56 protein-coding genes (2 of these 56 cut by a window edge) are annotated in these 56,044 nt (G+C 69.0%); 35 read left to right on the top strand and 21 right to left on the bottom strand.

Features of this window, described 5'->3' with window-relative positions; all coding sequences use genetic code 11:
• The 11 genes from I7S92_RS07960 to pyrH form a co-directional block, all read right to left on the bottom strand.
• Window positions 1-368, bottom strand: partial view of an LpxI family protein gene (locus I7S92_RS07960; protein ID WP_197642961.1) — the 5' end (the start) only. The gene continues 436 nt to the left of window position 1, outside the view; only the first 368 of its 804 coding nucleotides appear in the window; it begins with the start codon at window positions 366-368; its stop codon lies beyond the left edge, outside the window.
• Complete coding sequence (gene lpxA / locus I7S92_RS07965; RefSeq protein WP_197642962.1) at window positions 365-1,171, bottom strand: acyl-ACP--UDP-N-acetylglucosamine O-acyltransferase; 807 nt, start codon at window positions 1,169-1,171, stop codon at window positions 365-367. Before lpxA ends, I7S92_RS07960 begins: the two co-directional genes overlap by 4 nt.
• Before the next feature lie 3 nt (window positions 1,172-1,174).
• On the bottom strand, window positions 1,175-1,636 hold the full coding sequence (gene fabZ / locus I7S92_RS07970) for a 3-hydroxyacyl-ACP dehydratase FabZ (RefSeq protein WP_197642963.1): 462 nt from the start codon (window positions 1,634-1,636) through the stop codon (window positions 1,175-1,177).
• Between the two features lie 68 nt (window positions 1,637-1,704).
• Window positions 1,705-2,268, bottom strand: a complete 564-nt coding sequence (locus I7S92_RS07975; RefSeq protein WP_197642964.1) for an OmpH/Skp family outer membrane protein — start codon at window positions 2,266-2,268, stop codon at window positions 1,705-1,707.
• A 2-nt stretch (window positions 2,269-2,270) separates the two neighbouring features.
• Window positions 2,271-4,619: an outer membrane protein assembly factor BamA gene (gene bamA / locus I7S92_RS07980; RefSeq protein ID WP_197642965.1), complete on the bottom strand. Its 2,349-nt coding sequence runs from the start codon at window positions 4,617-4,619 to the stop codon at window positions 2,271-2,273.
• Between the two features lie 135 nt (window positions 4,620-4,754).
• Complete coding sequence (rseP, locus tag I7S92_RS07985) at window positions 4,755-6,092, bottom strand: RIP metalloprotease RseP (RefSeq protein ID WP_197642966.1); 1,338 nt, start codon at window positions 6,090-6,092, stop codon at window positions 4,755-4,757.
• Window positions 6,093-6,095: 3 nt separating this feature from the next.
• Window positions 6,096-7,280, bottom strand: coding sequence for a 1-deoxy-D-xylulose-5-phosphate reductoisomerase (dxr, locus tag I7S92_RS07990; protein WP_197642967.1), 1,185 nt, complete (start codon window positions 7,278-7,280; stop codon window positions 6,096-6,098).
• A complete protein-coding gene (locus I7S92_RS07995; protein WP_242070122.1) occupies window positions 7,280-8,119 on the bottom strand; it encodes a phosphatidate cytidylyltransferase in 840 nt (279 codons plus the stop codon). Before I7S92_RS07995 ends, dxr begins: the two co-directional genes overlap by 1 nt.
• Window positions 8,116-8,790, bottom strand: a complete 675-nt coding sequence (gene uppS / locus I7S92_RS08000; RefSeq protein WP_197643052.1) for a polyprenyl diphosphate synthase — start codon at window positions 8,788-8,790, stop codon at window positions 8,116-8,118. The genes I7S92_RS07995 and uppS overlap by 4 nt, the downstream gene beginning before the upstream one ends.
• A gap of 75 nt (window positions 8,791-8,865) precedes the next feature.
• Window positions 8,866-9,432, bottom strand: coding sequence for a ribosome recycling factor (gene frr / locus I7S92_RS08005; RefSeq protein WP_197642968.1), 567 nt, complete (start codon window positions 9,430-9,432; stop codon window positions 8,866-8,868).
• Window positions 9,433-9,640: 208 nt separating this feature from the next.
• Window positions 9,641-10,363: a UMP kinase gene (gene pyrH / locus I7S92_RS08010; protein WP_197642969.1), complete on the bottom strand. Its 723-nt coding sequence runs from the start codon at window positions 10,361-10,363 to the stop codon at window positions 9,641-9,643.
• 81 nt (window positions 10,364-10,444) lie between these two features.
• Here pyrH and miaA point away from each other — a divergent pair, with 81 nt between their 5' ends.
• The 6 genes from miaA (at window position 10,445) to I7S92_RS08040 (ending at window position 18,682) form a co-directional block, all read left to right on the top strand.
• Window positions 10,445-11,311, top strand: a complete 867-nt coding sequence (gene miaA, locus I7S92_RS08015; protein ID WP_242070123.1) for a tRNA (adenosine(37)-N6)-dimethylallyltransferase MiaA — start codon at window positions 10,445-10,447, stop codon at window positions 11,309-11,311.
• A 169-nt stretch (window positions 11,312-11,480) separates the two neighbouring features.
• The gene (locus I7S92_RS08020; RefSeq protein ID WP_197642971.1) at window positions 11,481-12,281 is read left to right on the top strand and encodes an AraC family transcriptional regulator; all 801 of its coding nucleotides are present in this window, start codon (window positions 11,481-11,483) and stop codon (window positions 12,279-12,281) included.
• A 236-nt stretch (window positions 12,282-12,517) separates the two neighbouring features.
• Entirely contained in the window at window positions 12,518-14,152 is a 1,635-nt protein-coding gene (locus I7S92_RS08025; protein ID WP_197642972.1) for an ABC transporter substrate-binding protein, read from the top strand.
• 113 nt (window positions 14,153-14,265) lie between these two features.
• A complete protein-coding gene (locus I7S92_RS08030) occupies window positions 14,266-15,345 on the top strand; it encodes an ABC transporter permease (RefSeq protein ID WP_197642973.1) in 1,080 nt (359 codons plus the stop codon).
• Between the two features lie 9 nt (window positions 15,346-15,354).
• Window positions 15,355-16,518 (top strand): ABC transporter permease, encoded by a 1,164-nt coding sequence (locus I7S92_RS08035; protein WP_197642974.1) that lies wholly within the window; start codon window positions 15,355-15,357, stop codon window positions 16,516-16,518.
• An 82-nt stretch (window positions 16,519-16,600) separates the two neighbouring features.
• Window positions 16,601-18,682, top strand: coding sequence for a dipeptide ABC transporter ATP-binding protein (locus I7S92_RS08040; protein WP_197642975.1), 2,082 nt, complete (start codon window positions 16,601-16,603; stop codon window positions 18,680-18,682).
• Between the two features lie 105 nt (window positions 18,683-18,787).
• Here the strand turns inward: I7S92_RS08040 and I7S92_RS08045 are convergent, their stop codons facing one another.
• Window positions 18,788-19,330, bottom strand: a complete 543-nt coding sequence (locus tag I7S92_RS08045) for a lytic transglycosylase domain-containing protein (RefSeq protein ID WP_197643053.1) — start codon at window positions 19,328-19,330, stop codon at window positions 18,788-18,790.
• Between the two features lie 291 nt (window positions 19,331-19,621).
• On the opposite strand from I7S92_RS08045, the gene ssb reads away from it, so the two are divergent.
• From ssb to I7S92_RS08090, 9 genes are all read left to right on the top strand, one after another.
• Window positions 19,622-20,161: a single-stranded DNA-binding protein gene (gene ssb / locus I7S92_RS08050; RefSeq protein ID WP_197642976.1), complete on the top strand. Its 540-nt coding sequence runs from the start codon at window positions 19,622-19,624 to the stop codon at window positions 20,159-20,161.
• A 67-nt stretch (window positions 20,162-20,228) separates the two neighbouring features.
• Window positions 20,229-20,582, top strand: a complete 354-nt coding sequence (locus I7S92_RS08055; protein WP_197642977.1) for an SUF system Fe-S cluster assembly protein — start codon at window positions 20,229-20,231, stop codon at window positions 20,580-20,582.
• 97 nt (window positions 20,583-20,679) lie between these two features.
• A complete protein-coding gene (locus tag I7S92_RS08060) occupies window positions 20,680-21,342 on the top strand; it encodes a hypothetical protein (protein ID WP_197642978.1) in 663 nt (220 codons plus the stop codon).
• Entirely contained in the window at window positions 21,335-22,060 is a 726-nt protein-coding gene (locus I7S92_RS08065) for a DUF3307 domain-containing protein (protein WP_197642979.1), read from the top strand. The genes I7S92_RS08060 and I7S92_RS08065 overlap by 8 nt, the downstream gene beginning before the upstream one ends.
• A 22-nt stretch (window positions 22,061-22,082) precedes the next feature.
• Window positions 22,083-22,436, top strand: a complete 354-nt coding sequence (locus tag I7S92_RS08070) for a HesB/IscA family protein (protein ID WP_197642980.1) — start codon at window positions 22,083-22,085, stop codon at window positions 22,434-22,436.
• A gap of 66 nt (window positions 22,437-22,502) precedes the next feature.
• Window positions 22,503-23,246, top strand: coding sequence for a triose-phosphate isomerase (tpiA, locus tag I7S92_RS08075; RefSeq protein ID WP_197642981.1), 744 nt, complete (start codon window positions 22,503-22,505; stop codon window positions 23,244-23,246).
• Between the two features lie 62 nt (window positions 23,247-23,308).
• Complete coding sequence (locus I7S92_RS08080) at window positions 23,309-24,226, top strand: DMT family transporter (RefSeq protein ID WP_197642982.1); 918 nt, start codon at window positions 23,309-23,311, stop codon at window positions 24,224-24,226.
• Window positions 24,226-25,401, top strand: a complete 1,176-nt coding sequence (locus I7S92_RS08085; RefSeq protein ID WP_197642983.1) for a cytochrome P450 — start codon at window positions 24,226-24,228, stop codon at window positions 25,399-25,401. The genes I7S92_RS08080 and I7S92_RS08085 overlap by 1 nt, the downstream gene beginning before the upstream one ends.
• Before the next feature lie 63 nt (window positions 25,402-25,464).
• The gene (locus I7S92_RS08090; protein ID WP_197642984.1) at window positions 25,465-25,935 is read left to right on the top strand and encodes a helix-turn-helix domain-containing protein; all 471 of its coding nucleotides are present in this window, start codon (window positions 25,465-25,467) and stop codon (window positions 25,933-25,935) included.
• 146 nt (window positions 25,936-26,081) lie between these two features.
• Here the strand turns inward: I7S92_RS08090 and I7S92_RS08095 are convergent, their stop codons facing one another.
• Window positions 26,082-26,543, bottom strand: coding sequence for an Lrp/AsnC family transcriptional regulator (locus I7S92_RS08095; RefSeq protein WP_197642985.1), 462 nt, complete (start codon window positions 26,541-26,543; stop codon window positions 26,082-26,084).
• 142 nt (window positions 26,544-26,685) lie between these two features.
• Between I7S92_RS08095 and I7S92_RS08100 the strand changes: the two genes are divergently transcribed.
• From I7S92_RS08100 to I7S92_RS08120, 5 genes are all read left to right on the top strand, one after another.
• Complete coding sequence (locus tag I7S92_RS08100) at window positions 26,686-26,991, top strand: DUF2849 domain-containing protein (protein ID WP_197642986.1); 306 nt, start codon at window positions 26,686-26,688, stop codon at window positions 26,989-26,991.
• A gap of 5 nt (window positions 26,992-26,996) precedes the next feature.
• Window positions 26,997-28,667 carry a nitrite/sulfite reductase gene (locus tag I7S92_RS08105; RefSeq protein WP_197642987.1) on the top strand — a complete coding sequence of 557 codons (1,671 nt, stop codon included), beginning with the start codon at window positions 26,997-26,999 and terminating at the stop codon, window positions 28,665-28,667.
• On the top strand, window positions 28,657-29,406 hold the full coding sequence (locus I7S92_RS08110) for a phosphoadenylyl-sulfate reductase (protein ID WP_197642988.1): 750 nt from the start codon (window positions 28,657-28,659) through the stop codon (window positions 29,404-29,406). Before I7S92_RS08105 ends, I7S92_RS08110 begins: the two co-directional genes overlap by 11 nt.
• Window positions 29,403-29,807, top strand: coding sequence for a DUF934 domain-containing protein (locus I7S92_RS08115; RefSeq protein ID WP_197642989.1), 405 nt, complete (start codon window positions 29,403-29,405; stop codon window positions 29,805-29,807). Before I7S92_RS08110 ends, I7S92_RS08115 begins: the two co-directional genes overlap by 4 nt.
• Before the next feature lie 77 nt (window positions 29,808-29,884).
• A complete protein-coding gene (locus I7S92_RS08120) occupies window positions 29,885-30,706 on the top strand; it encodes a ferredoxin--NADP reductase (protein WP_277922957.1) in 822 nt (273 codons plus the stop codon).
• Window positions 30,707-30,904: 198 nt separating this feature from the next.
• Here the strand turns inward: I7S92_RS08120 and I7S92_RS08125 are convergent, their stop codons facing one another.
• Entirely contained in the window at window positions 30,905-31,444 is a 540-nt protein-coding gene (locus tag I7S92_RS08125) for a hypothetical protein (RefSeq protein WP_197642990.1), read from the bottom strand.
• Between the two features lie 171 nt (window positions 31,445-31,615).
• On the opposite strand from I7S92_RS08125, the gene infC reads away from it, so the two are divergent.
• Window positions 31,616-32,194, top strand: coding sequence for a translation initiation factor IF-3 (gene infC, locus I7S92_RS08130; RefSeq protein WP_242070124.1), 579 nt, complete (start codon window positions 31,616-31,618; stop codon window positions 32,192-32,194).
• A 50-nt stretch (window positions 32,195-32,244) separates the two neighbouring features.
• Here infC and I7S92_RS08135 read toward each other — a convergent pair whose 3' ends face one another.
• From I7S92_RS08135 to I7S92_RS08160, 6 genes are all read right to left on the bottom strand, one after another.
• Window positions 32,245-33,240 (bottom strand): molybdopterin-binding protein, encoded by a 996-nt coding sequence (locus tag I7S92_RS08135; protein ID WP_197642991.1) that lies wholly within the window; start codon window positions 33,238-33,240, stop codon window positions 32,245-32,247.
• Window positions 33,241-34,227 (bottom strand): XdhC family protein, encoded by a 987-nt coding sequence (locus I7S92_RS08140; protein WP_197642992.1) that lies wholly within the window; start codon window positions 34,225-34,227, stop codon window positions 33,241-33,243.
• A gap of 81 nt (window positions 34,228-34,308) precedes the next feature.
• Window positions 34,309-36,690, bottom strand: a complete 2,382-nt coding sequence (locus tag I7S92_RS08145) for an OmpA family protein (protein WP_197642993.1) — start codon at window positions 36,688-36,690, stop codon at window positions 34,309-34,311.
• Between the two features lie 147 nt (window positions 36,691-36,837).
• Window positions 36,838-38,088, bottom strand: a complete 1,251-nt coding sequence (locus I7S92_RS08150) for a vWA domain-containing protein (RefSeq protein WP_197642994.1) — start codon at window positions 38,086-38,088, stop codon at window positions 36,838-36,840.
• Between the two features lie 69 nt (window positions 38,089-38,157).
• Window positions 38,158-39,069, bottom strand: coding sequence for an AAA family ATPase (locus tag I7S92_RS08155; RefSeq protein ID WP_206761030.1), 912 nt, complete (start codon window positions 39,067-39,069; stop codon window positions 38,158-38,160).
• Between the two features lie 47 nt (window positions 39,070-39,116).
• Window positions 39,117-39,995, bottom strand: coding sequence for a LysR substrate-binding domain-containing protein (locus tag I7S92_RS08160; RefSeq protein ID WP_197643057.1), 879 nt, complete (start codon window positions 39,993-39,995; stop codon window positions 39,117-39,119).
• An 87-nt stretch (window positions 39,996-40,082) separates the two neighbouring features.
• On the opposite strand from I7S92_RS08160, the gene I7S92_RS08165 reads away from it, so the two are divergent.
• From I7S92_RS08165 to I7S92_RS08190, 6 genes are all read left to right on the top strand, one after another.
• Window positions 40,083-41,303 carry an acyl-CoA dehydrogenase gene (locus I7S92_RS08165; protein ID WP_197642995.1) on the top strand — a complete coding sequence of 407 codons (1,221 nt, stop codon included), beginning with the start codon at window positions 40,083-40,085 and terminating at the stop codon, window positions 41,301-41,303.
• Window positions 41,304-41,404: 101 nt separating this feature from the next.
• Window positions 41,405-42,433 (top strand): glycosyltransferase family 2 protein, encoded by a 1,029-nt coding sequence (locus I7S92_RS08170; RefSeq protein WP_197642996.1) that lies wholly within the window; start codon window positions 41,405-41,407, stop codon window positions 42,431-42,433.
• Between the two features lie 180 nt (window positions 42,434-42,613).
• The gene (locus I7S92_RS08175) at window positions 42,614-43,507 is read left to right on the top strand and encodes a phosphoadenosine phosphosulfate reductase (RefSeq protein WP_197642997.1); all 894 of its coding nucleotides are present in this window, start codon (window positions 42,614-42,616) and stop codon (window positions 43,505-43,507) included.
• Between the two features lie 109 nt (window positions 43,508-43,616).
• Complete coding sequence (pyrC, locus tag I7S92_RS08180; protein ID WP_197642998.1) at window positions 43,617-44,657, top strand: dihydroorotase; 1,041 nt, start codon at window positions 43,617-43,619, stop codon at window positions 44,655-44,657.
• Window positions 44,658-44,742: 85 nt separating this feature from the next.
• Window positions 44,743-45,420 carry an orotate phosphoribosyltransferase gene (locus I7S92_RS08185; RefSeq protein ID WP_197642999.1) on the top strand — a complete coding sequence of 226 codons (678 nt, stop codon included), beginning with the start codon at window positions 44,743-44,745 and terminating at the stop codon, window positions 45,418-45,420.
• A gap of 216 nt (window positions 45,421-45,636) precedes the next feature.
• Window positions 45,637-47,145, top strand: a complete 1,509-nt coding sequence (locus I7S92_RS08190; RefSeq protein WP_386002853.1) for a replicative DNA helicase — start codon at window positions 45,637-45,639, stop codon at window positions 47,143-47,145.
• Between the two features lie 92 nt (window positions 47,146-47,237).
• Here the strand turns inward: I7S92_RS08190 and I7S92_RS08195 are convergent, their stop codons facing one another.
• Window positions 47,238-49,157 carry a heavy metal translocating P-type ATPase gene (locus tag I7S92_RS08195; protein ID WP_197643000.1) on the bottom strand — a complete coding sequence of 640 codons (1,920 nt, stop codon included), beginning with the start codon at window positions 49,155-49,157 and terminating at the stop codon, window positions 47,238-47,240.
• Window positions 49,158-49,279: 122 nt separating this feature from the next.
• On the opposite strand from I7S92_RS08195, the gene alr reads away from it, so the two are divergent.
• From alr to I7S92_RS08235, 8 genes are all read left to right on the top strand, one after another.
• Window positions 49,280-50,329 carry an alanine racemase gene (alr, locus tag I7S92_RS08200; RefSeq protein ID WP_197643001.1) on the top strand — a complete coding sequence of 350 codons (1,050 nt, stop codon included), beginning with the start codon at window positions 49,280-49,282 and terminating at the stop codon, window positions 50,327-50,329.
• Window positions 50,326-51,102, top strand: coding sequence for an MlaE family ABC transporter permease (locus I7S92_RS08205; protein ID WP_197643002.1), 777 nt, complete (start codon window positions 50,326-50,328; stop codon window positions 51,100-51,102). The genes alr and I7S92_RS08205 overlap by 4 nt, the downstream gene beginning before the upstream one ends.
• Complete coding sequence (locus I7S92_RS08210) at window positions 51,099-51,845, top strand: ABC transporter ATP-binding protein (protein ID WP_197643003.1); 747 nt, start codon at window positions 51,099-51,101, stop codon at window positions 51,843-51,845. Before I7S92_RS08205 ends, I7S92_RS08210 begins: the two co-directional genes overlap by 4 nt.
• 83 nt (window positions 51,846-51,928) lie before the next feature.
• Window positions 51,929-52,360, top strand: a complete 432-nt coding sequence (locus tag I7S92_RS08215) for a paraquat-inducible protein A (protein WP_197643004.1) — start codon at window positions 51,929-51,931, stop codon at window positions 52,358-52,360.
• 104 nt (window positions 52,361-52,464) lie between these two features.
• On the top strand, window positions 52,465-53,820 hold the full coding sequence (gene radA, locus I7S92_RS08220) for a DNA repair protein RadA (RefSeq protein ID WP_197643005.1): 1,356 nt from the start codon (window positions 52,465-52,467) through the stop codon (window positions 53,818-53,820).
• 32 nt (window positions 53,821-53,852) lie between these two features.
• Complete coding sequence (locus I7S92_RS08225; protein ID WP_197643006.1) at window positions 53,853-54,479, top strand: CvpA family protein; 627 nt, start codon at window positions 53,853-53,855, stop codon at window positions 54,477-54,479.
• Window positions 54,480-54,576: 97 nt separating this feature from the next.
• The gene (gene purF / locus I7S92_RS08230) at window positions 54,577-56,040 is read left to right on the top strand and encodes an amidophosphoribosyltransferase (protein WP_197643007.1); all 1,464 of its coding nucleotides are present in this window, start codon (window positions 54,577-54,579) and stop codon (window positions 56,038-56,040) included.
• A protein-coding gene (locus I7S92_RS08235; RefSeq protein ID WP_197643008.1) for an iron chaperone crosses the window boundary here: on the top strand, window positions 56,037-56,044 show its beginning. The gene runs 361 nt beyond the window's last position; the window shows 8 of its 369 coding nt (coding positions 1-8); it begins with the start codon at window positions 56,037-56,039; its stop codon lies beyond the right edge, outside the window. The genes purF and I7S92_RS08235 overlap by 4 nt, the downstream gene beginning before the upstream one ends.

The following is a 56,044-nucleotide window of genomic DNA, read 5'->3' on the forward strand; positions in this document are numbered from 1 at the left end:
GCGATCGCTTCCACGCCCACGACCGAAAAGCCGGATTCCTCGAACAGCTCGATCACCACCCGCAGCGTCGCATCGTCGCCCGCCGCCATCGCCGCCATCAGCCGCGGCAGAAGCGAGGCCGTCGCCTCGTCCAGCAGCGCCGGGTCCAGCCGGGGCCGCGTCACCGCGCCGGCAAAGATCACCTGCCCGACCCCGTCGCGCTCCAGCGCGCGCAGGAAGGGCACCAGCCGCTCGACCCGGAAGCGCAGGTCCACGGTCAGACCCTCGGGGGCCGAGCCGTCCATCGCCGCCACCAGCGGCGGCTCGGCCATCCCGGCCGCCAGCGCGGCGGGCAGCCGCCCCTCGCCGGCGATGATCGCGGTCCTCATCTGCCGCCTTTCGGGGTCAGGAAGCTGCGGTCCGATTTCGCCAGGATGAATTCGGCAATCTCGCGCACCAGGGGCAGGTCGCTCTCCTCGGCCAGCTTGCGGGCACGGTCCTGGAAGCTGCCGTCGTCCTGCGCCAGGGTCTGATAGGCGGCGCGCAGCGCGGCGATCTCGGCCCGGTCCACGCCACGGCGCTTGAGCCCGACCAGGTTCAGCCCGTCCAGCTCGCCGCGCGGGGCCTGCACCAGGCCGTAGGGGATCACGTCGTTCGTCACCATGGTCAGCGCGCCAATGATCGCACCCTGGCCGATGCGGACCCATTGGTGCACCCCCGACAGGCCGCCGACGATCACGTCATCGCCCAGCACGCAATGGCCGGCGATGGCGACATGGTTCACCAGGATCACCCGGTCGCCGATCTGCGCATCATGGCCGACATGCGCCCCGGTCATGATCAGGCAGTCATCGCCCACCCTTGTCACCCCGCCGCCGCCCTCGGTCCCGGTGTTCAGCGTCGCGCCCTCGCGGATGCGGGTGCGCGCCCCGACGACCAGCCGGGTGCGCTCGCCCTTGAACTTCAGGTCCTGCGGCACTTCGCCGACACAGGCGAAGGGCCAGACCGTGCAATCGTCGCCAAGCTCGGTCCAGCCGGTGATCACGGCATGCGACTTCACCATCACCCGGTCGCCCAGCACCACCTCGGGGCCGATCACCGCGAAAGGGCCGATGTGGCAATCCGCGCCGACGGTCGCGCCATCCTCGACGAAGGCCGAGGGGTGGATGACGGCGGTGCCGTGAACCGCCACGGCTCAGGCCTTCGCCACGTCGAACATGGCCATGAAGGTGGCCTCGCAGGCCAGCTCGCCCTCGACCATCGCGCGGCCCTCGAACTTCCAGACCCGCCCGCCGCCGCGCACCGCCTTCACATGCAGCTCCAGCACGTCGCCGGGAACGACCTTGCGGCGGAACTTCACCCCGTCCACGCCCATGAAGAAGACCTTGGCGTTCTTGTCGACGAGGTCCATCGACAGCCCGACCAGCACGCCGCTCGTCTGCGCCATCGCCTCGATGATCATCACGCCGGGGAAGATCGGCATCCCCGGGAAATGGCCCTGGAACTGCGGTTCGTTCAGGGTGATGCACTTGATGCCGACGCAGGACTCGTTGACCACGATGTCCCGGACCTTGTCGATCAGGAGGAACGGATAGCGGTGCGGGATGATCCGCTGGATCAGGTCCAGATCGGCGGTCGTGGCACTGCTGGCATCCATGGTCTCACCCCTTCGCTTGGCCCTTGCGCCCGTAGCTAGCAAGTCGCGGCACGGGTGACAAGTTGCCGCTATGGCGCCGGCGGCGCGACGGTCAGGACCGCATCCACCCTGGCGATCGCCTCGTCCGTCACGTCGATCATCGAGAGCGACAGGATGATCCCGGTCTTGTCCAGGATCGCCACCGCCTTGCGCTCTCCAAGAAGCTCGCCCAGGACCGGGATCGCGGCCTTGAGAAAGGCCTGCCGGTCGGTGTCGCGGGCCTTGGTCAGCTCTTCGGCCTTGCTGTCCTGCGCGTCGCGGATCTGTTCGACCTTGCGGTCGAAGGCCTCGGCCTGGGCGGTGAACTCGGCCTGCGGCAGGGTGCGGCGCAGCTCGGTCAGCGCCTGCTCCTCGGCGATCAATTCGGCCTCGATTCGCTTGTTCTCCTCGTCCAGCGCCCGCAGCGCCTGGCGCTCGCGCTCCAGCGAGGCGCGGCCGAAGGCGGATTCGGTGAAGAACCGCTCCTGGTCCAGGGTGAGGACCGGCATCGCCTGCGGCGCGGGCGGCTGATCCTGCGCGACAGCGGCGGCGCCGAGGGCCAGCGCCACGAGCGCCCAAGCGGCCGCGCGCCGGAAGGGCCGCAGCGCCGCCATGGTCAGAACCGCGTCGAGATGGTCAGGTCGAAGCTCTGTTCCTTGTCGTAGTCTTCCTTCTTCAGCGCATGGCTGAAGTTGAAGCGCAGGGGGCCGATCGGCGTGCTCCAGAAGATCGACAGGCCGACCGTGGCGCGCGGGATGAAGCTGTCGTCCACCTCGACGCCGCCCGCCCCGGTCGTGTTGTCCAGGCTCCAGACCGAGCCGACGTCCAGGAACGCCCCGCCGGTGATCCCGTATTCCTCGGGCAGGCCCAGCGGGAAGTCGGCCTCGAAGCGGGCGACCGCGAACAGGTTGCCGCCAAGCGCATCCTCGTTCACCGCGTTCAGGTCGCGCGGGCCGATGCCGTTCGGCTCGAAGCCGCGGATCTTGCCGTTGCCGAAATAGCGTTCGGTCACCCGGCTGGTGGTGTCGCCCAGCGAATGGATCGCCCCGCCCTCGAAGATCGCGCGGACGGTGACTTCCTCGTTCATGATCTTGGTCTCGGCCAGGGCCAGCGCCGTGGTCTCGATATATTCGGTATCGCCCCCCAGCCCGGCGAAATCCTGGCCAAAGCGCAGAAGCACGCCGCCCTTCGGGTTCAGCCCGGTGATGCGGTTGTCGTATTCATAGGCATAGCCCAGCGAGAAGGTCTTCAGCGCCGGGATGATCGCCTCGTCCTGGATGATCGGAGAGCTGTCGGCGTCGACATTGTCCAGCTTGTCCTCCGAGACGCGCAGCCGCAGGTCCAGCTTCGACTGCTCGCCCACCGGAAAGCCGATGCCGGTGGTCAGCCCGATGTTGCGGGTGTCATACTTGGCATTGTCGTATTCGCTGATCCGGTAATACCCCCCGACCGAGAAGCTCAGGTCGCGGCCCAGCAGCGCCGGCTCGGTGAAGCTGAAGCTGGAGTTCTGGTTGCTGACCCCCGAGGCCAGCGACAGCGACAGCGCCTGCCCCCGGCCCAGGAAGTTCTTCTCCGAGAAACCGATGTTGAACCCGGTGCCGCTGGCCACCGAATAGCTCAGGCCGAAGGTGAGAGAGCCGGTCGGCTGTTCCTCGACATCGACGTTCACCACCACCTGGTCGGGCGAGGACCCCGGCTGGGCGTCGACCTTGGCGTCCGAGAAGAAGCCGAGCGCCCGGATCCGTTCCGCCGACTGGCGGATCTCGCGCGGGTTCAGCGGATCGCCCTCGACGGTGCGGAACTGGCGGCGGATCACCTGGTCCAGGGTGGTCGCGTTGCCCTCGATGTCGATGCGCTCGACGAAGACGCGCTCGCCGCGGACCACGGCGAACTCGATGTCCACCGCCTGGTTGCGGTCGTCGCGGGTGACGCGCGGCTCGACCCGGACGAAGTTCAGGCCCTGCTTCAGCGCCAGCGTCTCCATCCGGGTGATGTTGTTGTCGATCAGAAGCGGCGAATAGGTCTGGCCGGTGCGGATCCGGGCCGCTTCCTCATAGGCGGCGGCATCCACCCCCTCGACCTCCGAGACGACGGTGACCTTGCCGATCTTGTAGGGCAGGCCCTCGCGGATGGTATAGGTGACGAAGGTGGCGTCCCGCTCGCGGCTCAGCTCGGCGCTGGCATCGGTGACCTGGACGTCGATATAGCCGCGCGACTGGTAGAAGTCGGTCAGCATCTTCTTGTCCAGCTCCAGCCGCTCGGCCACGAAGGTGTCGCGGCGGATCAGGTTGCGCAGGAAGCCGGCCTGCTTGGTCTCGAGCACCTGGCGCAGGCGGCGGTCGCTGAAGGCGCGGTTGCCGACGAAGGAGATCCGCTCGTTCTCGACCACCTTGCCCTCGGCGATCTCGAACACCAGGTCCACCCGGTTTTCCGACCGGCGGATGATCTTCGGCGTGACCGAGGCCGCCAGGCGGCCCTGGACGCGATAGGCCTCGGCGATGGCGGCGGCGTCGGATTCCGCCATGGTCGGCGAATAGACCCGGCGCGACCGGCTTTGCACCAGCTCGGCCAGCTGCTCGTCCTTGATCCGCTTGTTGCCCTCGAAGTTGATGACGTTGACGATCGGGTATTCCGTGACCCGGATCACCAGGGTCGAGCCCTGCGGCACCAGCTCGACCTTCTCGAACAGGCCCGAGTTGGCGATGCGCTGGTAGGCGTCGTTCAGCGCCGCGGCCGAGACCTCCTGCCCGCGGCTGATTCCGGCATAGTTCAGGATCGTGGCGGCATCGACGCGCTCGTTGCCCTCGATGGTCACGTTCGAAAACGAAAAGACCTGCGCAAAGGCCGGGCTGAGGAACGGCTGCGAAGCCGTTGCCCCGCCGATAAAAAGCGCAGTCGCCAGCAGACGCGCCCGTGCCTTGGCCCTGGACGACCGTTCCGTGGCCGCGCGATGGGTCTTATGCATGTCGGGTCCTCGCCGTAAATCTGCTTTGCGAATTGACTAGCGGGAAAGGCAAGCCTTGTCAAAAGCCTGCGCTTGCTCCGGGCCACTTTCCCAGATGTTGTGGTGAGGATGCCCAGGGCGCCGGCCCCGCCCGCCTCAGACGCAGAGCAGATCGCGCGACAGCGCAAACAGCATGATGCCGATGACGATGGTCATCCCCGCCATCATCAGCGCCTTCAGCGCCCGGTCCGGCGGCGGGCGGCGCATCACCGCCTCATAGGCGTAGAACACCAGATGCCCGCCATCCAGCACCGGGATCGGGAACAGGTTCAGGATCCCCACCCCCAGCGACATGACCGCCAGCATCAGGATGAAGCTCTCGCCCCCGATCCGCGCCGCATCGCCCATGCTTTCTGCCATGCCGATGGGCCCCGAAAGGTTGCAGCTGGTGATCTGCCCCGAGACGATGTTCCACAGCCCCGAGAAGGTCGAGCCGACCATCCCCACCACCTGGTTGCCCGCCAGCGTCACCGCCTCCCAGGGGCCGACGCTGCGGGTGGCGAATTCGAAGGCGAGGCCGGCGAAGATGCCGATCTGGTAGCGGTCGACCAGCTGCCCGCCCTCGTCCTCGGTGGTGCGCAGGCGCGGGGTCAGCGTCAGGTCGAAGGTCTCGCCCTTGCGCCAGACCTGCATCGGCAGCGCGCGGCCCTCGCTTTGCTGCACGATCTCGCGCAGCTGCAGGAAGGTGGTGATCTCATGCCCGTCCAGCGACAGGATCACGTCGCCCTCCTCGAGCCCCGCGTCGATGGCCGCCGAGCGGATCACGACCGAGCCGACGATGGGCGCGTGCAGATGCGGTCCCTCGACCTCCAGCGTCTGGTCTCCCCTCCGGACGGTGTAATGCATCACCCGCTCGACCGGCAGGTTCTCCATCGCGGCGCCGAAGGCGGCGGCGTCGGGGGTCGGCCGGCCCTCGATGGCGGTGATCACGTCGCCCGGTTGCAGCGAGGGGCCCTGGAACGGGAAGGCGCGGACCTCGCCCACGGTCGGCTCCTCGCGCGGGACGCCGAAGGCCACGGCCATCGAGATCAGAAGCGCGAAGGTCAGGATGAAATTGGCGACCGGCCCCGCCGCCACGGTCGCTGTCCGCGCCCAGAGCGGCGCGCCCGCCATCGTGTGCCGTTTCTCGCCGGCCGTAAGGCCCGAGACATCGCCCTGCCGGACCGAGCTTGCGTCGGCATCGCCCAGGAACTTGACATAGCCGCCGAAGGGAATGGCCGCGATCTGCCATTGCGTGCCGCGCCGGTCGCGCCGCGCCCAGACCACCGGGCCGAAGCCCAGCGAAAAGACCTCGGCATGGATGCCCGACCAGCGGCCGACGATGTAATGGCCGTATTCGTGCACGAAGACGATGACCGACAGCGCCAGGATGAAGAAGAAGGTCGTCCAGGCCGTGCCGCCGACCGCCGCGCCGAGGGTTGCGAAGAAATCCATGCCTCAGCGGCCTCCTGCGATCCGGGCGGCGATCTCGCCGGCCCTCTGCCTTGCGAGATGGTCCATCCCCAGCACATCCTCAAGGCCCTGCGGCAGATTTGCCGGGCCCATCTCGGGCTCCAGCACCTCCAGCGCGGCCTCGACCACGGCCGCCATGTCCATGAAACCGATGGCGCCGGCCAGGAACTGGTCCAGCGCCGCCTCCTTGGCCGCGTTGAACGCCGCCCCCGCCAGCCCGCGCCGCGCCATCACCTCGCGCGCAAGGCGCAGCGCCGGATAGCGCGCCTCGTCCGGGGCGCGGAAGGTCAGGCTCGCCACCTGCGCCAGGTCCAGCCGCGCCACCGGCAGCGCCTCGCGCCGGGGCCAGTTCAGCGCATAGCCGATCGAGTGCCGCATGTCCGGCGCCCCCATATGCGCCATGATCGCCCCGTCGCGGAAGCCGACCAGCGAGTGGACCAGGCTTTCGGGATGGAGGATGACCTCGACCTGCCCCGGCTCGACCCCGAAGAACTCGCGCGTCTCGATGACTTCCAGCGCCTTGTTGAACATCGAGGCGCTGTCGATGGTGATCCGCTGCCCCATCGCCCAGTTCGGATGCGCCAGCGCCTCGTCGACCGTGGCCCCCGCCAGCCGCTCCAGCGGCCAGTCGCGCAAGGCGCCCCCGCTCGCGGTCAGGATGATCCGCTCGACCGCCGCGATCTCCTCGCCCGCCAGCGCCTGGAAGATCGCCGAATGCTCGCTGTCCACCGGCAGGATCCGCGCGCCATGCGCCGCCGCCTCGGCCATCAGCAAGGGCCCCGCCGTGACCAGCGATTCCTTGTTCGCCAGCGCCAGCACCCCGCCGTGCCGCAGCGCCCGCAGCCCCGGCACCAGCCCCGCCGCGCCGACGATCGCGCTCATCACCCAGTCGGCCGGGCGGTCCGCCGCCTCGGCGATCGCCGCCGCCCCGGCCGCCGCCGCCACGCCCGAACCCGCCAGCCGCTCGCGCAGCTCCGCCAGCCCGCCCTCATCCGCGCAGACCGCCACCTCGGCCCGGAACTCGCGCGCCGCCTCGGCCAGGGCGGCCAGGTTCCGCCCCCCGGTCAGCGCCACCACCCGGAACGCCCCCGCCCCGCCGGCGCGGCGCAGAAGGTCCAGCGTCTGCGCCCCGATCGAGCCGGTGACCCCGAAGACCGACACGCTGCGCATCAGCCGGCCACCGTCCCCGGCAGGGGCAGGTTGAAGAACAGTCCCAGCACCATCACCGCCACGATGGCCAGGATCAGCGCATCGAAACGGTCCAGCACCCCGCCATGGCCCGGAATCAGGCTGGAGGCATCCTTCACCCCGCAGCGCCGCTTGATCCAGCTTTCCCAGATGTCGCCCATCTGCCCGGCCAGGGCGACCAGCGCCGACAGCAGCACCAGCCCCGGCCCGCCATGTCCCAGCGCCCAGAAGCCAAGGCCCACGCCCGCCGCCCCGATCCAGCCGGCCAGGGTGCCGCTCCAGGTCTTCTTCGGGCTGATCCTCGGCCAGAACTTCGGCCCGCCGACGATCCGGCCGACGAAATAGCCCAGCACGTCCGAGGCCATGACGATCAGCACCAGCCACAGGATCGCCGGCGTCCCCGCCGTCGCCCGCAGATCGACCAGCCCGTAGCCCGCCACCATGATCGCGACCGAATAAAGGCTGGACAGCCGCCGGTCGCGCCGGTCGGTCAGCGCGATGGCCAGCGCCGGCACCAGCAGCAGCACCGTGGCGAAGGGATCGTCCAGCCAAAGCTCCGCCGCCAGGCACAGGCCCGCCAGCCCGCCCAGGGCCAGCGGCGTCAGCCGATGCTCGGGCGCGGTCATCGTCGCCAGCTCCCAGACCATCGCCCCGATCAGAAGCACCACCAGCGCCGCGAAGGACGGCCCGCCCAGCCAGATCTCGGCCCCGCCGACCGCGACCAGCACCACGGCCGACAGCACCCGCTTGCGCAGGTCCTCCCAGCGCCCGACCGGGCGGCCGGGGGGGATCGAGCCCGACGAAGGGTCCATGCCGGTCATTTCAGCACGCCTCCGAACCGGCGCTCGCGGTTGCCGAAGCGCGCGATGATGCCGGCCAGTTCCTCGGGCGTGAAATCGGGCCAGAGCGTGCCGGTGAATTCGTATTCGGAATAGGCCGCCTGCCAGGGCAGGAAGTTCGAGGTCCGCGTCTCGCCGCTGGTGCGCAGCACCAGGTCGGGGTCCGGCAGGCCCGCCGTGTCCAGCCGCCCGGCAAGGGCGCCCTCGGTCAGGTGGCGCGGGTCCAGCAGGCCCGCGGCCACATCCTCGGCGAGCTTGCGGGCGGCGCGCAGGATCTCGTCCCTTCCGCCGTAGTTCACCGCCACCGTCAGGTTCAGCCGCTCGCAGCCGGCGGTCCGCGCCTCGATCCCGGCCATCAGCCGCTGCAACCTTGGATCCAGCCGCCCCCGGTCGCCGATGAAGCGCATCCGCACCCCGGCCTTGGCCAGCCGGTCGGCCTCGCGCTCGATATAGCGGGCGAAGATCGCCATCAGGCCCAGCACTTCCTCGGTCGAGCGTTTCCAGTTCTCGGTCGAGAAGGCGTAGAGCGTCAGCCACTTCACCCCGAGGTCGGGGGCGGCCTTGACGATCTCGCTCACCCGCGCGGCCCCACGCCGGTGGCCGACCAGCCGCGGCAGGCCGCGATTGGTGGCCCAGCGGCCGTTGCCGTCCATGATGATCGCCAGATGATTGACCGGCCGCAGGGCGGCGTCGCTTGCCAGATCCTTCGACACCCGCCCGACCCCGCCTCAGACCTGCATGATCTCGGCCTGCTTGGCCTCCAGCGCCTTGTCCACGGCGGCGATGGCCTTGTCGGTCATCTCCTGCACTTCCTCGGACCAGATCTTCTGGTCGTCCTCGCCCATGCCGGCGGCCTTGGCCTTCTTGATCTGGTCCATCCCGTCGCGGCGCACGTTGCGGATCGCGACCTTGGCGCTTTCGGCATAGCCCGCCGCGACCTTGGACAATTGCTTGCGGCGCTCCTCGTTCAGCTCGGGGATCGGCAGGCGGATCAGCGGGCCGTCGGTCACCGGGTTGATGCCGATGCCGCTCTCGCGGATCGCGCGCTCGACCTTGCCGATCATCGCCTTGTCCCAGACGTTGATCACCACCATCCGGGGTTCCGGCACGTTCACCGTGCCCAGCTGGTTGATCGGGGTCATCTGGCCATAGGCGTCCACCTGGATCGGATCGACGATCGAGGCCGAGGCGCGCCCGGTGCGCAGGCTGGCGAATTCGTGCCGCAGCGCGGTCATCGCGCCATCCATCCGGCGCTGCAGGTCGTCGGTGTCGATCTCGATCTCTTCATGTGCCATGGGACATGTTCCTTACCTTCACTGCCGGGATCGGCCCGGCGGTTTTCCGGCTCTATAGCAGAGCCACGGGCCTCGGGTATAGGCCAAAGCGCCGGTTCGGCGCGGCCCGGATCGCGATCCGGTTAACGCGGGTCGCGGCGCGCAGGTGCCAGACGGATGCCAGACGGATGCCAGACGGAAGGCAGCCGTCCGGCGCTTTCCGGCCGGATCAGCCCTGCACCCGGGTATAGGTCCCCTGCCCCGAAAGGATTCCCCGGAAGCCGCCCGGCTCGTCCAGGCTGAAGACGATGATCGGCAGGTCGTTGTCGCGGGCCAGCGCGATGGCGGTGGCATCCATCACGCCCAGGTGCTTCTCCAGCACCTCGTCATAGGTGACATGCTCGTAACGCTTTGCATCGGCGTGCTTTTTCGGGTCCTTGTCATAGACCCCGTCCACCTTGGTGCCCTTGAAGATCGCCTGGCAGGCCATCTCGCTGGCGCGCAGCGTGGCCGCGGTGTCGGTGGTGAAATAGGGGTTGCCGGTGCCCGCGGCGAAGATGCAGACCCGCTTCTTCTCCAGGTGCCGGACCGCGCGGCGGCGGATATAGGGCTCGCAGACCTGGTCCATCGGGATCGCGCTGATCACCCTGGTAAACACACCGATCGCCTCCAGCGCCGACTGCATCGCCAGCGCGTTCATCACCGTGGCCAGCATCCCCATGTAGTCGGCCGTCGTGCGCTCCATCCCCTGGGCGCTGCCCTGCAGGCCCCGGAAGATGTTGCCGCCGCCGATCACCATGCAGATCTCGACCCCCATGTCGCGGACCGACTTCACCTCCTCGGCGATCCGGGCCACGGTCGGCGGATGCAGGCCATAGCCCTGGTCTCCCATCAGCGCCTCGCCCGAGATCTTGAGCATCACACGGCTGTATTTGGTGGCCTGTTCGGACATGGCACCCTCTGCATATCGTTTTGTGTTTGGACTGCGCCGCAAAATGTCGCAAAACCGCGGCGGGTTCAACGGGGGATCGGCTTGCGGATCGACGACATCTCGCGCGAGGCGCCGGTCCTGATCGCCGGCCCCACCGCCAGCGGCAAATCCGCCCTGGCGATGGAGCTTGCCGCGCGCGACGGGCGGCTGATCGTCAATGCCGATGCGCTGCAAGTCTATGAAAACTGGCGGATTCTCACCGCCCGCCCCTCTCTGGCCGATGAGGCGGCCCTGCCGCATGCGCTTTACGGCCATGTCGCCCGCGACGCGCCCTATTCCGTCGGCCACTGGCTGCGCGAGGTGGCGCCGCTTCTGGCCCGGCCCGTGGTGGTCGTGGGGGGAACCGGATTGAATTTCAACGCCTTGACCCGTGGCCTGGCCGAGATCCCCGAAGTCCCGCCCCCGGTCCGGGCCGAGGCCGACGCCCGGATGGAGGCCGAAGGCCGCGCCGCACTCCTGGCCGAACTCGACCCCGAGACGCGGGCCCGGATCGACCCCCTGAACGGCGTCCGCGTGCAGCGCGCCTGGGAGGTCTGGCGCGCCACCGGCCGGGGCCTTGCGGCCTGGCAGGCCGAGACGCCGGCCCCGCTCTTGCCGCTCGGGCAGGTGGAAGCCCTTGTTCTTGCACCGGAAGTTCCCTGGCTGAACGACCGCATCGACCGCCGCTTCGCCGCCATGCTGGCCGAAGGCGCGGTCGAGGAGGCGCGGGCGAACCTGGCCGGCTGGAACCCCCGCCTGCCCTCCTCGCGCGCGATCGGGGGGCCGGAGCTGGTGGCGCATCTGCGCGGCGACCGAACCCTGGACGAGGCGACCGGGGCCGCCCGGCTGGCCAGCCGGCAATATGCCAAGCGGCAGCGGACCTGGTTCAGATCGAACATGAGGGACTGGCGTCTGATTTCCCTGCCCTGACATGGCGTTGCGGCGCGACCTTTACGCGGATTTCCGCTTATCCACAGGGTTGTGCACAGAAAATCACGATTTCGGTGGACAAGTCCCCGGCCGGGCTGCGGATTTCCCTTGGGATCGCGGACCGGGGCTGCTTTACTTGCGCAAGCTCCACCATCCGGGTCCCAGCGCGATGAACATCCCGTCGCCCACCTCCTCTGTCCGCCTCGTCGCCATCCCCCGCCTCTCCGCCGGCGGCCGCTGGCGGGTCGAGGCGATGCGCTCGCTGTCCGAACCCTGCCTGCTGTGGTTCACCAAGGGCCAGGGCCGGATCACCATCGCGGGCGTCACGCGGGGCTATACCACGAACAACGCGATCTTCATTCCGGCCGGGGTGATGCACGGGTTCGAGGCCGGGCCGCAGGTCTTCGGCACGGCGGTCTTCTTCGGCCGCGACAGCGAGGTCGTCCTGCCACAGACCCCGCTGCACCTGCGCATCCGCGAGGTCCATGCCCAGCAGGAGGTCAATGTCCTGCTCGATTCGATCCTGCGCGAGCTGGAGAGCGACACCCCCGCGCACGACCGGGCGACGACGCATTACCTGGGCCTCCTGGGCGTCTGGCTGGAACGCCAGGCCCGCAAGGCCGACCCGGCCGAGGCGGCGCGGCCGACGGCGACACGGCGGCTGGTCACGCGCTATACCTCGCTGCTGGAGCGGAACTTCCGCACCGGCATGGGCGTGGCCGATTTCGCCGCCGCCCTCGGCGTCACCCCCACCCACCTGACGCGCTGCTGCAACGCCGCCTGCGGCCGCCCCGCGAGTGCGCTTCTGCAGGACCGCCGCATCTTCGAGGCGCGCAAGCTCCTGTCCGAGACGCGGCTGCCGGTCGGGCGCATCGCCGAACAGCTCGGCTTCAACTCGGCCGCCTATTTCACCCGCGCCTTCCAGCACCTGACCGGGAAGTCGCCTTCCGCCTTCCGTCGCGGCATCTGACTGCAATCCCTGCGTGAAAGGGCGGAATTCCGACCCTGCCGCATGTCGCGTTCGTTACGAGAAGCGACGAAAGCAGCCGTTGACGTGAGGGCCAAAAAGTTGCGCAATGCAGGCCGGGGACGCGCGGAGACGCGGCTGGCCTGACCTGGGGTTCGCGCCCCGGCGCCGGGGATTGCCGATGGTTCGGGCAACCGGAAACAAGAACGATAACGATACAGCCAGTCAGGGAGAGACATATGACCCATCAGACCGATTCCGCCCGGATCCACCCGGCCGCGCGGATGCATGCCGAGGAATTCGCGGCCGGCAAGCTTAGCCGGCGCGAGTTCCTGGCCCGCTCGACCGCGCTTGGCGTCTCGGCCGCAGCCGCCTACGGCCTGATCGGCCTGCCCGCCCCCGCTCAGGCGCAGGAGGCGAAGATCGGCGGCGTGATCCGCTGCGCGATGGAAGTGAAGGGCACCAAGGACCCGCGCACCGCCGACTGGCCGCAGATCTCGAACATCTACCGCGGCTGGCTGGAGTACCTGATCCAGTACAACGCCGACGGCACATTCGAGGGACGCCTGCTGGAAAGCTGGGAGGCAAACGCCGACGCGACCCAGTACACGCTGAAGGTGCGCCAGGGCGTCAAGTGGAACAACGGCGACGATTTCACCGCCGATGACGTGGTGCGCAACTTTGCCCGCTGGGCCGACGGCACCGTCGACGGCAACTCGACCGCGAGCCGCTTCCTGGCGCTGGCCGACGAGACGACCAAGCAGCTGCGCGAGGGCGCGGTGGTCAAGGTGGACGATGCCACGGTCCAGCTGAACCTCTCCTCCTCGGACGTGGCGATCGTGCCGAACCTCTCGGACTATCCCTGCGCGGTGATGCATTCCAGCTATGTCGACGGCTCGGATCCGGCGACCAACCCGATCGGCACCGGGCCCTATGTCCCGCAGGAGGTCTCGGTCGGCCAGAAGGCGATCCTGGTGCGCGCGCCGAACCATAGCTGGTGGGGCGGCACCGCGCCCCTGGACGAGATCCACTACATCGACTTCGGCACCGACCCCTCGACCATGGTAAACCTTGCCGCCGCGGGCGAGGTCGACTGCAATTACGAGACCACCGGCGACTTCATCGAGCAACTCGACGCCCTGGGCTGGAAGAAGCTCGAGGTCGTCACCGCGGCCACCCTCGTGGTGCGGATGAACTCGGCCAGTTCGGACCTCTACAAGGACAAGTCCGTGCGCCAGGCGATCCAGCTCGCGGTCGATCCGAAGGTCGTGCTGGAACTGGGCTACAACAACCTGGGCACCACGGCCGAGAACCACCATGCCTGCCCGATCCACCCGGAATACGCCGCCCTGCCGCCGCAGGTGATCGACCCGTCGAAGCTGATGCCCGCGGTGCAGGCCGCCGGCCTTGGCGATGCCGAGTTCGAGGTGATCTCGCTGGACGACGGCTTCGAGGCCGCAACCACCGCCGCCGTGGTGGCGCAGCTGAAGGATGCCGGCCTGAACGTGAAGCATACGGTCATGCCGGGCTCGACCTTCTGGAACGACTGGCAGAAGTATCCGTTCTCCTCGACGACCTGGAACCACCGGCCGCTGGCGGTGCAGAACATGAGCCTCGCCTATACCACCACCGGCTCGTGGAACGAGACCGGGATGTCGAACCCCGAGTTCGACGCGGCCATGGTGCAGGCCCTGGCCCTGGCCGACGCCGACGCCCGGCGCGAGGTCACGGCCAAGCTGGAGGCGATCCTGCAGGACGAGGGCTATATCATCCAGCCCTACTGGCGCTCGCTTTTCGCCCATGCCCGGGAAGGCGTGAACGTCGAGCGGCATCCGTCGAACGACCACCTGCACTACAAGTGGTCGCTTGCCTGATCCGGTGACCGGCCGGGCGTTCCACCGCCCGGCCCCTTCGCCGATATCTGCTTGCCCTAGCCGGTGCCGCCACGCGGCAGCGCACCTTGCCCGCATGGAGCAGAGGTAATCCGATGCCAGCCTTCATCGCACGTCGCCTGGGATTGATGGTCCTGACGGCCTTCGTGCTGACCTTCGTGGTCTTCTTCCTGACCAACCTGCCGCCCAATCTGGAAAAGCTTGCCCGCAGCGAGGGCTCGGTCCGCATGTCCGACGAGGCCGTCGCCTCCTGGATCGTGCAGAACGGCCATGGCGGATCGGTCTTCAGCCGCTACGGCCAGTGGCTGGGCGTGGTGCCGGGCTGGACCGCGACGGACGACAAGGGCGTGGCGCGCGGCCGCTGCTTCGCCGCAGGCAGCGACCCCGCCGCCGCCCCGCGCTTTTGCGGCGTGCTGCAGGGCGACTGGGGCCATTCGACCTTCTTCAAGAAACCCGTCCTGCCCGCGCTGGCCGGGATGCTGGGGGCGACCGGCTGGCTGATGCTCTGGGTGATGATCGTCATGGTGCCCTCCGCGCTGGTGATCGGCGTCGTCTCGGGGATGCGCGAGGGATCGCGGACCGACCGGGTGCTCTCGACCTTCTCGATCGCCTCGACCGCGACGCCGGAATATGTCTCGGGCGTGATCCTGGTTGCACTCCTGGCCTCGCCCGTGACCGGCCTGTCGCCGCTTCTGGCGGAATGGGGCTGGATCGAGGGCAAGACCCTGTTCCTCGGCGCCGCCTCGCCCGACAACATCAGCTTCTGGAGCTTCACCCTGCCGGTGATGACCATCGCGCTTTACGGCATCGGCTATATCGCGCGGATGACGCGGGCCTCGATGACCGAGGTGATGACCGCGCAATACATCCGCACCGCGCGGCTGAAGGGGGTGAGCTTCGCCCAGGTCGTGCTGCGCCACGCGCTGCGGAACGCGCTGATCGCACCCTTCACGGTGATCATGCTGCAGTTCCCCTGGCTTCTGAACGGGGTGGTCATCGTCGAGACCCTGTTCAACTACAAGGGCTTCGGCTGGACGCTGGTCCAGGCCGCGGGCAACAACGACATCAACCTGCTGCTCGGCTGTTCGGTCGTGGCGGTGTTCGTGGTGCTGGTCACCCAGCTCGTCTCGGACATCGGCTATGTCTTCCTGAACCCGCGCATCCGGCTTTCGTAGGGGACGGGCATGGACACGCTTTCCTATACCGCCATCCTGGGCCGGATCCTCGCGCAGTTCCTGCCGGTCTGGATCGCGCTGGCCGCGACCTTCGCCCTCTCCTTCGCCTTCCGGCGGCGGCTCGGGCTTTACGGCAAGCTCTTCGACAGCCCGGTGGGCATGATCGGCTTCGGCATCGTGATGTTCTGGGTCTTCACCGCGCTGTTCGCCGACCAGATCGTCACCTTTGACCCCTATGCCCAGTTCTCGGGGATGAAGAACAAGCCGCTCGGCACGGTGCTGAAAGGCGCGGCCGAGGGGCAGTACAGCCACTTCCTGCTTGGCGGCGACCACCTGGCCCGCGACGTCTTCAGCCGGATGGTGATGGGCGCGCGCTCGGTCCTGTCGATCGCGCCGCCGGCCACGCTGTTCGCCTTCATGGTCGGGATCACGCTGGGGGTGCCGGCGGGCTATTTCGGCGGCAGGCTCGACACCACGCTGTCGTTCATCGCGAACCTGGTGCTGGCCTTCCCGGTGATCCTGCTGTTCTACCTTCTGGTCACGCCCGAGATCCGGCTGACCGGCATCCCGGTCGCCATGGCCGCGGTCCTGTTCCTGTTCCCGATCCTCTTCCTGACCGTGCTTCTGAACGCGCGCTTCTTCACCGATCCGGCGAAGCGCAACCTCTATGTCGGCGTGGTGCTGCTGCTCGGGTTCTGGGCCTATTCCGGCCTTGCCTTCAACAGCGACCCGCTCGGGGTCTGGCGGATGGACCCGAACCTGCTGAACGTCTTCGTCTCGGTGGTCTTCGTGAACGCGCCCACCGTGTTCCGCATCGTGCGCGGCATCGTGATGGACCTCAAGGCGCGCGACTATGTGGCGGCGGGCCAGACCCGGGGCGAGGGCCCCTGGTACATCATGCTGTGGGAGATCCTGCCCAACGCGCGCGGGCCGCTGATCGTCGACTTCTGCCTCAGGATCGGCTATACCACGATCCTGCTCGGAACGCTCGGCTTCTTCGGCCTCGGTGTCGCGCCGGACAGCCCCGACTGGGGCTCCACCATCGACGACGGCCGCAAGACGCTCGCCCTCTTCCCGCATGCCGCCGTCGCCCCCGCGATTGCGCTGATGAGCCTGGTGCTCGGCCTGAACCTCCTCGCCGACGGCTTGCGCGAAGAAAGCCTCAGGGACTGATGGCCTTCTTCTGTTTCCAAATATCCCACGGGGGTCCGGGGGTGTGAAACCCCCGGTCCGCCGCCCGCCAAAGGAGATGACCATGGCCGACTGGGACCCCTCGCAACCGATCCTTGAGATCGACCATCTGTCGATCAGCTTCTTCACCCGCCTGCGCGAGATCCCGGCGGTGATGGATTTCTCCTGCACCGTCATGCCCGGCGAGGCGATGGGGTTGGTGGGCGAGTCGGGCTGCGGCAAGTCCACAGTCGCCCTCGCCGTGATGCGCGAACTCGGCAAGACCGGCCGGATCACCGGCGGCTCCATCCGCTTCAAGGGCCGCGACCTCACGACGATGGGCGAGGAGGAGTTGCGCCAGATCCGCGGCTCCGAGATCGCGATGATCTACCAGGAGCCGATGGCCAGCCTCAACCCCGCGATGAAGATCGGTGCGCAGTTGGCCGAAGTGCCGATGATCCATTCCGGCATGGGCCGCGCCGAGGCCTGGAGGCTCGCCCGCCAGATCGTCGCCGACGTGCGCCTGCCCGACCCCGACCGGATCCTCAATTCCTATCCGCACCAGCTCTCGGGCGGGCAGCAGCAGCGCATCGTCATCGCCATGGCGCTGATGGCCAAGCCCGCGCTCCTGATCCTCGACGAACCGACCACCGCGCTCGACGTGACGGTCGAGGCCGGGATCGTCGATCTGGTCAAGGACCTGGCCGAGAAATACGGCACCTCGATGCTGTTCATCAGCCACAACCTCGGCCTCGTCATGGATGTCTGCAACCGGATCTGCGTGATGTATTCCGGCGAGGCGGTCGAGACCGGCAATGTGGCCGAGGTCTTCGACGAGATGCGCCACCCCTATACCCAGGCGCTCTTCCGCTCGATCCCCTTGCCCGGCGCGGACAAGAACGCGCGGCCGCTGATCTCGATCCCCGGCAACTTCCCGCTGCCGCACGAACGCCCGCAGGGGTGCAACTTCGGGCCGCGCTGCAGCTATTTCCAGAAGGGCCGCTGCGACGCCGCCGAGGTGCCGATGGTCCCCGTCCCCGGCGGCGACCGGCACGGGACGCGCTGCCTGCGCTGGGACGAGATCGACTGGACCGCGCCCCCCGCCGCGCGGGCGGTGAAGGAAAAGGCCGAAATCGGCCCGGTGGTCCTGAGGATGGAGGACCTGAAGAAATACTACTCGGTCTCGGGCGGGGCCTTCGGCGGCGGGGCCAGGAAGGTGGTGAAGGCGAACGAGACCCTCAGCTTCGAGGCGCATGAGGGCGAGACCCTGGCCATCGTGGGCGAGTCGGGCTGCGGCAAGTCGACCTTCGCCAAGGTGCTGATGGGGCTGGAGACGGCGACCAGCGGCAGCATCATGCTCTTCGACGAGAACGTGCAGTCGACCCCGATCCAGAAGCGCAACACCGACACGGTATCCTCGGTGCAGATGGTGTTCCAGAACCCGTTCGACACGCTCAACCCCTCGATGACCGTGGGCCGGCAGATCATTCGGGCGCTGGAGATCTTCAAATACGGCAAGACCGACGCCGAGCGGCAGGCGCGGATGCTGGAGCTTCTCGACCTGGTGAAACTCCCCCGCGCCTTCGCCGAGCGGATGCCGCGCCAGCTTTCGGGCGGGCAGAAGCAGCGGGTGGGGATCGCGCGGGCCTTTGCCGGCGGCGCCAAGGTGGTGGTGGCGGACGAACCCGTGTCGGCCTTGGATGTCTCGGTGCAGGCCGCCGTCACCGACCTCCTGATGGACATCCAGCGCGAGAACCGCACGACGCTGCTGTTCATCAGCCACGACCTCGGCATCGTGCGCTATCTCAGCGACCGGGTGATGGTGATGTATCTCGGCCATGTGGTGGAGATGGGCACGACCGACCAGGTCTTCAGCCCGCCCTACCACCCCTATACCGAGGCGCTGCTCTCCGCCGTGCCGATCGCCGACACCCATGTCACCCGCAAGCGCATCGTGCTGGAGGGCGACATCCCCTCGGCGATGAATCCGCCGCCGGGCTGTCCGTTCCAGACCCGCTGCCGCTGGAAGTCCCAGGTGCCGGGGGGCCTGTGCGACCGCGAGGTGCCGCCGGTGCAGGTGCTGGAGGGCGGCCACCAGATCAAGTGCCACCTCTCCCGCGAGGTGCTGGAGAAGATGGAGCCGGTGATCAAGATCGCCGCGGAGTAGCGGCCGTGGCGCGCGATTCGCGGGCCATGCCCAACGGTCGCTGTGCCTACCCCGTAGGGTGGGCAATCTGCCCACGCGCCGCGCAACGTGGGCGCATCGCCCACCCTACCCGAGGATCGCCTTCACGTAATCCTCGGTCTCGGCATAGGGCGGGATCCCCTCATGCTGCTCGACCGCGCCGGGCCCGGCGTTGTAGGCGGCCAGCGCCAGCCGCCAGCTGCCGAACTTGTCGTACATCATCCGCAGATAGCGCGCGCCGCCGTCCAGGTTCTCGGCCGGGTCGTCGATGTCCACGCCCAGCTTCGAGGCCGTCCCCGGCATCAGCTGCGCCAGGCCCGTCGCCCCCTTGTGGCTGACCGCGCCGGGGTTCCAGCCGGACTCCCGCTGCACCAGGCGCAGGAACAGGTCCTCGGGCACGCCATGCTTGCGCGCGGCGGCCTTGGCGACCTCGAGATACTCGCCCTTGTAGCTGCCGCGGAACTTCGGCACCGCCTCGGCCGCCGCCGCCTCGCCCGCCTTGAACTTCGGCGTATACTTGACCGAGCCGCTGTACTGCTTCTTCAGCTTGCGGTCGATCAGGTCCGCCTGCGAGGCGAAGATCGCCGTCCGCGACTTGGTCGAGCCGCTGAGCTTCAGCCCCTCGGCCATCGCTTCGCCGCCGAGACAAAGCCCGAAGGCCAGCGCAAGCCTGGCGATTGCCGTGCCGGAAGCCGTCACCTGACACCCCGTCCCCTGTTCTTGTCGCGGGCGACTATAGCCGCGCGCAGGAATTTTTCCAGTCGCGAATCGGCGGGCTTTCCCCACCCCGCCGCGCCCCTGGGGCGGGAAACCGCCGATCCCGGCCGCATCCAAGCCGAGTTGCAGCGGTGCCGGGGCGCCGGTATAGGATTTGTAAACCATCCGCCCCGATGCTGGCGCGGACCAGAACAGGAGAATCGCATGGCGGGGTCGGTCAACAAGGTCATTCTCATCGGCAACCTCGGCCGCGATCCCGAGGTGCGCAGCTTCCAGAACGGCGGCAAGGTGGTGAACCTGCGCATCGCCACCTCGGAAACCTGGCGCGACCGCAACACGGGCGAGCGCAAGGAGCGCACCGAATGGCATTCGGTCGCGATCTTCAACGAGGCGCTGGGAAAGATCGCTGAGCAATATCTGCGCAAGGGGAGCACCGTCTATATCGAGGGCCAGCTCGAGACGCGGAAATGGCAGGACCAGTCCGGCCAGGACAAGTACACCACCGAAGTCGTGCTGCGGCCCTATTCCGGCAACCTGACCCTCCTGGGCGGGCGGGGCGAAGGCGGCGGCGCGGGCGGCGGTGGCGGCGGCTATGGTGACCGCGACGGTGGCTATGACGAGGGCGGCCAGGGCGGGGGCTACGGCGGCGGCGGCGCGCAGGGCGGCCGCGGCGGCTTTGGCGGCGGATCGCAGGGCGGCGGGGGCGGCAGGTCCTCGGACATGGACGACGAAATCCCGTTCTGAGCGGCTCTGGACCTTGGTCCGCGTATTCCCTATATAATCGGTCAACAACCAGACCGGGACCATAGACATGCAGGACCAGATCGAGGGTGCTCCGCTGATCAAGCCCTCCAGCACCGACCATCCGCTGTATCCGGAGATCGTCGAGGCCTGCCGCACGGTATTCGACCCCGAGATCCCGGTGAACATCTACGATCTCGGGCTGGTCTACACGATCGAGATCGGCCCCGAGAACGAGGTCGACATCATCATGACCCTCACCGCCCCCGGCTGTCCGGTGGCGGGCGAGATGCCGGGCTGGGTCGCCAATGCGGTGGAACCCCTGCCCGGCGTGAAGCAGGTCGATGTCCACATGACCTTCGATCCGCCCTGGGGCATGGACATGATGTCCGACGAGGCGCGGCTTGAACTGGGGTTCATGTAGGGCTTTGCCCTGGGTCGTTGCAAAGTGATCGCCTTGCATCCCTGACAGGCAAAACATTTCCATTGCATTCGTCGTTCGCAAGCCGAATACTTTGCGCATGACCAGAATTGTCGCCATCCTTACCGGGGATCTGATCCGCTCGACCGAAGCCTCGCCGCAGGCGGTCGACCAGGCGATGCGGGTCATCCGCGACTGCGCCGCGGCGCTGGGTCCGCGCAGCGATTTCACCCGCTTCCGTGGCGATGGCTGGCAGATCCGCCTGATCCGGCCCGGCGACTGCCTCCGGGCCTGCCTGCTCATCCTGGCCCGGTTGCGCGGCACGCCGGAGCTGCCCGGCTGCCGGATCGCGGTGGGCATCGGCGCGGAATATCCGACCGACGCGGCCGATCTCTCCACCGCCATGGGCCCCGCCTTCACCGCCTCGGGCCGGGCGCTGGACCGGATGAAGCCCGACCGCCTGCTGGCGCTGGACGGGGAATGGCCCGGCGGCGGCAGGATCGACCTGTTCCAGAAACTCGCCTTCACCGTCGCCTCGGACCTTGCGGGACGCTGGACCACGGGCCAGGCCGAGGCGATGGCGCTGAAGCTGGATCCCGGCAGCCCGGCCGACGACCGCCAGTCGAACGAGACGATTGCCGGAAAGCTCGGCATCACGCGGCAGGCGGTGGATGCCCGGCTGCGCGCCGCCGACTACCCGCTGCTGGAGGAGATGATCCAGGCCTTCCGGACCAGCTTCAGCCCCGAGACCGCCGATGCCTGAAACCCTCGCCGCGCTCCTCCTCGCCCATGTCCTGGCCGATTTCGTGTTCCAGAGCGGCTGGATGGTCGCGATGAAGCGCCGGTGGCAGGGGCTTGCCTCGCATGGCGCGGCGGTGCTGGCGACGGCAATCGCCGCGACGGGCTGCCTGGACTGGAGCCTGCTGTGGCTCTCCGCGCTGCATGTCGCCATCGACGCCCTCAAGGCGCGGACGCGCGGCGGGCTGCGGCCCTTCCTTCTGGACCAGGCGGCGCATCTGGCGACGCTTGTCGCCCTTGCCCACTGGCAGCCGACGCTTTGGGAGAGCGGTCTCTGGGCCGGCATCACGGCCCTGCCGGGGCTGATGGCCCTGATCGCGGGGGCCGTCGTCGCCACGCGCGCGGGGGGCTTCGCGGTGGGTTTCCTGATGGGGCCCTTTGCCGCCCGGCTTTTGCCCGAGGTGACGGCCGAAAGCCTGCCCGGAGCGGGGCGGGTGATCGGCCTGCTGGAGCGCGGGCTGATCTTCGCGCTGGTCCTTCTCGGCCAGGCGCAAGGCGTGGGCCTGCTGATCGCGGCGAAGTCGATCCTGCGCTTCGGCGCGGTCAAGGACGACCGGGCGCTGTCGGAATACGTGATCATCGGCACGCTGGCCTCGTTCGGCTGGGCGCTGGTCGCGGCCTATGCCACTCTCGCAGCACTGGCTGCCCTGCCCCCGCTTGGAATCCTTCCGGTCTCGCCCTAGATTGGGGGAAAAGGAGCATCCCATGTTCGGCATTCCAGGCAAGGCCGCCGTGACCATGACCCCCGCCGCCAGCCGCCAGATCGCGCGGCTGATGTCGCGCCAGGGGTCCTCCGGCCTGCGCATCGGCGTCAAGAAGGGCGGCTGCGCGGGCATGGAATACACCATGGACTACGTCTCGGAGGTGAACCCGCTGGACGAGGTGGTGGAGCAGGACGGCGCGCGGGTGATGATCGCGCCGATGGCGCAGATGTTCCTGATCGGCACCGAACTGGATTATGAGACCGGCTTGATCGAGAGCGGCTTCAAGTTCCGCAACCCCAATGTGGTCGAGGCCTGCGGCTGCGGCGAGTCGATCAAGTTCCGCGACGAGGGGTGAGCGCGTCCCTTTCCCTTTCCGGCCCGACCGGCTAGTCCGAGGCAGACAGCAGGGAGACCCGCGCCGATGAAGAAGCTAGCCGCCGGAAACTGGAAGATGAACGGCACCGGGGCCGACCTGGCCGAGGTGCGGGCGCTGATCGCCGCCCGGCCCGAGCCCGACTGCGACATGCTCCTCTGCCCGCCCGCCACACTGATCGCCCGCATGGCCGAGGTCGCGCGGGGCTCGGCGCTGAGGGTCGGAGGCCAGGATTGCCACGCCGCGGCCTCGGGCGCGCATACCGGCGACATCTCGGCCGCGATGCTGCGGGACGCGGGCGCCAGCCATGTCATCCTTGGCCATTCCGAGCGCCGCGCCGACCATGGCGAGACCGACGACCAGGTGCGCGCCAAGGCCCAGGCCGCGATCGGGGCAGGTCTTGTCGCCGTCGTCTGCATCGGCGAGACCGAGGCCGAGCGCGACGCGGGCCGGACGCTGGCCGTGATCGGCGGCCAGCTTGACGGCTCGCTTCCCGCAGGGGCCAGCGCGGCCACCCTGATCGTCGCCTATGAGCCGGTCTGGGCCATCGGCACCGGCCGCACCCCGACCCTGGCCGAGATCGCCGAGGTCCACGCCTTCCTGCGCAGCCGGTTGCGCGGGCTGATCGGGGCCGAGGCCGAAGGACTGCGCCTGCTTTACGGCGGTTCGGTCAAGCCCTCGAATGCGGCCGGGATCTTCGCGCTCCCCGATGTCGATGGCGCGCTGGTCGGGGGCGCCAGCCTGAAGGCCGCCGATTTCGCCGCGATCGTGGCCGCGCTCGCCGACGCCTGAGGACGACAGGAAGGGTCGCGGATGGAGCAGCCGCCCGACCCCAAGCCGCCTAGCGTGACCCGATGACCGCGATTTCCCCGACCACCCGCCGGCCGCTTCTGCTGGCGAACCTGATCTGCCTGGCCTCGATGGTGGTCTGGGCCGCCGGACTGCCCGCCGCCGACCTGATCCTGCCGCACATGCCTCCGGTCGCGCTGACCGCCGGGCGGGCCACGCTGGCGGCAATGGTCCTTGTGCCGCTCTGGTGGCTGATCGAGGGGCGCCGCGCCATCCTTCAGGCCGACTGGCTGACCGGGGCCTGGATCGGCTTCGTCACCCTGGGCCTCGGCTCGTTCTTCATCGTCCTGGCCCTGCACTACAACGACGCCGTGACCGTGGCCATCGTCACCGCCGTGATGCCGGTCATCGGCATCCTGCTGGAATGTATCGCCGACAAACGCCCGTTCACCCGCGCGCTGGCGGTCGGGCTGGTCCTCTCGGTCGGCGGCGGCGTGATCGCCGTCGGCGGGGCCGGGGGCCGGATGGACTTCGGGGTCGGCATCCTCGCCGCCCTCGTCTCGACCCTGTGCTACACTTGGGGCTCGCGCGAGACGGTGCGCGCCCTGCCCCACCTCACGCCCCTTGGCCGCTGCTCCGTGACCATCACGGGCTGCGCCGCCATCGCGCTGGCGGCGGCGGCGGGCGACGGGCTGATCCGCGGCCAGTGGCCGGACTGGCAGGCCATCGGGCCGGCCGAATTCGCGGGGCTGGCGGTCTTCGGCATCGGCTCGCTGGCGATCAGCCAGCTTCTCTGGATCGTCGTGGTCGGACGCCTGGGCATCGGCGCGGCCTCGATGCACAGCAATGCCACGCCCTTCTATACCATGGTCATCGTCTTCCTGCTTGGAGGGATCTGGAACTGGTGGCAGACCCTGGGGGCCGCCATCGTCGTCCTCGGCGCGCTGATCGCCCAGGGCCTGCTCATCCGGGAGAGCCGCTGATGCAAAGCCTGACGCAGTCGCCCAAGGATCCCGGCTTCGTCCAGGATCCCTACCCGTTCTACGAACGCGCCCGCGCCCTCGGCCCGTTCTTCCACTGGCAGGACTATGACCTGACCTGCACCGGCAACGCGGCCGCCGTGAACGCGATCTTCCGCGACCGCCGCTTCGGCCGCGAGCCGGTCTCGCCCCCGGCCATCCCGCCGCATCTCGCCCCCTTCTACGCGGTCGAGGCCCATTCCATGCTGGAGCTGGAGCCGCCGCGCCACACCCGCCTGCGCAACCTGGTGCTGCGCGCCTTCACCTCGCGCCGGATCGCGGGCCTGGCCCCCGAGATCACCGCGCTGGCGACCGAACTGGCCGAGGCCATGCCGGAGGGGGAGTTCGACCTGCTGGCCGCCTTCGCCCAGCCCCTGCCCGTCCGCATCATCGCCCGCCTCCTCGGCGTGCCCGAGGCGATGGCGCCGGACCTCCTGCACTGGTCGAACGCGATGGTCGGCATGTACATGGCCGGCCGCAGCCGTGCGATGGAGGACAAGGCGGTGGCCGCGACCGAGGCTTTCGTGGCCTTCCTGCGCGCCTATGCCGAGGAGCGCCGCGCCCGGCCCGCCGACGACCTGATCACCCAGCTGATCGCCGCCGAGAGCGAGGGCGAGAAGCTTTCGACCGACGAGCTGATCTCGACCTGCATCCTGCTTCTGAACGCCGGGCACGAGGCGACGGTGCACACGATCGGCAACGGGGTGAAGGCGCTGCTGGAAAGCGGAACGCCCCCCGAGGCGCTGGACCCCGAGAGCATCGAGGCGACGGTCGAGGAGATCCTGCGCTTCGACCCGGCGCTGCACATGTTCACCCGCTGGGCCTATGAGGAGGTGGAGGTCATGGGCCACCGCTTCCGGCGCGGCGACAAGGTGGGCCTGTTGTTGGCGGCCGCCAACCGCGATCCCGGCGTCTGGGAGGCCCCGGCCCGCTTCAACCCCGCCCGCCCGCCGAAACCGCTCGCCACCTTCGGCGCCGGTCTCCACTTCTGCGTCGGCGCGCCGCTGGCCCGGCTGGAGTTGCAGATCGCGCTGCCGATCCTGTTCCGGCGCCACCCCCGGCTGCGGCTGGCCGCCCCGCCGCGCTATGCCGATGTCTACCATTTCCACGGGCTGAAGGCCTTGCCGGTCAGCACCTGAACCCCTCGCAATCGCCCGGCCGCGCCAGTCTCGGCCGGGACCAGCCCTGAACAGGTCCGGCCCATGCGCCTGAAGATCGACAAGCCCGGCTTCACGGCCAACGAGCGCATCGTAGCCAATGACATGGGCAATACGATCCTCGGCGCGATGCTGCGGATGCAACAGCATTTCGGCCTGCGGGCGGAGCCGTTCCAGGTGTTCTTCGTGATCGTGCTGGCCACGGTGCAGAAGCTCCTGCGCAATCCGGACGAGATGGATCCCGCCACGCGCGGCGCCGCGCCGCTGCGGCCGGAACACTGCGGCACCATCTCGCGCCGCCGCATCGCCGAGGTGCTGGACATCCCGCTCGAGACCGTGCGCCGCCATGTGGCGCAACTCCTCGCCGAAGGCCTGCTCGAGGAGCGTGGCCGGGGCGAGCTGTGCAGCCGGGACGGAATCCTGGTCTCGCTCTCGCAGGCCGACATCCCGCTGGATGTCGCCCGCGATTTCGTGTCGGTCGTCAATGCCATGGGACGGCGCGGCGCCCTGGGTTGAGCGGGCGCGGCGCTTCGGCAGGGACGTCTCTGGTCTACTCGTTACTCGATCACTGCCGCCAAACAGATGTGCCAGAGACGCAGGGCCAGAAATGCAGCAGCGCCCGGATGCAGGCAAGGCGGTAGTGACCCGAAACGGGTCATCCGCTACAGCGGCAGGACGGTGGTCGACTTGATCTCCTCCATGCTGAGAAGCGCGGTCACGTTGTAGATCCGCACCTCGGAGATCAGCGCCTGGTAGAAGGTGTCATAGGCCCGGGCGTTCTTGACCCGCACCTTCAGGATATAGTCGATGTCTCCCGCCAGCCGGTGCGCCTCCAGCACCTCGGGCCGCTCTTTCAGCGCCTTGAGGAACTTGCGCTGCCATTCCGCCTCATGCTCGGAGGTGCGGATCAGCACGAAGAAACAGGCCTCCAGCCCCAGGGCCTCGGCATCCAGGATCGCGGTCGTCCGGGTGATCACCCCCTGCTCGCGCATCCGGCGGATCCGGTTCCAGACCGGCGTCTTGGACGAGCCCACCTTGCGCGCGATCTCGTCCAGCGACTGCTCGGCATCCTGTTGCAGTTCGGACAGGATTTTCCGGTCCAGATCGTCCAGCTGGGCCGCCATTCGCTTCCTCCCGCGTTTCCCGGAACCCTGTTCCGCCATGCCGCAGTATCGGAACAATCATCCTTATCTGCAAGGGCCACTGGCCATGATAAGGGAAAATATCCTATATTCCCCCGACACCCCTGACCGGAAGGGCCCGACCATGAGCCGCCGCTTCACGCCGAAGATCGTGACCGCCAACCGCCTGCGCGAGGGCGACGTGGTCTATCTGACCGCCGACGACCGCTGGTCGGAGCTTCACCACGAGGCCGAGCTGATCGAGGACGAGGCCCATGCCCAGCTGCGCCTCCTGCACGCCTCGGCGCAGAAGCTGATGATCGTCGGCCCCTATCTGGCCGATGCCAGGCCCGGCCCGCGCGGCCCCGAGCCGACCCATTTCCGCGAGGAGTTCCGCACCCGCGGCCCCTCGAACTACAACCACGGCAAGCAAGCCGACCTCGCGAGCTGAGCGCCATGTATTCCTATTCCGACTTCGACGAAGCCTTCGTCCGCACCCGCGTCGCCCAGTTCACCAACCAGGTCGAGCGGCGGCTGGATGGCAGCCTCACCGAGGATGAATTCCGCCCGCTGCGGCTGATGAACGGGCTCTACCTGCAACTTCACGCCTATATGCTGCGGATCGCGATCCCCTATGGCTCGCTGAATCCCGGCCAGATGCGCCAGCTCGCTTATATCGCCGACACCTGGGACAAGGGCTACGGCCATTTCACCACAAGGCAGAACATCCAGTTCAACTGGCCGAAACTGCCCGAGGTGCCCGCGATCCTCTCGGCGCTGGCCGATGTGCAGATGCATTCGATCCAGACCTCGGGCAACTGCGTGCGCAACGTGACCGCCGACCATTTCGCCGGGGCCGCCGCGGACGAGATCGCCGATCCGCGCCCCTATGCCGAGCTTCTGCGCCAGTGGTCCACCGACCACCCCGAGTTCCAGTTCCTGCCGCGCAAGTTCAAGATCGCCATCACCGGCGCGCCGAACGACCGCGCCGTGACGGCGGCGCATGACATCGGGCTGCGCATCGTCCGCAATGCCGCCGGCGAGACCGGCTTCCAGGTGCTGGTGGGCGGCGGCCTGGGCCGGACGCCGATGGTGGCGATGGTGGTGCGCGACTTCCTGCCGGAAGCCGACCTGCTGCCCTATGTCGAGGCGGTCCTCAGCGTCTACAACAGCTTCGGCCGCCGCGACAACAAGTTCAAGGCGCGGATCAAGATCACCCTGCACGAGACCGGCAAGGACGAGATCACCCGCCTGGTCGAGGCCGAGTTCGCCCGCCTGCGGCCGCTGTTCGGCGGCAACGACCAGAAGCTTCTGGCCGACATCCGCGAGGCTTTCGCGCCCCCCGCCTTCCGCAACGCACCGGTCGATGCCTATGACGCCTTCCACACCGCCGACCCGGTGTTCCGCGCCTGGGCCGACACCAACCTGACCGCGCATCGCAACGACCAGTATGCCATCGTCACCGTCAGCCTGAAGGCGCCGGGCAAGACGCCGGGCGACGCGACCAGCGAGCAGATGCGCCTGCTGGCCGACCTCGCCGAACGCTACGGCCACGGCGACCTGCGCATCAGCCACGAGCAGAACGTCATCCTGCCGCATGTCCACAAGTCCGACCTGCCGGTGCTGCATGCGGCGCTGGTCAAGGCGGGGCTCGGCACCGCGAACGTCGGGCTTCTCTCGGACATCATCGCCTGCCCCGGCATGGATTACTGCGCACTGGCCACCGCCCGCTCGATCCCCGTCGCGCAGGAGCTGGCCACGCATTTCGAGGCGCTGAAGCTGGAGCACGAGATCGGCCCGCTTAAGATCAAGATCTCGGGCTGCATCAACGCCTGCGGCCACCACCATGTCGGCCATATCGGCATCCTCGGCCTCGACCGCGCCGGGGTGGAGAACTACCAGATCACCCTTGGCGGCGACGGCACCGAGGATGCGGTGATCGGCGAGAAGACCGGGCCCGGCTTTGCCTATGACGAGATCGTGCCCGCGATCGAACGCATCCTGCGCGCCTATCTGGGCCTGCGGCAGGAGGCGTCGGAGACCTTCCTTCAGGCCTTCAAGCGGGTCGGGATGGAGCCGTTCAAGGCTGCCCTCTACGCCTCCGAGGGCGCGCAAGATGCCGCGTGACGGGCGTCACGAAGGCCCGGTCGCCGAGCGCGTCGCCACGCTGAACGCGCGCTACAAGCACCACTCCGCGACGGCGGTGCTGGAGCACGCGCTGGCGGACCATGACCTGGGCCAGGTGGCACTGGTCTCCTCCTTCGGGGCGGAATCGGTGGTGCTCCTGCATCTCGTCAGCGTCATCGCGCCGGAGACGCCGGTCCTGTTCATCGACACGCGGATGCTGTTCCAGGAGACGCTGGACTACCAGCGCGAGCTGGCCGAGAAGCTGCATCTCTGCGACGTGCGCACCATCCGGGCCGCGCAACCGCGCGTGGCCTTCGAGGACCCGGACAACACGCTGCACCAGTTCAACACCGACGCCTGCTGCAACGTCCGCAAGGTCGAGCCGCTGGAACGCGCGCTCGCACCGTTCGACGGCTGGATCACCGGCCGCAAGCGGTTCCAGAACGCCGACCGGGGCACCATCGACTTCTTCGAGAACGAGGGCGACTTCCGGATCAAGGTCAACCCGCTGGCCCATTGGGGGCGCGAGGATCTTGAGGAATACATGGTCGAGAACCGCCTGCCCCGGCATCCGCTGGTGGCGAAGGGCTACCCTTCCATCGGCTGCGCGCCCTGCACCAGCCCGGTGAAGCCCGGCGAGGACCCCCGCGCCGGGCGCTGGCGCGGGCAGGCCAAGACCGAATGTGGGATCCATTTCATCGACGGCAAGGCCGTTCGCCCAAAGGAGAACGCGGCATGAGCGTGATCGTGACCGATGCGGGCTTCGCCCCCGCCCCCGAGCGTCGGATCCCGGCGCTGGCCGAGCTGACCGCCGATGCGACGGCCGTCGACCTGCTCCAGACCGACGATCCCTCGGTGCTGGAGGGGCAGCTGGACCGGCTGACCCTGATCCGCGTCGCCTTCCCCGCCTTCAGCGACGGCCGCGCCTTCACCCTGGGCCGGAAGCTGCGGATGCTGGGCTACAAGGGCCAGCTTCTGGCGCTGGGGCCGGTGATCGCCGACCAGTACGCCATGCTGCGCCGGGTGGGCTTCGACGGGGCCGAGATCCCGGACGAGATCGCCGCCCGCCAGCCGGCCGAGCAATGGCAGTTCCGCGCCGACTGGCAGGCGCATCACTATCAGGCCCGGCTGCGCGCCTGATCCCTTTCCGCTTCGCAAACGGGCCGCAGGGGAAAGGCTTCCCTTGGCGCGCCCGCTCGCCTATGGAGGGCGAAACAATGACCGAGGCCCTGATGATGGACGTCGCCCGCACCAAGCCCCACCTGCCCGACGCGCAGACCGTGACCAAGGTCACGCACTGGACCGACCGGCTGTTCTCGTTCCGGGTCACCCGCCCCGCCTCGCTGCGGTTCCGCTCGGGCGAGTTCGTGATGATCGGGCTTCTGGGCGACAACGGAAAGCCCTTGCTGCGGGCCTATTCCATCGCCTCGCCCAGCTGGGACGAGGAGCTGGAGTTCTACTCGATCAAGGTGCCGGACGGGCCGCTGACCTCGAAGCTGCAGCACATCCAGCCGGGGGACGAGATCATCCTGCGGCCGAAACCCGTGGGGACGCTGGTGCATGACGCCCTGCTGCCGGGCAGCCGGATCTGGTTCCTTGCGACCGGGACCGGGATCGCGCCCTTCGCCAGCCTGATGCGCGACCCGGAGACCTATGACAAGTACGACCAGGTCATCATGATGCACACCTGCCGGGAAGTGGCGGAGTTGGAATATGGCCGGCAGCTGGTGGAGAGCCTGAAGGACGATCCGCTGATCGGCGAGATGGTCGGGGACAAGCTGCTCTACTACCCCACCACCACCCGCGAAGCCTCGCCCCGGATGGGGCGGATCACCGAGAACCTGACGAGCGGAAAGGTCTTCGCTGACCTCGGGCTCGCTCCGATGGACCCCGAGGAAGACCGGGCGATGGTCTGCGGGAGCCTTGCCTTCAACCACGACGTCAAGGCCGTGCTGGAGAAGTTCGGGCTGCGGGAAGGGGCGAATTCGGAGCCGCTGGAATATGTGGTCGAGAAAGCCTTCGTCGGCGACGGGATCTGATCCGTCCACGCGCGGGCGAGGAGGCGTATCCCGAGATTTCAATGGGTTGCAGGTCCACGCTCATGTGACTTTTACCATGAAGGGAAGGCCGCGAGGGTGATCCCCGCGGCCTTCCCCATGTCCTGCGGCACATCCCGGCAATGAAGAAGGCCGCAGGATCGCTCCTGCGGCCTTCGGCTTCGGCGGGTGCCGAAGGGATTACATGCCCAGAGCGGCCTTGACCTGGGCCACGGTGTCGGCGACCAGCGCCGGGTTGGCGCGGGCGGCTTCCACGGCGGTCTTCAGCGTGGTCTTGGTGGCGTCGTCCAGCGCCGAGCCGTCGATCAGGGCGACCACGGCATCGGCATTGAAGTTCGCCGGGTCCAGCGCAGCGGCAGCCGCGTCGGTGGCGGCGGCGGCGCCTTCGGTCACGGCGTCGGTCGCAGCTTCGGTAGCGGCGGCGGTGCCTTCGGTCACGGCATCGGCCGCGCCCTCGACGGCGTCGGTCGCGGCATCCGTCGCGGCCTCGGTCGCGGTGGCGGCGGCTTCGGTGGCAGCAGCGGCTTCCGCCTCGGCCTTGGCGGCGGCTTCGGCGGCGGCGGCTTCGGCGGCAGCAGCCTCGGCAGCGGCGGCTTCGGCGGCCTTGGCGGCGGCCTCCTGCTCCATCGCGGCCTGTTGCGCCGGCTTGTAGCTGAACTGGTAATAGCCCAGGCCGGCGAGAATGATGACGATCGCGCCGATGATGACAGTTCTGTTCATGTCAAATACTCCCTTGTCCCGGACTGGGGCCCGGACGCTGGTGATATGGCAGCTTGGCGCGGCAATGAAAAGCCCATGCAGGTGCCAAGGGGCCGCAAGCCCGGATTTTCGCTGTTTTTCTGGCCCGATGGCCCTGCTGCCGGGTTGCGGCTTGTCCCAAGGGGGACTAGATTGCCGCCGCCGAACCGCAATGACCAAAGGACAACTGCCATAGCCCGCCGCCCGCACAATGCCCCGCCGCAACGCGAAACCGGACCCCGTATCAACGACCGTATCCGCGCTCCGGAGATCCGCCTGATCGGGGCGGATGGCGAAAACGTCGGGGTGGTGACCCCCGCGCGCGCCTTGCAGATGGCTCAGGACGCGGGCCTCGACTTGGTCGAGATCTCGCCCACGGCCGTGCCGCCGGTCTGCAAGATCATGGATTTCGGCAAGTTCAAATACGAGAACCAGAAGCGCGAGGCCGAGGCGCGCAAGAAGCAGAAGATCATCGAGATCAAGGAAATCAAGTTCCGGCCGGGCACCGATACGCATGACTACGACGTCAAGATGCGCTCGGTGATGAAGTTCCTGGGCGAAGGCGACAAGGTGAAGGTCACCCTGCGCTTCCGCGGCCGCGAGATGGCGCACCAGGAACTGGGGCTGGAGCTGTTGAACCGGGTCGCCGCCGAAGTGGGCGAGGCCGGGAAGGTCGAATCCATGCCCAAGCTGGAAGGCCGGCAGATGGTGATGATGATCGCGCCGAAATAGGGTCTGCGATTTCCGTCTGGACCTATACGGGGGCGATCTGCCCCCGTTTTTCATTTCGCCTCGCGCAGCCGGCCGCGCTGGGGGATTTCCTTCAGAAGCCCGCCCACCCCCATGGCCGCGATATCCGCGCCGGTGACGGGGATGCCGCAGATCACCCGCTCCAGCACCCAGTCGGCCCCGTTCAGCGCGGGGCTCCGCACGCAGCCGGGCAGGCCGATGACGGGCGTTTGCGCCAGGCTGCCGAGGAAGAGGAGATTGCCGGGGTCCACAGGCATGCCGAAGCGTTCGACGCTGCCCCCGGCCCTGCGGACCGCGGCAGGGGCCACGTCCTGCGGGTCGGAGGTGGCCGAGGCGGTGAGGATCAGGACCAGATCGGCGGGCGGCAGGTTGGCCAGCGTGGCGGCCAGCGTCTCGGTGTCATGCGGGCAGCGCAGATGCGCGGCGAGCGCGACGCCAAGCGCGGCGAGGCGGTTGGCGATCGGCTGGATGCCAAGCTCGCGCGCCTGGGGGGAAAGCTGCGTCTCGACCAGCACGGCCGTGCGGCGGCGCGCGGGGCAGAGGCGCAGGGCCCCTGCCCCGGCCTCTGCCGCTTTGGTCACAGAGGTCGAGGGAACGGCATAGGCGATGATCTTCACCGTCGCGGCCATCTCTCCGTCGGCAAGGCGCTGCCAGGGGGCGACAGTGGCCAGCGTGATCATCGGATCGACCGTATTCAGCGCCTGCACGCGGTCGGCCAGCACCTCGGCGAGGCCGGGCGCGCTGGCATGCAGGTTCACCCTTCCGGTGCCGACCGGGGCCAGGCGGAGCCCGGCGAGGTCGGGATCGGCGACGAGGGCGCGGGCGACGGCAAGCGCCGCGGCATCCTCATGCATGTCGCCGGGATCAAGCCGGGCGACGGTAACCTGGGTCAGGCCGGCCGCTTCGAGCGCGGCGAGTTCGTTCGGGCCGAGGTGGCAGCCCTTGCGCAGCCGGCCCTGCGGCAGGGCGACGGAATGGGCGAGGATCGCGCCTTCGGCCTGGGTCAGGGGGACGGGGCCGAAGCGCATTCAGGCCCGCAGGACCTGGGTGATCTGGGCCATGATGCTGACCGCGATCTCGGCCGGGCTGCGCGCGCCGATGTCGAGGCCGACCGGGGCGTGGATCCGGGCGATGTCCCCGGGCGGGATGCCCATGGCGGCCAGCCGCTCGAGGCGCCGGGCATGGGTCTTCTTCGAGCCAAGGCAGCCGAGGTAGAAGGCGGGCGAGGCGAGTGCGGCGCGGATCGCGGGATCGTCGAGCTTTGGGTCGTGGGTCAGCGTGACGACGGCGGTGCGGGCGTCGGGGTTCAGGGCGGCCATGGCCTCGTCCGGCCAGTCGTCGAGGATGGTTTCGCCGGGGAAGCGGGCCTCGGAACCGAAGGCGGCGCGGGGGTCGATCAGCGTGGGGGCATAGCCGCAGGTCCGGGCGATGGCGAGGAGCGGCTGGGCGATGTGGACCGCGCCGACAACGATCAGGCGCAGGGGAGGGTTGTGGACGGCGATGAAGCGGCCGTCCTCCTCGGTGCCGGAGCGGTCGGAGCGGAAGCGGGCGTCGGCGGCGGGATCCTCGCCCGGCGCGAGGAGCTGGCGGGTCCAGCCTTCCGGCCGGGTGGCGAGGGCGAGCGCGCGGGGGGCGGCGCGGGCCTCGACCAGGGCGGCGAGGGTGGCTTCGGGCAGCGCCTCGGCCCCCTCGCCCACGGGTTCGACCAGGATGCGGATGGTGCCGCCGCAGGCGAGGCCGGCGGCGAAGGCGGTCTCGTCCGAGACGCCGAAGGTCAAAAGGCGCGCGCGGCGGTCCTGCAGGGCATCGAGGGCCTCGGTCACGACCGCGCCCTCGACGCAGCCGCCGGAGACCGAACCCTGCATCTCGCCCGTGCCGGAGACGACGAGCTGGCTGCCGGCCTGGCGGGGGGCGGAGCCCCAGGTCTCGACCACGGTGGCGAGGGCGGCGCCAAGGCCCTGGCGATGCCAGCGAAGCGCGGTTTCGGGGATCTGGTCATGGGCGGCGCGGGTCATGGGCGCGAGTATGTCGCCCGTCGCGGCGCTTTGCCATGAAAAACGGAAGGCCGCGGGGGAAACCGCGGCCTTCTAGGGGTCTTACTCGACCGAGGCGGTGCGCATCAGCGGGGTGATCACCCGCACCTCGACCCGGCGGTTGGCGGGCTCGCTGGCCTGGGTGTCGACCAGAAGCTCGGTCTCGCCATAGCCCTGTACGACCATGTTCTCCGGCGGGATGTCGAAGTATTCGGTCAGGGCCAGCGCCACCGATTCGGCCCGGCGGTCGGAAAGCGCGAGGTTCATCGCCGCCTTGCCGGTCGCGTCGGTATGGCCCTCGATCAGGAAGACCTCGCGCGGGTTCTCGTCCAGAAGCTTCTGCATCACCCGGCCGAGGTCGGTGAGGTTGCGCGCCTCGTCGGCGGCGATGGCGGCGGAGCCGGAGGCGAAGGTGATGTTCTCGACATCGATCACCGCGGCCAGCGCGCGCACCTGCGGGATCTCGCGGATCTGGCGGAGCGAGAACTTGCGGCCCGCCCGGTCGGCCTCGAGTGCCGCCAGTTCGCGCTTCAGCGCGGCGTCGTTGTCCGAGGAGGAGATGACGATGCGCTTCTTCGGCTTCGGCAGGTCGCGGACCACCACCACTTCCTCGGGCTCGAGGTCGTCGATCAGCACGATCTCGCGGCCAAGATCGTCATAGGTCGCGCGGCGCAGCACGCGGCCGGTCGCGTCGCGGATCGTCACCACCTGGGTCCCGTCGCCGCGCCGCACGATGGTGCGGGTCGAGCCGTCCTTGAAGGTCTCGGTCCGCACGTTCGAGCCGGGCTGGCGGATGATGGTGTCGTCGTCCTTGAGCACCCGGTAGGTGCCGTCGGGCTGCAGCACGATCACGCGGTCGCCGGTGTTCGACACCACGCGGGAATCCCCCATCGACGAGACGACGGGCGTCCCCGCGGCGGCTTCGCGGTTGTTCTTGATGATCGCGCCCACCGCGAGCGCGCCCAGAACCAGAAGCCCGGCCTTTTCCAGGTCCGAAAGGCCGCTCTTCTTGCCATCGGCGAGCTTCCTCGGCGCCGCGGCGAATTCCTCGGCCGAGGAGCGGGTGTTCTCCCTGGTCACGGTTTCCTCGACCACCGAGGCCACCAGATCGGCCGGGGCCGGGGCGATCTCGACCGGCTGGCCCGCCTCGGACTCGGGCCGGGCGGCGAGGACTTCGGCGGCTTCAAGCGACGCGGGGTCGATCGCGGTCGGATCGGTGGTCAGAAGCTTGGTCAGGGTCTCGACCTCGGTCTCGCTGACCACGGGAGCCTCGACCGGCTCGGCCTCGGCTGTCGGGGCCGGCTCGGCGACGGCGAGACCGGCGGCGGGATCGACGATCTCGCCCGAATCGGTGATGGCGAGTTCGGCTTCCGCAGCCTGAAGCGCCTGGGCGGCGGCCTCGGGGTCGATCACCTCGCCGGTGGCGGGGTCAACGGTGCCTTCTGCGGAAGCGGCGGCTTCGGCTTCGGCGGCGGGTTCCTCGGTCACCGGCTCCTCGGCCACGGTCGCCTCGGGCGCGGCCTCTTCCGGCGCGGGTTCCTCGGCGGTTGCCGCGGGTTCCTCGGCCGCAGGCTCTTCGGCCACGGCTTCATCGGTCGCCGGTTCCTCGGCGGCGGGCTCTTCGGTCACGGCTTCGTCGGTCGCCGGTTCCTCGGCGGCGGGCTCTTCGGTCACGGCTTCATCGGTCGCCGGTTCCTCGGCCGCGGGTTCTTCGGTCACCGCTTCATCGGCCGCCGGTTCCTCGGCCGCGGGTTCTTCGGTCACCGCTTCATCGGCCGCCGGTTCCTCGGCGGCGGGTTCTTCGGTCACCGCTTCATCGGTCGCCGGTTCCTCGGGCGCGGGTTCTTCGGTCACGGTCGCCTCGGGCGCGGGCTGCTCTTCGACCGCTGCGGGTTCTTCGGCGGCGGGCTCCTCCGCGGCAGCGGCTTCGGCCGCAGCCTCGGCGGCGGCCTGGGCTTCGGCTTCGGCCTGGGCAGCGGCCTCGGCTTCGGCGGCGGCGGCGGCTTCCGCCTCGGCCTGGGCCTGGGCGGCGGCCTCGGCTTCGGCCTGGGCCTGGGCAGCAGCCTCGGCGGCGGCCTGAGCCTCGGCCTCGGCGGCGGCCTTGGCTTCGGCTTCCGCAGCGGCGGCGGCAGCGGCTTCCGCCTCGGCCTGAGCCTGGGCGGCGGCCTGGGCCTCGGCTTCCGCAGCGGCGGCTTCCGCAGCGGCGGCCTCGGCTGCAGCGGCGGCTTCGGCCTCGGCCTGGGCGGCAGCCTCGGCCTCGGCCTGCAGCTTGGCCACGATGGCATCGAAATCGCAATCGGCGTCGGCGCTCGGCGTGCAGAGCACCGTTCCGTCCGGCCCGGTCACGGACCCGTCCTCGTTCAGCACCTGCGCATAGGTCGGCAGCGTGCCCATGGGGCTGATCGCGACCGACAGCGCGGTGGTGGAGATCAGAAGCTTTCTCATGTTCCCAGGTCCCTATCCTGATGGTCGAGCGGAAAACGCGGACGATTCGCCCTCGGTTCCCGGCACGGATGCCCATAACAAAGGCATGGGGGGCGTGATATGCGATATCACCGGCTTGCCAAGCCATAACTTCATGCAAACGCTGGCCTATTCGCGAAGAAGCGCCAGAAGCCGCGCCTTTTCGCCACTGTCGCCGGGGTCCGAGACGGCCTGGCCGAGGGCTTCGAGCGAGGCGATGGAATGGCCGGCGCGGAAGCTGTCGACATGCGGCAGCATGGCGCGGATGCCGGCCGCCTTCGGCGCAAAGCCGGTCCAGCGCAGGAGCGGGTTGAGCCAGATCAGCCGGCGGCAGGAGAGGTGGAGGCGCTCGATTTCCCTGGCCAGCAGGCCCGCGTCGTCGCGGTCGAGCCCGTCGGTGATCAGCAGCACGACCGCCCCCTGCCCCAGCACCCGGCGCGACCAGTCGCGGTTGAAGGCGTGCAGCGACTGGCCGATGCGGGTGCCGCCGGACCAGTCCTGCGCCTCGGCCCCGGCGGCGCGGAGCGCGGCATCCACGTCGCGGGCACGCAGGTGCCGGGTGATATTGGTGAGCCTTGTGCCGAAGGTGAAGGCGTGGACCCTGGCCCAGCCCTGGCCCTTGCGGTTGGCGACGGCGTGGACGAAGTGCAGCACCATGCGGCTGTAGTCGGACATCGAGCCCGAGATGTCGCAGAGGACGACGAGGTTCGGCCAGCGGGTGACCGGCGCCTTGCGGGGCAGCCGGGCGATCTCGCCGCCCCGGCGCAGCGCCTCGCGCAGGGTGCGGTGCGGGTCGATCCGGCGGCCGGCCGGGGTGGCGCGGCTGCGGCGGGTGACGAGGGGGCGGACGGGGAGCGAGAGGCGGGCGAGCATCCGCCGCGCCTCGGCGATCTCGGCGGCGGACATCTGCTCGAAGTCGAGGGTCTTGAGGCGTTCCTCGGCCGACATGGTGGCGGAGGCGTCGATCTCGATCTGCTCCGGGGCCTCGCCGGTTTCGGGCATCGGGGGAAGCTGGCCGTCCAGCAGCGCCTCGGCCGCGCGCTTCTCGGCCGCCTGGGCGGCGCGTTCCTCGGCCACGCCGCGCACCTGGGGCAGCATGAGCGACATCATGTGCTCCATGTAGCGCGGGTCGCGCCAGAACAGGCGGAAGACCTGGGCAAAGGTCGCGCGCTCCTCGGGGCGGGAGACGAAGACGGCCTGGAGGGTGTGGAAGAAGTCGTCCCTGCGGGCGAAGCCGGCGGCCTCTACCGCGCGGATCGCGTCGAGGGTGCGGCCGGGGCCGACGGGAAGGCCGGCCTTGCGCAGCGCGCGGGCGAAATGGGCGAGGTTCTCGGCCAGCTTGCCGTCTTCGGGGAGGGGGAGATCGGGATAGGTCGGCATCCGTGGCCAGCCCCGGGGGGTTTCACACCCCCCGGACCCCCCGTGGAGTATTTCCGCCAAGAGGAAGCATCATGCCGGGGCCAGTTCGCGTTTGACCTCGTCGAGGAGGCGTCTGGCTTCGGAGCCCTGGATCCTTGCGATGTCGTCCTGGTATTTCAGGATCGCGCCCAAAGTGTCGGCGATGACCTCGGGCGAGAGCGAGATGACGTCGAGGGCGAGGAGGCATTTCGCCCAGTCGATCGCCTCGGCCACGCCGGGTTTCTTGAACAGGTCCTCGTGGCGCAGGCGCTGGACGAAGGCCACGACCTCGCGGGACAGGGCGGCCTGCGCCTCGGGGACGCGGGCGTGCAGGATGGCGAGTTCGCGGTCGAAACCGGGGTAGTCGACCCAGTGGTAGAGGCAGCGGCGCTTCAGCGCGTCATGCACCTCGCGCGTGCGGTTGGAGGTGAGGATGACGATGGGGGGTTCGGGGGCCTTGATGGTGCCGAGTTCCGGGATGGTGACCTGGAAGTCGGAGAGCGCCTCGAGCAGGAAGGCCTCGAAGGGTTCGTCGGTGCGGTCGAGCTCGTCGATCAGGAGCACCGGCGCACCGCCGGGTTGCGGGCGCATGGCGGCGAGGAGCGGGCGTTCGATCAGGTAGTCTTCGGTGAAGAGCTCGGTCTTGAGCGCGTCGCGGTCGGCGCCGCCCTGCGCCTCGGCGGTGCGGATGGCGATCATCTGGGCGGCGAAGTTCCATTCGGCGACGGCGGAGGCGGCGTCCAGCCCCTCGTAGCATTGCAGCCGGATCAGGCGGCGGTCCAGCGCGGCGGCGAGGGTCTTGGCGATCTCGGTCTTGCCGACGCCGGCCTCGCCTTCGAGGAAGAGCGGGCGGCCGAGTTTCAGCGCGAGGAAGACCACGGTGGCCAGCGCGCGGGAGGCGACATAGCCCTGGCCCGCAAGGAGCTGTTCCACGCCGTCGATGTCCCTGGGAATGGTGGTCAATCGCTGCCCCTGCCTTTCGGGCAGGTTGTCCGGGCGGCGGGCGGCGGTCAAGCCGTTTCGGCGGCGAGCCAGTCGCGGAAGGAGCGGAGCGGCGCGCGCGAGGGCGCGGCGCGGGGCCAGACGAGGTGGTAGCTGCCGAGCGCGGCGACGGGGGGGCCGAAGACCGGGACCAGGCGGTGCTCGGCAAGCTCGCGCTGGATCAGGAAGGTGGGGATCAACGCCAGGCCCATGCCGTGGATGGCGCCCTGGGTCAGGGTGGCGAACTGGTCGAACATCATGCCGGGCGGGCGCTGGCCGGGGGCGCCGTGGTGCGCCAGCCAGCGGCCCCAGTCGCCGGGGCGGCTTTCCAGTTGCAGGAGCGGCTGGGCGAGGATGTCGGTGGCGCGGGTGAGCGGCGGCAGGCCGGGGGCGGCGACGGCCAGGACCTCCTCGTCCATCAGTTTCAGGTAGTCGACGCCGGGCCAGTCCTGCCGGCCGTAGTGGATCGCGGCGTCGAAGGCGGTGCCGGCGAAGTCGAAGGGGCGGAGGCGCGTGGAGAGGTTGACCGTGACCTCGGGGTGGCTTTGCGCGAAGCGGGCGAGGCGCGGGGCGAGCCAGTGCATCCCGAAGGCGGGCAGGATCGCGAGGTTGAGGGAGCCGCCGGTCGGGTTGGCGCGCAAGGTGATCGAGGCGGAGGCGAGGAGGTGGAGGGCCTTGCGGACCTCGGCCACGTAATCCTGCCCGGCGGGGGTGAGGCGCAGGCGCTGGCGCTCGCGGATCAGGAGGGGGACGCCGAGTTGTTGTTCGAGGCCTTGCAGGGCGCGGCTGATGGCGCCCTGGGTAAGGCTCAGTTCCCCGGCCGCGGCGGAGGCGGTGCCGAGGCGGTCGACGGCCTCCAGCGCCATCAGGGCCGGGATCGGCGGCAGGTAGCGGCGGGGGAGCATTATGAGTTTCCCTCATGAACCCGTGCAGGGGTTTCGATAGAACAGGCCAGCCTTCCATGCAAGGATGCCGGCAAAGATGGAGACCTGATCATGCTGGACAAGCCGAAACTGAAAGCCAAGGACGCGCCGGACCTGAGCCGCTTCGACTGGGAGGATCCCTTCCGGCTGAACGACCAGTTGACCGAGGAAGAGCGGATGCTGCGCGATGCGGCGCGGGCCTATGCGCAGGAAAAGCTGCAGCCGCGCGTGGTGGCGGCCTATCGCGAGGAGACGACCGATCCGTCGATCTTCCGCGAGATGGGCGAGATGGGCCTTCTGGGCGTGACCGTGCCCGAGGAATACGGCGGGCTGGGCGCGTCCTATGTGGCCTATGGGCTGGTCGCGCGCGAGGTCGAGCGGGTCGATTCGGGCTATCGGTCGATGATGTCGGTGCAGTCGTCCCTCGTGATGTATCCGATCTATGCCTATGGCTCCGAGGCGCAGCGGCGGAAGTATCTGCCGAAGCTGGCAAGCGGCGAGTTCATCGGCTGCTTCGGGCTGACGGAGCCGGATGCGGGGTCGGACCCGGCGGGGATGAAGACCGTCGCGAAGAAGACGGCCAATGGCTATGTGCTGAACGGCGCGAAGATGTGGATTTCCAACGCCCCGATCGCGGATGTATTCGTGGTCTGGGCCAAGTCCGAGGCGCATGGCGGCAAGATCAAGGGCTTCGTGCTGGAGAAGGGCATGAAGGGGCTTTCGGCGCCGAAGGTGGGGGGGAAGCTTTCCCTCCGCGCCTCGATCACCGGCGAGATCGTGATGAAGGATGTCGAGGTCGGCGAGGACGCGCTTCTGCCGCATGTCGAGGGGCTGAAGGGGCCGTTCGGCTGCCTGAACCGGGCGCGCTATGGGATTTCCTGGGGCGTGATGGGCTCGGCCGAGTTCTGCCTGCACGCGGCACGGCAATACGGGCTGGACCGCAAGCAGTTCGGCAAGCCCATCGCGGGGACGCAGATCTACCAGCTGAAGCTCGCCAACATGCTGACCGAGATTTCGCTGGGGTTGCAGGCGTCCTTGCGGGTCGGGCGGCTCCTGGACGAGGCCAATGCGGCGCCGGAGATGATCTCGATCGTCAAGCGCAACAACTGCGGCAAGGCGCTGGAAGCGGCGCGCTGGGCGCGGGACATGCATGGTGGCAACGGAATCCAGGAGGATTTCCAGGTCATGCGCCACATGGTGAACCTGGAGACGGTGAACACCTACGAGGGCACGCATGACGTCCATGCGCTGATCCTGGGCCGCGCGATCACCGGGCTGCAGGCGTTTTTCTGATTTGGCCCCTGCCCCCGCCGTGATAACCGGGACCGGCGCCCCTTGCGGGCGTCGGATGCCTCCGGCGGGGATATTTTCGCAAAGATGAAAGCACGGGCGCGATGCGGGTGACGGCCGTCCTGACGGTCAGGAACGAGGGCGCGTTCCTGCTGGAGTGGCTGGCGCATCACCGGGCCTGCGGGATCAGCGATTTCCTGGTCTTCTCCAACGATTGCGACGATGGCACCGATGCGATGCTGGAGCGGCTGGCGGCGCTGGGCTGGCTGGCCCATGTGCCGAACCCCGGCCCGCATCCCGAGGGGCCGCAATGGGCGGCACTGAAGCGGGCGGACCGACATCCGCTGGTGACGGGGGCGGACTGGCTGGTGCCGCTGGACGTGGACGAGTTCGTCAATGTGCATGTCGGCGACCGGACGATCCCGGCGCTTTTGGCCGCGCTGCCCGAGGCGACGGCGATCCCGCTGACCTGGCGGCTCTTCGGCAATGCCGGGGTGGTGGGGTTCGAGGACCGGCCGGTGACCGAGGTCTTCACCCGCGCGGCGCCGGCGGTGCTGCACTGGCCCTGGCGGGCGCAGCTGTTCAAGACGCTGTACCGCAATGACGGCAGCTATGGCAAACTGGGGGTGCATCGGCCGCGCCGGCCCGATCCCGCGCGCAAGCCGCGCTGGTTCGACGGCTCGGGGCGCGAGTTGCCGGCGGTCTATCACGGGGCGCGGATCTTCTCGGCCCCGGGGCGGGACCATGGCCGGCTGGCGCAACTGAACCATTACCCCCTCGGCGCGGTGGAGAGCTATGTCCTGAAAAGCGACCGGGGCCGGGCGGTGCACGGGGGCGACCGGCTGGGGATGGACTACTGGGTGGAGCGCAATTTCGTGGCCGTGGAGGACCGGACGGTGCTGGGGCTGGCAAGCGGAGCCCTGCGCGGGGAGCTGCATGGCGATCCGGTCCTGGGGCCGCTGCACCGCGCCGCCGTCGCCTGGCGCCGGGCGCGCTTTGCCGCGCTGATGGCCGAGGAGCCCTGGCGCGCGCTTTACGGCCGGCTCCTGCTGGCGCCTCCCAGCCGGATTCTCTCTCCGGCCGAAGCCGAGACGATCTGGAAGCCCTGGGCGCGGGCAACCACCAAGGGTTGAGCCTTGTGCGTCGACCCATTCGCCGGGGTTGCCGGACCCGGCCGGGCGGAAACAGTCGGTCCGGCTTGTTGCCGGGCGTGCGGGGAATACCAGGTGCAACGCCTTGTCGTGGCTGAATTTTCGCCCCATTGTGAGCAGGTAAGAGTGCGAATTTTGACCAGTCATTGAAGGCCGATAGCCATGTCCGATCCGAACGCGCCTCCTGAATGGCAGCGCGCCATGCTTTCGATTGCCGAGGGCGATGGCGACTTCCTGCCGCTGGGTGACCGGCATTATGCCTTCTTCGCGGAAGAACGGCCGCTCCTTCTGGTGACCTTCGAGGATGCCGCCGCCCTGCGCGAGCGGCCGGACAACCTGCCCGAATTCTATCAGATGGCCAGGGCGAGGGGCTGGTCGCTCCTGACCGTCCTGTCGGAGGGCGAGAGCTGGTGGCGCGATCCGGCGGTGTTCCGCTATTTCGACCGGCTGGCCGACGACGGGTTCCTGGAGGATTTCGACCGGGTGGTGTTCTACGGCGCAGGGCCATCGGGCTATGCGGCGGCGGCCTATTCGATCACGGCGCCGGGGGCCGAGCTGGTGCTGGTCGCGCCGCGCGCCACGCTGGACCCCGCGCTCGCGGGCTGGGACGAGCGCCACCGCAGCGCGCGGCGGCTGAACTTCCGCAGCCGCTATGGCTATGCGCCGGACATGACGGAAAGCGCGTCCCGGGTCTGGCTGATCCACGATCCGCTGCACCGGCCCGATGCGATGCATGCGGCCCTGTTCCAGCGCCCCTGGGTCACGCCGCTGCGCGCCCGCTATACCGGCGAGGGCACCGAGGACACGCTGAAGGAGATGCGCATCCTGGACCGGATCCTGGAGGCGGCGATGGAGGGCAAGTTCTCGGCCGAATATTTCTCGTGGCTCTGGCGCGGGCGGCGGTCGAACGGCAGCTACCTGCGCACGATCCTGGCGGCGGCGCGGCTGCAGGGCCGGCGCCGGCGCGAGATCATGATCTGCCGCTCGGTCACCTCGCGGCTGAACGCGCCGCGCTACGCCCGCCGCCTGGCCGAGCTGACCGGGGGCTATGACTGATCACTCGCCGTAGCCGTCGGCGATCCGGTCCAGCCGGGCGGCCGCGATCCTTGCAGGATGGACCCTGATGCCACTGGAAACGGGGGCGGGTTTGCGTTACCTGCGCCCCATGCAAGCGATCACCCTGCCCCGCCCCGACGACTGGCACCTGCACCTGCGCGACGGCGCGATGCTGCAGGCCGTGCTGCCGGAAACCGCGCGCCATTTCGCCCGCGCGATCATCATGCCGAACCTGGTGCCGCCGGTGGTGACGCTGGCCGATGCGACGGCCTACCGCGAGCGGATCCTGGCGGCGCTGCCCGGGGAGATGGGTTTCGATCCCCTGATGACGCTCTACCTGACCGAGGGCACCGACCCCGCGGACGTGGAGCGGGCGGCGGCCTCGGGTCTGGTGAAGGCGGTGAAGCTGTATCCGGTGGGGGCGACGACCAATTCGCACTCGGGCGTGCGGGACCTGGCGAAGGTGATGCCGGTGCTGGAGCGGATGGCGGCGATCGGCCTGCCCTTGTGCACCCATGGCGAGGTGACGGACCCAGAGGTCGACATCTTCGACCGCGAGGCGGTGTTCATCGACACGGTCCTCGACCCGCTGCGCCGCCGGTTGCCGGAGCTGCGGGTGGTGATGGAGCATATCACCACCGAGGAAGGCGCCGCCTATGCCGCCGAGGGTGGCGAGAATCTGGCCGCCACGATCACCACGCATCACCTGATCATCAACCGCAACCACATCCTCGCCGGGGGCATCAGGCCGCATTATTACTGCCTGCCGGTCGCCAAGCGCGAGAAGCACCGGCTGGCGCTGCGCAGGGCCGCGACCTCCGGAAGCCCGCGCTATTTCCTCGGCACCGACTCGGCGCCGCATGTCGACGCGCTGAAGGAACATGCCTGCGGCTGCGCGGGCTGCTTCACGGCGACCAATACGCTGAGCCTGCTGGCGCATGTGTTCGAGGAGGAGGGGGCGCTGGACCGGCTGGAGGGCTTTGCCTCGCGCAACGGCCCGGCCTTCTACCGCCTGCCGGTGAACGCGGGCGAGATCCGGCTGGAGAAGCGGGCCGAGCCTTGCGTCTGGCCGGCGAAGATCGTCTCGGACACCGGCCCCGTCACCGTCTTCGACCCCGGCTTCCCCGTGTACTGGCACGTTCTCCCCTGACCCGCTCCTCGATGACTTCGTCACTCGTCGCCATCGCGAGGAGGAGACGAAGTCGAACGACGAGCCCCTCCGAAAGGACCCGCGCATGATCCCCTCGACCTTCCCGCCGAAAGCGGAAATCGCCCGTCTCGCCGCCCGCGCGCTTCTGGAGATCAAGGCGGTGCATTTCAACGCCGAGACGCCGTTCACGCTGGCCTCGGGCCTGCCCTCGCCGACCTACATCGACTGCCGCAAGCTGATCAGCTATCCGCGCATCCGCTCGACCCTGATGGATTTCCTCGCCGTCACGGTGATGCGCGAGGCGGGGTTCGAGGCTTTTGACAACATCGCCGGCGGCGAGACGGCGGGCATCCCCTTCGCGGCGCTGGTGGCCGAACGGCTGGCGCTGCCGATGACCTATGTGCGCAAGAAGCCCAAGGGCTACGGCCGCAACGCCCGGATCGAGGGCGCGATGACCGAGGGCCAGCGCGTCCTGCTGGTCGAGGACCTGACCACCGACGGCGGCTCGAAACTGAGCTTCGTCGATGCGATCCGCGAGACCGGGGCCACCTGCGGCCATACGGCGGTGATCTTCTACTACGGCATTTTTCCCGATACCGAGGCGAAGCTCGGCGCGCATGGGGTGAAGCTGCACCATCTCTGCACCTGGTGGGATGTGCTGGCCGAGGCTCGGGCGCAAGGCGCGTTCGACGCGGGCACGCTGGCCGAGGTCGAAAGCTTCCTGAAGGCGCCGCGCGCCTGGCAGGAGGCCCGCAAGGGCTGATTCCTCCCCTTTCCGCATCGCGCAGCGCCGGGAAGGCTTCCACCAAGGCCTGCCACGGCTCCAAGGGCTAGCTTGGCGCTTCATCCGAGGGGCAAGATGTGGTAGGCTCAATCTTGTGGATAAGCGGCTTATGCACAGCTTTCCCCCAACCCATTCCACCGCAGGACGTGCTAGGCGGTGGGCACCAAAAAGCAGACAAGACGGCAGAGGGCAGAAATGACCGAGATCACCGCACTGAGGCCGATGGTTCCGGCCGCAGCCCCGGCTGCGTCCGAGGCCGAGGTCCTGCCGCACAACATCGAGGCCGAACAGCAGCTGCTGGGCGCGATCCTGACCAACAACGAGGTCTTCGACCGGATCTCCAGCCTGGTGAAGGCCGAGCATTTCTTCGACCCCGTGCACCAGCGCATCTTCCAGGTCGCGGCGGCGCGGATCCAGAAGAACGCGCTGGCCTCTCCCGTCACGCTGAAGGCGTTTCTCGAGGATGATCCGGGGCTGAAGGAACTGGGCGGGCCGGCCTATCTGGTGCGCCTCGCCGGGGCGGCGATCTCGGCCTATGCGGCGCGCGACTATGCGCAGATGGTCTATGACCTGGCGGTGCGGCGCGAGCTGATCCAGCTCGGCCGCGACATCGCGGCGCAGGCGGCCAAGGTCGAGGTGGCGTCCGAGCCGAAGGACCAGATCATCGAGGCGGAACAGCGGCTTTACAAGCTGGGCGAGCAGGGCGTCGCGGAGCGCGGATTCCAGAGCTTTCTCAAGGCCGTGACCGACGCGGTGAACGTGGCGAACGCCGCCTACCAGCGTGACGGCGGCCTGGCGGGGATTTCGACCGGGCTGGTCGACATGGACAAGAAGCTGGGGGGACTGCACCCCTCGGACCTCCTGATCCTTGCGGGGCGTCCGTCGATGGGCAAGACCTCGCTGGCCACCAACATCGCCTTCAACATCGTCAAGGCCTACAAGCGCGGCCGGCTGCCCGACGGGACCGAAGGCGCGGTCGAGGGCGGCGCGGTCGGGTTCTTCAGCCTGGAGATGAGCGCCGAACAGCTGGCGGCGCGGATCCTGTCGGAAGCGGCCGAGGTGCCCTCGGAACAGATCCGGCGCGGCGACATGACGGAACAGGAATTCCGCCGTTTCGTCGAGGCGGCCAAGGCGCTGGAAGCCTGCCCGCTCTACATCGACGACACCCCTGCCCTGCCGATCAGCCAGGTCGCCGCCCGGGCGCGGCGGCTGAAGCGGACGCATGGCCTGGATGTGCTGATCATCGACTACCTGCAGCTGCTGAAGGGCTCGTCCAAGGACAACCGGGTCCAGGAGGTCAGCGAGATCACGCAAGGCCTGAAGGCGATCGCGAAGGAGCTGAACATCCCCGTGATCGCCCTGTCGCAGTTGAGCCGTGCCGTCGAAAGCCGCGACGACAAGCGGCCGCAGCTGTCCGACCTGCGGGAATCGGGCTCGATCGAACAGGACGCCGACGTGGTCATGTTCGTCTTCCGCGAGGAATACTACCGCGAGCGGGAGAAGCCCGGCGACCACGAACTGGAGAAGATGGCGCAGTGGCAGGCGCTGATGGAATCGGTGCACGGCAAGGCCGAGGTCATCATCGGCAAGCAGCGCCACGGGCCGATCGGCACGGTGGAACTCTCGTTCGAGGGCCGGTTCACCCGCTTCGGCAACCTGGCGAAGCCCTGGCAGGGCTCGGGCGGGCCGGACGTGGGGTTCTGAGGACGGCGGAGGAAGGTGCGCTGTAGCGCACCCTACGGCGACCGGGGAAAGGTGCGCCTGGGGGACGGCGGGAAGGTGCGCTGTAGCGCACCCTACGCGGGGGACCGGGTGCGGATCGGGTCGGCGAGAAGGCGCAGGCCGTTCAGCACGACGAGAAGCGTCCCGCCCTCATGCCCGATCACCGCCAGGGGCAGCGGCAGCTCGAAGAAGAGGCCGCCGACGACGAGCACCACCATCGCGCCAAGGGCCAGCGTGAGGTTCTGCCGGATGATCCGCGCGGTCCGGCGGGCGAGCGCCTGGGCGGCGGCGAGCTTGCGCAGGTCCTCGGCCATCAGCGCCACATCGGCGGCCTGAAGCGCCACCTCGCTGCCCGCGACGCCCATGGCGACGCCGACATCGGCCCGCGCCAGGGCCGCGGCATCGTTCACCCCGTCGCCGATGAAGGCCACCCGGCCGCGCGCGGCGGCCTCGTTCACCAGCTTGACCTTGTCGGCCGGCAGGAGGGCGGCGTGGATCTCCCCGGCTGCCAGGCCAAGGCCCATGCCGATCCGCTCGGCCACCGGGCGGCGGTCGCCGGTCATCATCAGGATTTCGGCGCCGCTGGCCTTGAGCGCGGCCAGGGCGGGGGCGGAGGTGGCGCGCGGCTCGTCCGCGACGGTCACCGCGCCAAGGACCCGCGCGCCGCGCCCCATGAGGACCAGCGTCTCGGCCCCGGTCTCCATCGCCTGGAAGTCGGGCGGCATCGCGGCCCCGACGCGGGCCAGCATCCTGGCGTTGCCGGCCCAGAGCGGCCCGCCCGCGTCCCAGCCGGTGATTCCCTCGGAGGGGAAGGAGCGCATGTCGCTGATCCGGGCGGGGGTGACGCCGCGCCGGGCGGCCTCGCGCAGGATTGCAGCGGCGATCGGGTGTTCGGAATGGGCCTCGAGCCCGGCGATCAGCGCCAGGAACTCCGCCTCGCCGCCGTCAAGGGCGTGCAGGCCGGTCACGGCCGCCTCGCCGGTGGTCAGCGTGCCGGTCTTGTCGAAGGCATAGGTCCGGACCTCGGCCAGCCCTTCCAGCGCGGCACCGCCCTTGAACAGCACCCCCCCGCGCGCCGCCGCCGACAGCGCCGAAAGGATCGCGGCCGGGACCGAGATCACCACGGCGCAGGGGCTGGCCGCGACCAGGACCGTCGCCGCGCGGTAAAGCGCCTCGCCCCCCGGCAGGCCCCAGAGCCGGAAGCCGACGAAGGACAGGGCCGAGCCCAGGAGGACGAAGATCGTGTAGCGCTGGCCGAACCAGTCGGAGAAGCGTTCCGAAGGCGAGCGCATCGCCTGCGCCTCGGTCACGAGGCGGATCATCTGCGCGACCGTGCTGGTGGCGAGCGGGCGCAGCACCTCGACGGTGAGGATGCCGTCCAGGTTCACCGTCGCCTCATGCACCGGATTGCCCAGTTCCTTGCGGACGGGCAGCGATTCGCCGGTCACGGTGCTTTCGTCCATATGACCCGAGCCCGCGACGACCCTTCCGTCGACCGGAACCCGCGCGCCGGGCCGCAGGATCACCCGGTCGCCGGGGACCAGCGCCTCGACCGCGACCTCCTCGACCCCGCCGGGCCCCTCGCGCAGCGCGGTTTCCGGGCGCAACTGCATCAGCGCCTCGACCGAGCGGCGGGCCTTGCCCATGGCGCGGTGCTCCAGCGTCTGCGAAAGCGAGAAGAGCGCCAGCAGCACCGCTCCTTCCAGGAAGGCGCCCACCGCAGCGGCGGCCAGGGCGGCGACCACCATCAGGAGGTCGATGTCGAGCTTGCGGTCCTGCCACAGCTCCTCCAGGGCCGAGCGGGCGGCGGGCAGACCCCCGGTCAGGAAGGCGAGGAGGAGCGCGGTCCAGGTCAGGCCGGGCGGCAGCGGCTGGAGGAAGGCGTCGACCGTTGCGATGGTCAGGCCGACCCAGCACAGGACGGTCAGGTAAAGCCGCGCGTTCTCGCCCTCGTGGGCATGGCTGTGTGCGTGGCTGTGTCCGGCGGTGGTCAAGACCGACTCTCCGACATGGCTGATGCGGGGCTACACTCGCCCGGCGGCACGGAAAGGACAAGGGCAGGCGGCGCGGCTGAATTTCCCTTGACCCCGCGACCGGCCCGGCCGAAACAGCGGGCATGTCGACTGCAACCCTCACGATTGACCTTGATGCGATAGCCGCGAACTGGCGTTCCCTGGACCGGATGACCGGCCCGGGCGTGCAGACGGCGGCGGTGGTGAAGGCCGATGCCTATGGGCTGGGCGTGACGCGGGTGGCGCGCGCGCTGGCCCATGCGGGCGCGCGGCGGTTCTTCGTGGCCTATGCCGAGGAAGGGGCCGCGGTGCGCCAGGCGTTGGGGCCCGGGCCGCAGGTTGCAGTGCTTTCGGGCCATATGGCGGGCGATACCGAGATGATCCACGACCTGGATCTGACGCCGATGCTGAACAGCCTGGAGCAGATCACCCGGCATCTGGAGGCCCTGCCCGGCCATGCCTTCGGGGTGCAGCTGGACACCGGCATGAACCGGCTGGGCGTCGAGATGCTGGAATGGCAGGCGGTGGCACCGATCCTGCTGGAGGCGGGGCCGGAGCTTCTGATGAGCCACCTCGCCTGCGCCGATGAGTCGCAGCATCCGCTGAACGAGGCGCAGCTTGCCACCTTCCATGCGATGACCGACGGCACCGGCCTGCCGCGCAGCCTGGCCGCGACGGGGGGGATCCTTCTCGGCCCGCGCTATCACTTCGACCTGACGCGCCCCGGCGTCGGCCTCTTCGGCGGCCTGCCGCATGTGGCCGCGCATCCGGTGGTCACGCTCTCGCTGCCGGTGATCCAGACCCGCGAAGTCGAGCCCGGCGAGGCGGTGGGCTATGGCTGCACCTGGGTGGCCGAGCGGCCCTCGGTGATCGCCACGGTCGGCGGCGGCTATGCCGACGGGCTGCCGCGCACGCTGTCGAACAAGGCGCGGCTCTGGGACGGCGACACGCCCTGCCCGCTGGTCGGGCGGGTGTCGATGGACCTGATCACGGTCGACATCACCCATCTGCCGGAAGTGCCGCGCAGCCTGGACATCCTGGGCCCGCATCAGGGCGTGGACGCGCTGGCGGAGGTGGGCGGCACCATCGGCTACGAGATGCTGACCTCGCTCGGCCGCCGCTACCAGCGCCGCCATCAGGAGCGCGGCGCGTGACCGCAGCCTTCGGCGCCCTCGGCCGCCCGGTGCTGCAGGCGCTGGCCGCCCTGGGACGGGTGGCGCTCTTCGCCGCAAGCGTGCTGGGCCACATCCTGCGCCCGCCCTTCTACCTGCGCGAGCTGGGGCTGGCGGTGCTGCAGATCGGCTGGTTCTCGCTGCCCGTGGTCGGGCTGACCGCGATCTTCACCGGCGGCGCGCTGGCCTTGCAGATCTATGCCGGCGGGTCGCGCTTCAACGCCGAATCCGTGGTGCCCTCGATCGTCGCCATCGGCATGACGCGGGAACTGGGGCCGGTGCTGGGCGGGCTGATGGTGGCTGCGCGGGTGGCCTCCTCCATCGCGGCCGAGATCGGCACGATGAAGGTGACGGAACAGATCGACGCTTTGGTGACGCTGTCGACCAACCCGCTGAAATACCTCGCCGTTCCGCGCGTGCTGGCCGCGACGCTGGCGATGCCGGTGCTGGTCGCGGCGGGCGACGCCATCGGGATCATGGGCGGCTGGCTGGTGGGGATCACGCGGCTGGATTTCAACTCGGCCGCCTATCTGAAGAACACGGTCGATTTCCTGGAAGGCTGGGACGTCGGCTCGGGCCTCGTCAAGGGCGCGGTCTTCGGCTTCATCGTGGCGCTGATGGGCTGCTACCACGGGATGAACTCGGCGCGCGGCGCGCAGGGCGTGGGGGCGGCGACGAAGGCGGCGGTGGTCTCGGCCTCGGTCCTGATCCTGGCCGCGAACTATGTCCTGACCGAGGTCTTCTTCACCACATGATCGAGCTGCGCGAGGTCCACAAGCATTTCGGCGCGAACCGGGTCCTGCAGGGGGTGAACCTGACGGTGGCCTCGGGCAGCTCGATGGTGATCATCGGCGGCTCGGGGACGGGCAAGTCGGTGCTGCTGAAATGCATCCTGGGGCTGGTGCGGCACGATTCCGGCGCGATCACCCTGGACGGGCAGGACGTGACGGCGGGCGACCGCGACGCCTTCCTGTCGCGCTTCGGGATGCTGTTCCAGGGCGGGGCCTTGTTCGACTCGCTGCGGGTCTGGGAGAATGTCGCCTTCCGGCTGGTCCGGGGCGCCAGGCCGCTGCCGAAGGCGCAGGCCCGCGAGGTGGCGGTCGAGAAACTGCGCCGCGTCGGGCTGAAGCCCGAGGTGGCCGACCTCTACCCCGCCGAACTGTCGGGCGGCATGCAGAAACGCGTGGGCCTCGCCCGCGCCATCGCGGCGGAACCGGAGATCATCTTCTTCGACGAGCCGACCACCGGCCTCGACCCGATCATGGCCGGCGTCATCAACGAACTGATCCGCGAGATCGTGACCGAGATGGGCGCGACGGCGATGACCATCACCCATGACATGACCTCGGTCCGGGCGATCGCCGACAACGTGGCGATGCTGCACGGCGGCGTGATCCGCTGGACCGGCCCGGTCTCGGAACTGGACAGGACGCCAGATGCCTACGTCCAGCAGTTCATCCACGGAAGGGCGGAAGGGCCGATCGAGAGCGTGCGCTGACCTGCCCTTCCTCTTGGGCAAAATACTCCACGGGGGTCCGGGGGGGGGGGTGAACCCCCCGGTCCGACGCCAGTCACGGAGGGATGCCGTTGAAGTACCTGAACCTCACGCTCCTCCTCCTCTTCCCCATCGCCTGGTTCGCCCCCCTCCTGCGCGCCGCGATCCTGCCGATCTTCGGGATGGACGAGATCAGCGTGATCACCGGACTCCAGTCCCTCTGGGAATCCGACGCCGCGCTCGCCCTTCTCGTCACCTTCCTTGCGGTCTTCGCGCCCTATGCCAAGACCATCGGGCTGGCGCTCCTGCACTGGAACCTCCTGTCGCCGCGCGTGCTTCCGGCGCTGGAGGTCCTGGGCAAGCTCGCCATGGCCGATGTCTTCCTGGTTGCGCTCTATGTGGTCATCGCCAAGGGCGCAGGCATGGTGACGGTGGAAGTGGCCTGGGGGCTTTACCTCTTCACCGGCTGCGTGCTGGCCTCGGCGCTGATCTCCTGGCGGTCGAGGCGGGACGGCTGACCGGGGCGCGATTTCCGAACGGAAATCGTCCCGGAAATCGAACGATTTCCGGCGCGCACGCCCTGCCTTGATGCTGCCCAATATTCCCGGCATTGTCCCGCCTGATGAAACAGAGTGCCTCCTTCACCTGCTCGGCCTGCGGTGCGAGCCATCGCAAATGGGCAGGCAAATGCGATGCCTGCGGCGGCTGGAACACGATCGTCGAGGAGGCGCCGCTCTCCACCGGCCCCAGGGCGTTGGGGGCCAGGGGCCGCACGATCCCGCTTTCGGACCTTGCAACCGAGGAAGCGCCGCCCCCCCGCGCCTCCTCCGGCATCGACGAGCTGGACCGGGTGCTGGGCGGCGGGCTGGTCCCGGCCTCGGCCATCCTGGTCGGGGGCGATCCGGGGATCGGCAAGTCGACGCTCCTGTTGCAGGCCGCCGCAAGTTTCGCGCGCAGGGGGTTGAAATGCCTCTATATCTCGGGCGAGGAGGCCTCGGCCCAGGTCAGGATGCGGGCGCAACGGCTGGGGCTTTCCGATGCTCCGGTCGGCCTGGGGGCCGAGACCAACCTGCGCGACATCCTCACCACGCTCGATGCCGAGCGCCCGGCGCTGGCGGTGATCGACTCGATCCAGACCATGTGGCTGGACCAGGTCGAGGCGGCGCCCGGCTCGGTCTCCCAGGTCCGGGCGGCGGCGCATGAGCTGGTGACCTTCGCCAAGCGGCGCGGCGTGGCGGTGGTGCTGGTCGGCCATGTGACCAAGGAGGGCCAGATCGCCGGCCCGCGCGTGGTCGAGCACATGGTCGATACCGTGCTCTACTTCGAGGGCGAGCGTGGCCACCAGTTCCGCATCCTGCGCGCGGTGAAGAACCGCTTCGGCCCGGCCGACGAGATCGGCGTCTTCGAGATGACCGGCGGCGGCCTTGCGCAGGTCCCGAACCCCTCGGCCCTGTTCCTGGCCAACCGCGATCAGCCCGCCCCCGGCTCCGCCGTCTTCGCCGGGATCGAGGGCACGCGGCCGGTCCTGACCGAAATCCAGGCGCTTGTCGCCCCCTCCACCCTCGCCAGCCCGCGCCGGACGGTGGTGGGGCTGGACGGGGGCCGGGTCTCGACCATCCTTGCGGTGCTCGAGGCGCGGTGCGGCATTCCCTTCACCGGGCTGGACGTCTTCCTGAACGTGGCCGGCGGGCTGCGGGTCAGCGAGCCGGCGGCGGACCTCGCGGTAGCCGGGGCGCTTCTGTCGGCCCGGGAAGATGTGGCAATTCCGCCAGAAATGGTGCTTTTCGGGGAAATCAGCCTCTCGGGGGCCTTGCGTCCCGTGGGCCAGACGGAAAACAGATTGAAAGAGGCCAGCAAACTTGGTTTCTCACAGGCGACCTTGCCCTCGCAATCCAAGATCGAGGGCGGCGCGGGCATGCAGATCCGGGCGATGCCCAACCTGATCGCCTTCGTCGGCGAAATGTTCGGGGCGGGATAAGCCCATGCAAAAGAACGGAATGGGGACTGAAGATGGAAAACTTGACCGCGGTTGACGGTGGTGCGGCGCTCATCATCCTCGTCTCGGCGATCCTCGCCTTCTCGCGCGGGCTGGTGCGCGAGCTGATGGCGATCGTCGGCTGGATCGGCGCCGCCATCGCCGCCTATTACTTCGCCCCCGGGGTGCAGCCCCTGGTCAAGGAACTGCCGGTAGTGGGCGAGTTCCTCTCCGACAGCTGCGAGCTTTCGGTGGTCGCGGCCTTTGCCGGGGTCTTCGTGGTCGGCCTGATCGTGGCCGCACTCTTCACCCCGCTCTTTTCGGGTGCGGTGCAGCGGTCGGCGATCGGTGGCATCGACCAGGCGCTCGGCTTCCTCTTCGGCGTGGCGCGCGGCGTCCTGCTGATCGCGATCGCCTTCATCGTCTATGACCGGGTGCTGTCGGACCAGGCGATCCCGATGGTGGACAATTCGCGCACCGCGCTGGTCTTCGCCAATTTCCAGGCCCAGATCGACCAGAACATTCCCACCGACGCGCCAGGCTGGATCGTCGACCGCTACAACGACCTGACCAATATCTGCGCCACCGGCGCCGCACCCGAGCCCGCCACCCCGGCCCCGATCCCTGCCCCTGCCCCCGCCGCTCCGGCCACGAACGGGTGATCGGGCGGCAATCCGGCGTTTCAGGGCGTGACACTGCGACGCGGCTGACTTAAATCAGCCGCAACTGCCCTGAACGGCCAAGACAGGATTCGGACGTATGGCTCCTTTCCGCTCTCACCCCTTCGATGACGACAAGCTGAAGGAGGAATGCGGGATCTTCGGCGTCGTCGGTGTCGCCGATGCCTCGAACTTCGTGGCGCTTGGCCTGCATGCGCTGCAACACCGTGGGCAAGAGGCTGGCGGGATCGTCAGCTATCATCCCGACCACGGCTTCAACTCGGCCCGCCGCTTCGGCTATGTCCGCGACAACTTCACCAAGGCCGATGTGATGGACACCCTGCCCGGATCGCTGGCGATCGGGCATGTGCGCTATTCCACCGCCGGATCCAAGGGCGCGACCGCGATCCGCGACGTGCAGCCCTTCTTCGGCGAGTTCTCGATGGGCGGCTGCGCCATCGCCCACAACGGCAACCTGACCAATGCCGCGGCCCTGCGCCGCGAGTTGATCGAGCGCGGCTCGATCTTCCAGTCCTCCTCGGACTCGGAATGCATCATCCACCTGATGGCGCGCTCGATCCAGCAGAACCTTTCCGAACGCATCAAGGACGCGCTGCGCCGGGTCGAGGGCGCGTTCTCGGTGGTCGCCATGACGCGCACCAAGCTGATCGGCGTCCGCGATCCCCTTGGCGTGCGTCCCCTGGTGCTGGGCCGGCTTGGCGACCACGGCTGGGCGCTGTCCTCCGAGACCTGCGCGCTGGACATCATCGGCGCCGACTTCGTGCGCGAGATCGAGCCGGGCGAGATGGTGGTGATCGAGGGCAACAAGGTGAACTCCACCCGCCCCTTCGCCCCCGCGAAACCGCGCTTCTGCATCTTCGAGAACGTCTATTTCAGCCGCCCCGACAGCATCATCGGCGGCCGCTCGGTCTATGAGACCCGCCGCCAGATCGGCGTGGAACTCGCGCGCGAGGCCCCGGTGGACGCCGATCTCGTCTGCCCGGTGCCCGACAGCGGCACCCCGGCGGCCATCGGCTACAGCCAGGAAAGCGGCATTCCCTATGCGATGGGGATCATCCGCAACCAGTACATGGGCCGCACCTTCATCGAGCCCACCGACCACATCCGCAACATGGGCGTGCGGCTGAAGCTGAACGTCAACCGCGCGCTGATCAAGGGCAAGCGGGTGATCCTGGTCGACGACTCGGTCGTGCGCGGCACCACCAGCCGCAAGATCAAGGACATGATCCTGGAAGCGGGCGCGGCCGAGGTGCATTTCCGCATCGCCTCGCCCCCGACCGCCTGGCCCTGCTTCTACGGGGTCGACACGCCGGAACGCTCGAAACTCCTCGCCGCCACGATGAGCGAGGAGGAGATGCGCGACTGGATCGGGGTCGACTCCCTCAAGTTCATCTCGCTCGACGGCCTCTACCGCGCCGCCGGCGAGGCCGCGGGCCGCGATCCGGCCAACCCGAAGTTCTGCGACGCCTGCTTCTCCGGCGACTACCCGGTGGCCCCGTCCGACAAGATCGAGGAAGGCTTCCAGATGAAGGCGGCGGAGTGAGCGC

The organism is Tabrizicola soli, assembly GCF_015999335.1.
Classification (GTDB): domain Bacteria; phylum Pseudomonadota; class Alphaproteobacteria; order Rhodobacterales; family Rhodobacteraceae; genus Tabrizicola; species Tabrizicola soli.

Bases quoted from the DNA above. Each gene is read 5' to 3' on its own strand.
- I7S92_RS08060 (WP_197642978.1), top strand. From the start codon at position 20,680: ATGACCAGAATTGTCGCCATCCTTACCGGGGATCTGATCCGCTCGACC.
- I7S92_RS07995 (WP_242070122.1), bottom strand. From the start codon at position 8,119: ATGACCGGCATGGACCCTTCGTCGGGCTCGATCCCCCCCGGCCGCCCG.
- I7S92_RS08215 (WP_197643004.1), top strand. From the start codon at position 51,929: ATGCCGTTGAAGTACCTGAACCTCACGCTCCTCCTCCTCTTCCCCATC.
- I7S92_RS08170 (WP_197642996.1), top strand. From the start codon at position 41,405: ATGCGGGTGACGGCCGTCCTGACGGTCAGGAACGAGGGCGCGTTCCTG.
- purF (WP_197643007.1), top strand. From the start codon at position 54,577: ATGGCTCCTTTCCGCTCTCACCCCTTCGATGACGACAAGCTGAAGGAG.
- I7S92_RS08105 (WP_197642987.1), top strand. From the start codon at position 26,997: ATGTATTCCTATTCCGACTTCGACGAAGCCTTCGTCCGCACCCGCGTC.
- I7S92_RS08080 (WP_197642982.1), top strand. From the start codon at position 23,309: ATGACCGCGATTTCCCCGACCACCCGCCGGCCGCTTCTGCTGGCGAAC.
- I7S92_RS08030 (WP_197642973.1), top strand. From the start codon at position 14,266: ATGCCAGCCTTCATCGCACGTCGCCTGGGATTGATGGTCCTGACGGCC.
- I7S92_RS08175 (WP_197642997.1), top strand. From the start codon at position 42,614: ATGTCCGATCCGAACGCGCCTCCTGAATGGCAGCGCGCCATGCTTTCG.
- I7S92_RS08090 (WP_197642984.1), top strand. From the start codon at position 25,465: ATGCGCCTGAAGATCGACAAGCCCGGCTTCACGGCCAACGAGCGCATC.
- I7S92_RS08225 (WP_197643006.1), top strand. From the start codon at position 53,853: ATGGAAAACTTGACCGCGGTTGACGGTGGTGCGGCGCTCATCATCCTC.
- I7S92_RS08150 (WP_197642994.1), bottom strand. From the start codon at position 38,088: ATGCCGACCTATCCCGATCTCCCCCTCCCCGAAGACGGCAAGCTGGCC.
- tpiA (WP_197642981.1), top strand. From the start codon at position 22,503: ATGAAGAAGCTAGCCGCCGGAAACTGGAAGATGAACGGCACCGGGGCC.
- alr (WP_197643001.1), top strand. From the start codon at position 49,280: ATGTCGACTGCAACCCTCACGATTGACCTTGATGCGATAGCCGCGAAC.
- I7S92_RS08070 (WP_197642980.1), top strand. From the start codon at position 22,083: ATGTTCGGCATTCCAGGCAAGGCCGCCGTGACCATGACCCCCGCCGCC.
- I7S92_RS08120 (WP_277922957.1), top strand. From the start codon at position 29,885: ATGACCGAGGCCCTGATGATGGACGTCGCCCGCACCAAGCCCCACCTG.
- pyrH (WP_197642969.1), bottom strand. From the start codon at position 10,363: ATGTCCGAACAGGCCACCAAATACAGCCGTGTGATGCTCAAGATCTCG.
- I7S92_RS07975 (WP_197642964.1), bottom strand. From the start codon at position 2,268: ATGGCGGCGCTGCGGCCCTTCCGGCGCGCGGCCGCTTGGGCGCTCGTG.
- I7S92_RS08020 (WP_197642971.1), top strand. From the start codon at position 11,481: ATGAACATCCCGTCGCCCACCTCCTCTGTCCGCCTCGTCGCCATCCCC.
- I7S92_RS08165 (WP_197642995.1), top strand. From the start codon at position 40,083: ATGCTGGACAAGCCGAAACTGAAAGCCAAGGACGCGCCGGACCTGAGC.
- I7S92_RS08145 (WP_197642993.1), bottom strand. From the start codon at position 36,690: ATGAGAAAGCTTCTGATCTCCACCACCGCGCTGTCGGTCGCGATCAGC.
- I7S92_RS08125 (WP_197642990.1), bottom strand. From the start codon at position 31,444: ATGAACAGAACTGTCATCATCGGCGCGATCGTCATCATTCTCGCCGGC.
- I7S92_RS08110 (WP_197642988.1), top strand. From the start codon at position 28,657: ATGCCGCGTGACGGGCGTCACGAAGGCCCGGTCGCCGAGCGCGTCGCC.
- I7S92_RS08185 (WP_197642999.1), top strand. From the start codon at position 44,743: ATGATCCCCTCGACCTTCCCGCCGAAAGCGGAAATCGCCCGTCTCGCC.
- I7S92_RS08055 (WP_197642977.1), top strand. From the start codon at position 20,229: ATGCAGGACCAGATCGAGGGTGCTCCGCTGATCAAGCCCTCCAGCACC.
- I7S92_RS08065 (WP_197642979.1), top strand. From the start codon at position 21,335: ATGCCTGAAACCCTCGCCGCGCTCCTCCTCGCCCATGTCCTGGCCGAT.
- I7S92_RS08035 (WP_197642974.1), top strand. From the start codon at position 15,355: ATGGACACGCTTTCCTATACCGCCATCCTGGGCCGGATCCTCGCGCAG.
- I7S92_RS08040 (WP_197642975.1), top strand. From the start codon at position 16,601: ATGGCCGACTGGGACCCCTCGCAACCGATCCTTGAGATCGACCATCTG.
- fabZ (WP_197642963.1), bottom strand. From the start codon at position 1,636: ATGGATGCCAGCAGTGCCACGACCGCCGATCTGGACCTGATCCAGCGG.
- I7S92_RS08135 (WP_197642991.1), bottom strand. From the start codon at position 33,240: ATGCGCTTCGGCCCCGTCCCCCTGACCCAGGCCGAAGGCGCGATCCTC.
- I7S92_RS08095 (WP_197642985.1), bottom strand. From the start codon at position 26,543: ATGGCGGCCCAGCTGGACGATCTGGACCGGAAAATCCTGTCCGAACTG.
- I7S92_RS08210 (WP_197643003.1), top strand. From the start codon at position 51,099: ATGATCGAGCTGCGCGAGGTCCACAAGCATTTCGGCGCGAACCGGGTC.
- dxr (WP_197642967.1), bottom strand. From the start codon at position 7,280: ATGCGCAGCGTGTCGGTCTTCGGGGTCACCGGCTCGATCGGGGCGCAG.
- I7S92_RS08025 (WP_197642972.1), top strand. From the start codon at position 12,518: ATGACCCATCAGACCGATTCCGCCCGGATCCACCCGGCCGCGCGGATG.
- bamA (WP_197642965.1), bottom strand. From the start codon at position 4,619: ATGCATAAGACCCATCGCGCGGCCACGGAACGGTCGTCCAGGGCCAAG.
- I7S92_RS08190 (WP_386002853.1), top strand. From the start codon at position 45,637: ATGACCGAGATCACCGCACTGAGGCCGATGGTTCCGGCCGCAGCCCCG.
- radA (WP_197643005.1), top strand. From the start codon at position 52,465: ATGAAACAGAGTGCCTCCTTCACCTGCTCGGCCTGCGGTGCGAGCCAT.
- I7S92_RS08100 (WP_197642986.1), top strand. From the start codon at position 26,686: ATGAGCCGCCGCTTCACGCCGAAGATCGTGACCGCCAACCGCCTGCGC.
- rseP (WP_197642966.1), bottom strand. From the start codon at position 6,092: ATGGATTTCTTCGCAACCCTCGGCGCGGCGGTCGGCGGCACGGCCTGG.
- ssb (WP_197642976.1), top strand. From the start codon at position 19,622: ATGGCGGGGTCGGTCAACAAGGTCATTCTCATCGGCAACCTCGGCCGC.
- uppS (WP_197643052.1), bottom strand. From the start codon at position 8,790: ATGGACGGCAACGGCCGCTGGGCCACCAATCGCGGCCTGCCGCGGCTG.
- I7S92_RS08085 (WP_197642983.1), top strand. From the start codon at position 24,226: ATGCAAAGCCTGACGCAGTCGCCCAAGGATCCCGGCTTCGTCCAGGAT.
- frr (WP_197642968.1), bottom strand. From the start codon at position 9,432: ATGGCACATGAAGAGATCGAGATCGACACCGACGACCTGCAGCGCCGG.
- I7S92_RS08140 (WP_197642992.1), bottom strand. From the start codon at position 34,227: ATGACCCGCGCCGCCCATGACCAGATCCCCGAAACCGCGCTTCGCTGG.
- I7S92_RS08115 (WP_197642989.1), top strand. From the start codon at position 29,403: ATGAGCGTGATCGTGACCGATGCGGGCTTCGCCCCCGCCCCCGAGCGT.
- pyrC (WP_197642998.1), top strand. From the start codon at position 43,617: ATGCAAGCGATCACCCTGCCCCGCCCCGACGACTGGCACCTGCACCTG.
- I7S92_RS08045 (WP_197643053.1), bottom strand. From the start codon at position 19,330: ATGGCCGAGGGGCTGAAGCTCAGCGGCTCGACCAAGTCGCGGACGGCG.